Here is a 54,876-nt window from a genome sequence, read left to right on the forward strand (position 1 = left end):
TCCAACAGTCCATCGAACGATTCCAACCACTCCGTGGTCTCGTCCGGGTCGATATCCGGCAGATAAGACGCAACACCCTCACGGATGACGCGAACGCGGCCGTCGGAACCCGGGGTCGCACTGGGGTTGGAAGGTTGGGCCGCTCCGGCGCCGGGTACGGCGGAATCCGGTTGAGACGCGGGTCCCTGGATCAGGTCTGACAACGTTGCTCCTCATTGTGGTGGGACGCGCGGTGTGGCGTCCTCTCCATGCGATCGCGGCCTTGTTAGGCCCGACCCATCTCCTTTATGAATATGGCGCAACCCTTATCTTTCACCATCGCGGCTCAGTCGGCACACTGTGTTCGGGTTACTCTCCGGTAGCGTTTGCGCAGATCCGGGGCCGAATGTTGAACTTATCGATGTCGTCGAAAACATGGGGGAGACGAATGCGCACGTCGTCGCGCCGCTGGGGGCCGGCGAGTGCTGCCGTCGCGGCCATCGTCGGTGTGAGCGTCATCGCCGGATGCGGCGGCACGATCGAGGGGACCGCGCAGCAGAACGATTCTCAGGCTGCCGAGTACGCCGCGGAGGCGACGTCCTCATCGGTGGCCGCGTCGTCCTCACAGAAGGCCGCGACCGAGCGGGAGGCGCTCGTGGAGCAGTGCACGATGTTCGTGAACCGTGCCGGCGACACCATCGACACCTACAACGCCTTCATCGACGCCGCCAACGCCGACGCCGCGGACACCGGTGCGAAGGCGAGCGCCGCGGCGGCGGCACTTCGGGCGGCGGCCGACGGGGCGAATGCTGCCACACCCACGCTTCCGGCCGAGCTGACCGGACTGCTCACCGATTACTCGAACAACTATCGGGAACTCGCGGCTGCCGTCGACGGTGGGCAACGCGGAGACATTCTGAACACGCTCGCCAGCCGTGGAGACGAGCTCAGCGACTCGATTCGGGCCGCCTGCCCCACATCGTGACTCCCGCACCGTAGGCTCTGTCGATGACCACGCATCACTACTTTCTGAGAAAAATTCGCGTGGTCGGCTTGCGCGAAAGCGTTCGAGCATGTTCGCTTTCACCTAATTGATCTTCATCCGGCACGGTGTTCGGGTATCCGAGCACCGTCAACAAAAGGAGGACCCCACCGTGGTCGCCGCGGCGGACGCCCAAAACTACGCTCAGAAACTCGGGATCACTGCCGACATGGCGGTACAGGAACTGGGCTGGGACGAGGACACCGACGACGACCTGCGTGCCGCGGTCGAGGACACCATCGGTGGAGAACTGCTGGACGAGGATTCCGACGAGGTGATCGACGTCGTGCTGCTGTGGTGGCGCGACGAAGACGGAGACCTCGTCGACGCCCTCATGGATGCCATCGGCCCCCTGGCCGACGAGGGATTCGTGTGGGTCCTCACCCCCAAGACCGGTCAGCCCGGTCACGTGGAGCCCAGCGAGATCGCCGAGTCCGCACCCACAGCCGGTCTCACCCAGACGTCGGCGGCAAATCTCGGGGACTGGTCGGGAAGCCGTCTGGTTCAGCCGAAGTCGCGTCCCGCGAACAAGCGCTGAGCAGTCTCACCTTTTCGTTCACTCACCGAAGGATTACGTCATGCCGCTCGAGGTGGGCACCACCGCCCCCGATTTCACCCTCAAGGACCAGAACAATCAGGAAGTGACGCTTTCCGATTACCGCGGAAAGAAGAACGTCCTGCTCGTGTTCTACCCCCTCGCGTTCACCGGAACGTGTCAGGGTGAACTCTGCAAGGTTCGCGACGAACTGCCGAAGTTCGAGAACGACGAGACTGCGATTCTCGCGCTCTCCGTCGGTGCGTCGCCGACACACAAGATCTGGTCCGCCGAGCAGGGATACACCTTCCCGCTGCTCGCCGACTTCTGGCCGCACGGTTCGGTCGCGCAGCAGTACGGCGTCTTCAACGAGAAGCTGGGCTTCGCGAACCGCGGCACCTTCGTCATCGACAAAGAAGGCGTCATCCGGTTCGCCGAGATGAATGGGCCCGGAGAGGCCCGTGACCAGGGAGCTTGGGAGAAAGCGCTCGCCACGCTAGAGTCCTGATGCGCATCCGGCGAGGTTCTCGCCGGATGTTCGGGCGTGTAGCTCAGTGGTAGAGCTCTGGTTTTACACACCAGCGGTCGGGGGTTCGAAACCCTCCGCGCCCACCGTCAGGCAAAGCCCCGATCTGCGTTTCCGCGCAGGTCGGGGCTTTCTCGATGCCGGTGTTCACCGTGGTACCCGCGTTCGGCTGCCGCTCACTCCATCTCACTCCTCGGTGAGATCCATCAGCTGCTCTGCGGCGGTGATATTGCCGTTGTCGGCGAGTCGGCGGAGTTCGTTCAAATCGCCCAGCTCCGTGGCGAGTTCGACGAGCTGGTCGGCCGCGTCGGAGCTGCCGTTGTCGGCGAGGCGCCTGAGTTCGTCCATGTCACCCCGTTCGCCGGCGAGCTCGATCAGGATGTCGAGCGCCGTCGAGTCACCGTTGTCGGCCTGCTCGCGCAGGGCGGACAGCTCGGATTCAGTCATGATGTACTTCCTCTTCTCGATCGAGTTTCCTGAATTGCCGATCTCGGAGGGCGTCGCGATGCGTGTGCCACTCGTCCAGCAGGGCCGGAAGTCGCTCGCTGAGGAAGTCGGCCAGCGCGACCATCTCCTCGAGTGGGGCGCGGCGTTCGGGTGGAGCATCGGCCAGCAGCGCCAATCCCTCCCGGAACAGCGCCGCGTGCTCGCGGTGGAGGGCGGAATCGAAGTTCTGCGGTTGCTGACTCGCCGGGTCCAGGCTCACCCGGTCCACCCGCTCGCCGGCCACGCGGGTCCGCCGCGCCATCCGGTAGCCCTCGAGCAGCTTGACCGCCCCGGTGACGGCACTCCGGCTTGCCAGCAACGCCCCGCCCAGTTCGTCGATCGTCTGTTGCGGCGGATCGCAGACGAACAGGTACCCCAGCAGCCGTCCCGCCATCGGCGGGAATCCGTACCGGCGTGCGTAGAAGCGGCCGACGTGGTCGGCGAAGATCAGCTGTGTGTCGGACGGCACAGTATCGAAGATAGCAGTTCTGACTGAAATGACACAGATTTGTGTTATTTCAGTTCAGCTGCGGCGTTGTGACAGGTTTCGCGGAGTTAACCTGTTCATCGCCCGCAGCTTCGCCTGCAGTGGCATATTCCAGACATGCCCAGGTACAAGGTGACGCTGCGCAACGGCACGTCGAGCGACAAGACCTTCGAATCAGACTTCCAGGCCGTCAACGAGACACACCGGCCCGCCGAATCCGGGGCGGGCATCGTGAAGATCGACCGCTATGAGGAGGGCGGGGGTGCGGCCCCGGTGTGGTCTGCTCCCACGACGACACGCTCAACGCGCACCTAGCTTCCGGTCGTTCATCGAGGGGTGTGCAAGCCTCGGCGTTCGGCTTCGGCCTCGAGTTCCCCGACCCGGCTGGTGATGCCGCGCACCGTTTCGCAGCCGTAGTCGTTCGCAATCGACTCTCCGAGCCGAGCTCGGCACTCGTCCAGCTGGACGATCAGTTCGTCGTCGCCGAGCTTCGTCACGTCGTTGCCCACACGTCGATCGTCCCAGGCGCAGTCGGCGAAACCAATGCCTCACACGAATTCCACCGGACGCGCAGAACCCCGCCGGGCCACGTGGGTGTGTTGAGTCAGCACCGAAGATGTGAGCAGGGCGGGGCCGTGCGCCGCCCCTGAATGGGGGGAACGAGGCGGCATTTACCATGGTAGGCGCAGGAAAGGGTGCTTGGCGAGATACTCAGCAGAGTTTCAGGAATCCGACATACCGACCGGAACGGGTGCGTCGTTCGCAGCTGCCGACGGATTGGTGAGACGCCGACGCTATTGCGCGGGTTTCCGGCGAATCGGTGCGCAATTGTGCCCTCAGCTAGCGCGCGCGAGTGCCCGGACCCACGGTGTCGTAGGCCTCGGCGAGGAGCGCGGCCAGGGTGTCGTCGAGCTGATCGTCGGAGGTGATCGTCAAGCGGTGCGTGATCACCGTCTTCGTGGTGGGAAACGCCTCGCGTAGCTGCGGGTGATGGACGCGGCGGCGCAGGTCGAGGGCGATCTCGAGCCGCGACGAATAGATGAACGCGGCAGCGAAGACGCGGGCACGAGCCCACGCGATCTCGGTCCGGTGGACGCGCTCGTCCACCTCGCCGCACGCGAGAACGAGGTCACGGAACTGCAGTAGGCGCTCGGTGGCGTCCGGGTCCTTGCCTGCCAGGTACTCGTCGATCGCGGCACTCATGGGACGCTCCTTTACATCGACTGCAACGTTAGTTGATACAAATATCGGCGTGCATCGAACCTCCCGTCCCGCCACCGCGCGTGCTGCCGGCCTGCTTCTCGGCTTCGTCGCCGACCGCGTGTTCGCCGATCCGGCCCGGTGGCACCCCGTGGCCGGATTCGGTCGCACTGCAATGGCATTGGAGAAGGCGACGTACCGCAACTCCCGGTCGGCCGGGGTGCTGCACGTGGCCGTCCTCGTCGGCGGCGCGGCGGGTCTGGGGGTCGGCGCGACACGGGTGGCGCGGCGCGGGGGATGGGCAGGCGAGGCAGCCGGAACGGCCGTCGCGACGTGGGCCGTGCTCGGCGGAACGTCGCTGGGACGGACCGGATCGACCATGGCCGCACATCTGGAGGCGGACGATCTTGCCGCCGCACGCGCCCTGCTGCCGTCGCTGTGCGGTCGCGATCCCAGCGTGCTCGGCGTCGACGGACTGACGCGGGCGACGCTGGAGTCGGTGGCCGAGAACACGTCCGACTCGGCGGTCGGGGCATTCGTGTGGGGCGCGGTGGCCGGAATCCCGGGACTGTTCGCCTACCGGGCGTCCAACACCCTGGACGCGATGGTCGGGTACCGCTCGCCGAAGTACACCAACTTCGGTTGGGCGGCGGCACGGTGGGACGACGTCCTCAATTTGCTGCCCGCCCGCCTGACGGGTGCGCTGTCCGTCGCGGCCGCACCGACGGTCGGCGGGTCGCCGACCGAGGCGTGGGAGGCGTGGCGGCGCGACGCGTCCCAGCACCCCAGCCCCAACGCGGGTGTTGCGGAGGCCAGCGCGGCGGGCGCCCTCGGGATCTCGCTGGGCGGGCGCACCGAGTATGCGCACGGCGTCGAGATGCGACCCGCCCTCGGCTCCGGGCCGTCGCCGCGGCCCGGCGACCTCGACCGTGCGGTGCGGCTGTCCGCCGCGGTGCAGGGCGGCGCGGCGCTGGTGTCAGCGGCCCTTGCCGTAGCGGTCGGCCAGCTTCGCTTCCGCCGCCGTCCGCGGCGCTGACTCCACCGGCTTGCTTCGGGTGAACGGCTTCTTCCGGGCCACCGGTGCGGGAGCCGGAGCGGTGTCTCCGGAAGGCTTCGCGGACTTCTCCTTGCGGCGTTCCCGCCACTCCGCGCGGATGAAGTAGGCCAGGCCGAGCGGGGCCATGATGCCGAACGCCAGCCACTGCAAGCCGTACGACAGGTACGGGCCCGCGTCGAGTTGCGGGAGCGCGATGGTCCCGAGGCCGCCGGGCTGATCGGGTTCGAGTTGCACGTACGCGTCGACGAGATCGATGCCGATGAAACCGCTGATCTGATCCGCGTCGATGTAATACACCTGGCGGAGCCCGTTCTCGGTGATCGGCTCCTTGCCGGGGATGGTGCCCTCGGATTTGCGGACGCGACCGTCGAGCGTCACCTGCCCGGCCGGTGGCGGATCCACCGGCGGCGGCTCGGTTCCCTGGACCGGTCGGACGTAGCCGCGGTTGACCAGGATCGTGCGACCGTCGGTCAGTTGCAGCGGGGTCAGGACCTCGTACGCGGGCTGCGATTCGATGGACCGCAACCGGACCAGCAGATCACTGTTCTGGACGTAGGACCCGGTCGCGGTGACGCGGCGCCACTCGTCGTCCGGATTCGGGGCCGCGCCGGACAGCAACGTCTCCAGCGGGACGGGGTCGGCGTCGACCGAGTCGGCGATCAGCTGGTTTCGGTGCTCCGTCGACGTGTTCTTGCCGAGTTGCCACGGCGCGAGCACGTAGAAACACATGAACGCGAATCCGGCGACCACCAGGGCCAACACCAACCAGCCGGGTCGCAGCAGAAATCTCAGCCTTCGCACGCCTCCACGGTAGCCGCTCGCAGGTGGGGACCCTGATCGTGGGTTACCGGCTGCGCACCCAGTCGAGCAGCCCGGGCACCGCGGCCTCGATCTGCACGCGGACTCGTTCGAAGTCCTCGAGGTCGCCGTAGAACGGGTCGGGGACGGACGACGCGTCCGCGTCCGGGTCGAAACTGCGGAGCAGCCGGCGGCGTTCGTCGGGCACGCCCATGTGGGCAAGCTCACGGTCGTGGTTCGCGGCGAGAGCGACGATCAGATCGGCGCCGAGATGGAACGGTCCGACCTCCGCCGCCGTGTGGCCCGTCGGATAGCCGTTCAGCTTCAGGATCTCGTTGGTGCGGATGTCGGCCTCGCGGCCGACGTGCCAGCCGTGGGTCCCGGCGCTGCTCACCATCACCCGGTCGTCGAGGGCTTCCCGGCGGAGGTGTTCGGCGAAGATCTTCTCGGCCATGGGGGAGCGGCAGATGTTGCCGGTGCACACGAACGTCACGTGCAGCGGGGTGTCAGGCCGCGGCATCGAGCATCTTCCCGAGGTGGGCGACGGTCTGCGCCGTCGTGTGCGCGCGCTCGGCCTCGGCCGGGAAACCGTAGCCCCACTCGACGAACACCGCGGGGATGCCCCAGTGCGCGGCACCGAGGACGTCGTGGTCACGGTCGCCGACCATGAGGACGTCGGGGGTGGCGCCCTCGGTGGCGGTGACTCCCAGGTTCCGGAGGGAGTGGGCGATCACGTCCGACTTGGCGCGGCGACTGCCGTCGTCGCTGGCGCCGCCGATGAACTCGAAGTAGTGGGCCAGTTCGAAGTGTTCGAGGATGCGGATCGCGAACCGCTCGGACTTCGACGTGGCGACGGCGAGCCGTCTGCCGCTGTCGCGGGCGTCGATCAGCACCTGCTCGATGCCGTCGAAGACGGCGTTCTCCGCCCACCCCACGTTGTCGTAGCGCTCGAAGTAGGCCGCGACCGCGTGCTGCACGACGTCCTCGTCCAGGCCCATCGACCGGAACGTGTCGATCATCGGCGGGCCGATGACGGCGTCGATCATCTCGTCGGTCGGTTCCGGCTGCCCGATCGTCTCGAGCGCATGACGGAACCCGGCGTGAATGCCGGGCGCGGAGTCGGTGAGCGTGCCGTCGAGATCGAACAGCACGATCGGAGCCGACAGGGCAGAAGGGGCGGAGGACGGGGAGGTGGAGAGAGATGTCACCGGACCATTGTCCCCTAGGCTCGACAGCTGTGGACATTCGTGCCGGTAGCCGGGAGAGCCTGCGTCATCACGGAGACGTGGATGCGGGGCCCGGTCTCCTCGATTTCGCAGTGAACGTGCAGGGCGACAGGCCACCGGAATGGCTGCGACTGCGCCTCGCGGACGCGTTGCAGCGCCTGGGTTCCTACCCCACCGTCGCGGCCGATCGCGCCGCCCGGACCGCCGTGGCATCCCGGCACGGCCGCTCGCCCGACGAGGTGCTGCTCCTCTCGGGTGGGGCCGAGGGCTTCTCCATGCTCCCGCGGCTCGGAGTCCGGGAGGCGGCGCTGATCCATCCGTCGTTCACGGAACCGGAGTGGGCGCTGCGGGAGGCGAACGTTCCCGTCACGCAGGTGCTGCTCGGCGATCCGTACGTTCTGGACTCCGCCGCGGTCCCCGAATCCGCCGACCTGGTGGTGATCGGCAACCCGACCAACCCCACCTCGGTGCTGCACCCGGCGGAGGAGATCCTGCGGCTGCGCCGCCCCGGCCGGATCGTCGTGGTCGACGAGGCGTTCGCCGACGCGGTGCCGGGCGAGGTCGAGTCGCTCGCCGGTCGTTCGCTGCCCGACGTGCTGGTGCTGCGCAGCCTCACCAAGACGTGGGCACTGGCCGGACTGCGCTGCGGGTACGCGCTCGGCTCCCCGGAGATCCTCGAACGCCTGCAGGTGGGGCGGGCGCACTGGCCACTGGGAAGCCTGCAGGTGGAGGCGATCGCCGCGTGCAGCGAACCGGACGCCGTCGCCGCCGCCCGGGAGCACGCCGTCGTGCTGGGTGAATGGCGGGACTACCTGATCCGGCGGCTGAGTGAGATCGGCGTCGCGGTGCACCAGCCCGCCGTCGCACCGTTCCTGCTGCTCCGACTGCCGGACGGCGAACTCGTGCGGAAGCAACTGCGCGAGCGGGGCATCGCCGTGCGGCGATGCGACACGTTCCCCGGACTCGGTCCCGACCTCCTCCGGGTCGCGGTGCGCCCCCGCGAGCAGACCGATGTCCTGATCGACGCGATGAAGGAGATCATGTGAACCCGGTGCGTCTCGCCGACGTGATCGCGACCCTGGATGCGGCGTACCCGCCCGCGCTCGCCGAGTCGTGGGACTCCGTCGGCCTCGTCTGCGGCGACCCCGACGACACGGTGGCGACGGTGACGATCGCGGTCGATCCGACCGCCGCGGTGGTCGACGAGGCGATCGACGCAGGCGCCGACCTTCTCCTCGTCCACCACCCGCTGCTGCTGCGCGGTGTCGACACCGTCGGCGCCCACACGCCGAAGGGCGCTCTCGTCCACAAGCTGATCAAGGCCGGATGCGCCCTGTTCACCGCGCACACCAACGCCGATTCCGCGGCCCCCGGCGTCTCCGACGCCCTGGCCGCGGCGCTCGGACTCACCGTCACCGGACCGATCGACCCGCACCCCACCGAGAACCTGGACAAGTGGGTCGTCCTGGTCCCGGCCGGCGACGCCGACACGGTGCGCCGCGCACTGTTCGACGCGGGCGCCGGACGCATCGGCAACTACCGCGACTGCAGCTGGTCCGTCACCGGACAGGGCCAGTTCCTCCCGACCGACGGCGCGAACCCCACCCTCGGCGCGGTCGGTGCGCTCGAACGTGTGGAGGAGAGCCGGGTGGAGGTGATCGCCCCGCGCGGCATCCGGCTGAAGGTGCTCGCCGCGATGCGCGCCGCCCACCCGTACGAGGAGGTCGCATTCGACGTCTTCGAGATGGCGACCTTTCCCGGACCCCGCGGCCTCGGGCGGGTCGGGGAGCTCTCCGAGCCGCTGTCGCTGCGGGAATTCACCGACCGGGTGGCGGACGCGCTGCCCGCCACGACGTGGGGAGTGCGAGCCGCGGGCGACCCCGAAGCCACGATCCGCACCGTCGCGGTGTGCGGCGGCTCGGGCGACTCGTACCTGGACGCCGTCGCACGACTCGGCGTGGACGCCTACGTCACCGCCGATCTGCGACACCACCCGGCGGACGAGCACCTGCGCGCCGGAGGTCCGGCCCTGATCGACGTCGCGCACTGGGCGAGCGAGCAGCCGTGGTGCGGCCAGGCCAAGGGCGTCCTCGACACCGCTTTCGGTCGGACACCCGAATGGCAGGTTCGGGTGTCGGCCGTACGGACCGATCCGTGGTCGGTCAGCGCGTCGCCGTCGTAGCGCCGTCCGGCCGAAACCCGTGATCCGCCGGGGTACGGTTGACACCCAGCAATCTGCACACCAGAACCCTTCACAGAAGACAGCAGGAGTTACCACGCGTGAACGTCGAACCACAGGTGCAGTCCAAGCTTCTCGACCTCGCCGGCGTCGATGCGGAGCTGTCGAGGATCGCCCACCGACGCACCGCGCTTCCGGAGCGTCAGGAAGTCGAGCGGCTCGAGGCGGAACGCGTCACCCGTAAGGACGCGGCCGTAGCCGTCGAAATCGTCCTCGACGATCTCGACCGCGACATCCGCAAGCTCGAAGGTGAGGTCGACGCCGTCCGCCAGCGCGAGGACCGCGACCGCACGCTGCTCCAAAGCGGAACGGTCGGATCGAAGCAGCTCACCGAACTCGAACACGAACTCGGCAGCCTCGTCCGCCGTCAGGGACTGCTCGAGGACGAATTGCTCGAGGTGATGGAACGACGCGAGGCGTCGCAGTCCGACCACGATCATGCGGGTGCGCAGCTGTCGCAGATCGAGGAAGACCTCATCGACGCCGCCCGCCGCCGGGACGACGCCGTCGCGGACCTGGACGCCGCCGAGCAGCGCTGCATCCGCGACCGCACGGCGCTGGCCGACCAGTTCCCCGCCGACCTGATCACCGTTTACGAGAAGCAGCGCAGCCAGAACGGTGTCGGAGCGGCGCTGCTGCAGGCGCGGCGCTGCGGAGCGTGCCGCATCGAACTCGACCGCGGCGAGATCTCCCGCATCACCGCCTCGGCACCCGACGTCGTGGCGCGCTGCTCCGAATGCGGCGCGATCCTGGTGCGCACCAAGGAGTCGGGTCTGTGAGTGCCGGTCGGGTCGTCGTCGAGGCCGACGGTGGTTCCCGCGGCAATCCCGGACCCGCGGGCTACGGGGCCGTGGTGTTCGACGCCGCCCAGGGCACCGTCCTCGCCGAGCGCAAGAAGGCCCTCGGGATCGTCACGAACAACGTCGCCGAGTACCGGGGCCTGATCGCCGGTCTCGATGCCGCCGCCGATCTCGGTGCGTCCGAGGTGGACGTGCGGATGGACTCCAAGCTGGTGGTCGAGCAGATGTCCGGGCGCTGGAAGGTGAAGCACCCGGACATGATTCCGCTGCAGCGGAAGGCGTCCACACTCGCCCGGCAGTTCGATTCTGTGACGTACACGTGGATTCCGAGGGCCGAGAACGCGCACGCCGACCGCCTCGCCAACGAAGCCATGGACGGCGCCGACGGCAATTCCGACGCCGAACCGGAACCTGCTGCCGTCCAGTCGGAGAAGACCACCCCCGCGGCACCGGGCTGGATGGACACGACGGACGCCCCGACCCGGATGCTGCTGCTCCGGCACGGGCAGACCGCGCTGTCCGTCGACCGGCGGTACTCGGGTCGCGGGAACCCGGCTCTCACCGAGATCGGGCAGGCCCAAGCGAACGGCGCGGCCGCCCGCTTCGCGGGCAACAACGGAATCGCGGCCGTGGTGTCGTCCCCGCTGGGGCGCGCGCAGCAGACCGCCACGGCGGCGGCGAAGGTGCTCGGACTCCCGGTCACCGTGCACGAGGGCCTCACCGAAACCGACTTCGGCGAGTGGGAGGGTCTTACGTTCCGGGAAGCTGCCGACCGCGACCCGGAACTGCACCGCAAGTGGTTGTCGGACACCTCGGTGTGCCCGCCGTCGGGGGAGAGCTTCGACGAGGTGCGTGAGCGGATCCTGAAGGTCCGCGACGACCTCACTGCCACCTATGGCGGCTCCACCATCCTCGTGGTCACCCACGTGACGCCCATCAAGACGCTGTTGCAGCTGGCGCTCGACGCGGGACCCTCCCTTCTGTACCGGCTGCATCTGGATCTGGCGTCGCTGAGCATCGCCGAGTTCTATCCCGACGGCGGCTCGTCCGTCCGCCTGGTCAACGACACCTCCCACCTGTGAGTACTTGTCAACCGCGGGCGGTTGACAAGTACTCACAGGCCCAGAGGGCAACGACCGCAGCAAGCAGGGTCAACGGCGTGGTCACCAGCGCGAGAATGGTGAACGTCCGGAGATCTGCGGGAGATCCGGCCCGCGCGGCCACGCGCCGCCACAGCATGATTGCCAGCGACCCCACGTACGTGAGGTTGGGGCCGAGGTTCACACCGAGCAGCATCGCCAGAACGAGTCCGGTCGGAGCGTGCGGTCCGAGCGCTGCCAGCAGGAGCAGCGTGGCGGGGAGGTTGTTCACCAGATTCGCGGCGACCGCGGCGACGACGGCCATCGTGAGCAACGCCGTGAACGACGTGTCGGTCGGCAGCCGGGTGGCGATCCAGTCGCCGATCGGACCGTTCGCGACCCCGGCCACGACGACGCCGAGGATCAGGACGAACGCGCAGAACCACACGTCGATCGAATACACGATCCGGCCCACGCTGGTCCGGCCGTCGCGCAGGGCGACGACGCCCAGCACGATCGCCCCCGCCGCGGCCACCCATGCCGGTGCGACCCCGACGAAGCCGGACACGGCGAACCCCAGGAGTGTGGCCGCGATGATCGACAGCGCGGCCGCCGGCGCCTGAGGATCGCGTTTCGGCTCCGGCTCGGCCTCGGGCCGGACGAGGTGACGCCGGAAGAATACGCGGAACAGGATCAGCTCGACCATGATCGCCACCGCCCACGGCAGTGCCATCACGGCGGTGAAATGCAGGAAGCTCAACCCGGTCGCCGAGAACGCGATGAGGTTCGTCAGGTTGGACACGGGCAGCAGGGTCGATGCGGTGTTCGACAGGTGAGCGGTGGCGTACGAATGGGGGCGCGGATCCATCCGCAGCGAGCGGGCCGTGGCGATCACCGCCGGTGTCAGCAGGACCACCGTCGCATCGAGACTCAGCACCGCGGTGGTCAGAGCCGCCGCCGCGAATACGAGAGTCAGCAACCTCTTCGGATCCCCGCGCGCTCCGCGCCGCAACCGGCCCGCGATCCAGGTGAACACACCCATGGCGTCCGCGAGGTGCGCAAGGACGAGGATCGCCGCCAGGAACCCGACGGTCGGGGCCATCTCCGACACTTCGTCCCAGGCCTCCGACGGCGTCACCAGACCGGTGGCCAGCACGACGACGGCGGCCGGTGCGGCCGCGACGATCTCGGGCAGCCTGCGTGGACGCACGACCGCGAAGACGAGGACTCCGGCGACGAGCGCCACCGCCAGAACCGTCACCGAGGGGTCACTTCAGGAGCTTGTGGAGCGTGCGCAGATTCCGGGTCGTGGTGAACGCCTTGAGCTTGGGAGCGCCGGTGCTCTTGCCGAACCGGCTCTTCAGCGTCATACCCCGCTCGACTTCCCAGTACAGGACGCCGTCACCGGCCTGCACCCGTTCGACGTCCGGATCCAGCTCGTCCCGGATGCTCAGAAGTGTGTCCAGGACCTCGGGTTCGGGCGTCACCAGCACATACGGGTGCCAGCCTTCTCGCTCGGGGTCGAACGGGTAGTCGTCGACGATCTTCCGGACCGTGTCGAGGTCGAGTACGAAAACCCAGGCTTCGTAGTGGAATTCGGCACGCAGCCCGGTTTCGATCTCACTCTTCAGTGCGGGGACGTCGTCGCGGTCGGAATCGAAGAGCACGTTGCCCGACGCGAGAACGGTCTTCACGTTCTCGAATTCCAGATCGACGAAGGTGCTGCGGAGGTCGGCCATCTTGATGTTGATGCCGCCCACATTGATACCGCGCAGGAGGGCGGCGTATCGGGTCATGAACAGACCATAGTGCGGCGGCATGACACGTTCGCGCGAACTGTAGGCTGATCGGGCGGACGAGTTGGCCGGGCGACCGCGGCACAGGGAACCAGCACATCAGTGCACAGGCCCCGAGTCGAGGAAAGTCCGGACTCCACAGAGCAGGGCGGTTGTTAACGGCAACCCGAGGTGACTCGCGGGACAGTGCCACAGAAAACAGACCGCCGACGCCACATCCTCCGGGGTGAGGCGTCGGTCAGGGTGAAACGGTGCGGTAAGAGCGCACCAGCACCCCGGGTGACCGGGGTGGCTAGGTAAACCCCGCCCGGAGCAAGGTTGAAGGCCGCATCGGATCCTCCGGGATCCCGGTGCGGCTGCGCAGGTGTTCGAGGGCTGCTCGCCCGAGCCTGCGGGTGAACCGCTCGAGGTACCCGGCGACGGTGTGCCCAGATGGATGGTCGCCACCCGGCGCTTCGGCGCTCGGGGACAGGATCCGGCTTACACGCCAACTCGTCCGCGCTCTGTCCGCGTCGGCGCTGGCCACGACCCCGACTGGCGAGTAACAAACAGACCGGTTAGCATCTTTCCCGCATCGGCCCGACCGACCCGAATCGGGGTCGATGTCGGGGCCCGTCGCCCACATTCGTGGGCGACGGGGCCCCACTGATCGGCGGTGGTAGATGTTACTCGCGATAGCGGTAACATCTGTCCATGGACTTGCCTCACGACATCGCCGGCTCCGGCCCCACTCTGGTACTCGTGCACGGAGTGGTGCATCGCCGGCAGGCCTGGAATGCACTCCTGGACCAATTGACGCCCTATCGACGAGTGGTGACCGTCGACCTTCCGGGACACGGAGAATCGGCCGTGCTCGACGACGGCCCGGACACGATGGATCAACTCCTCGAGGAACTGAGCGGGTTCGTCCGCTCGGTGACGCCGCCCGGTGAACGGCCGCACGTCGCCGGAAACTCGCTCGGAGGCTGGCTGTCCCTCGCTCTCGCGGCCCGGGGCGAGGTCGCCTCGGCCACGGCGCTCTCACCGGCCGGCTTCTTCGTCAACCACGCCGATCAGGCCCGCACCATCTACACGTTCCGGGCCCTGCGCGGACTCACCCGGGCACTGGGGCCGAACGCTCCGAAGGCGCTGCGCTACAAGGCTGTCCGCTATCCCTCGCTCGCCGCCTTCTTTGCGCGGCCCAGCCGGGTGCCCTACGAGGATGCCGTGATCGACGCGCACTCGCTCACCACGAATGCCCTGGTCGACAAGGGGATGACGGCCTCGTTCGATCTCCCGCCGGTCGTCGACGCGACGGTTCCGGTCACCGTGGCGTGGGGGCGGCGCGACTTGATTCTGCCTGTCTACCAGGCACGACGGGTGCGCCGATTCTTCCCGCAGGCGAGGATACTGGTTTTGCCCGGCATCGGGCACGTCCCGATGACCGACGACCCCAATCTGATCAGTACGATTCTGCTCGGCGGCAGCTCGGCCAGTTCCCGCGACTGCCCGGACTGACCTCGCTCCTACCGCGCCTCGGCGACGACCACGGCACCGAAACCGAAGAGGACCGTTCCGGTGATCCGATCCAGGACCCGTCGCACCGACGGCTTCTCCAGCGTGGTGCGCGCACGCGTCAGCAGGAGGCTGTACGCGCCGAGCCAGAGGATCCCGAGGAGCCCGTGGACGAGCACGAGCAATGCCAGTGTCGGGGCGGTCGGCCATCCGGGCGGAACCAGCTGGGGGAGCAGGCCGGTGTAGAACACTGCGATCTTGGGGTTCAGGAGGTTCGTCAGGAACCCGGCCCGCCAACTCGACCCCGGCGACGGAGCGGGTGCCGGTTCGGCCTCGGCGGTGCGCTTTCGCGACCGGCTGCGCCAAAGGGTGGAGAGTCCCAGATACACGAGGTACATCCCGCCGACGATCTTCACGACGGTGTACGCCTCCGCGGAGGCGGCGAGCACCGCGCCGAGTCCGACGACGGTCAGCGCGCCCCACACCATCAACCCGGCGACCACACCGAACGTGGCCCGCAGCGCGGCGCTGCGTCCACCACACAAGCCCGCGCGCGTCACCACCGCCATGTCCGGGCCCGGAATGACGGTCAGGAGCCCGAGCACCGCGAACGCGGTCACCACGACACCGATCATCGGCTCAGTATGTCGGGCGTGCTCAGCGCAGTGAAATCCAGACCTGCGACTTGCCGAGCACGGTGTGTCCGTCGAACGTCACCGTCAGGTCGATCCTCGCGGTGCCCGCCGCCTCGTCGACCTGCGCGGCCTTCGCGACGACCTCGACGACCGCACCCTCGTCCGGGTCGACGATCACCGGCTTGGTGAAGCGGGCGCGGTATCCGGTGACCCGCGCCGGGTCACCCAGCCAGTCGACGATGCACTGCGTGGCCAGTGCCAGCGTCAGCATGCCGTGCGCCAGCACACCGGGCAGGCCCACGGCGTCCGCGACGTCGTCCCGGTAGTGGATGGAGTTGAAGTCGCCGGACGCTCCGGCATAGCGGACCAGGGATTCCCGGGTCACGTGGTATCGGGCTTTGGCGACGGTGTCGCCGAGCAGGATTCGTTGCGGGGCGGTCATTCCCCGTCCCCCCTGATGAACAGCGTCGACGTCATCGTGCTCACGTGATCGCCTGTGGCGTCGAGGATCTCGATGTCGGCGACGAGCAGCGTGTGCGGACCGCGTGACGTCACGTTCGTGACGGTGAGCACCGCGGAGAGTTCGTCGCCCGCGACGACCGGGCGGATGGACGTGGCGTGTTCGGTACTGTGCACCAGATTGACCGGCTCGATTCCCGACGTCGGATCGGCGACGAGCTGGGCCAGTGCACGTTCCTGCACGATGACGGGAAACGTGGGCGGGGCAACGAGATCGGCGTGACCGGCGGCGCGGGCACGGTCGACGTCGAACGAGGTGGGGTTGGTGGCGAAGACGGCGCGGGCGAACTCCCGGATCTTCTCGCGGCCGACGAGGTAGGGCTCGGTCGGTGGGTAGACACGACCCTCGATCGCTGGATTCACTGCCATCAGGTCAGCCTAGAGACGTCCCGTCCCGGGGGCAGGGCGAAGCGTTCGATGATTCGTCACGAATGTGTCGCGGGCATCCTGCGAACACGACGAAGCCCCCGCCGTTCGGTGCCGGCGGGGGCTTCGAGGTATCGACTGGTCGACAGCCTCAGACGGGATCGACCATCAGCAGTTGGGCCCAGTACGTGGCGCCTTCGGCACCGAGGTAGGGAAGTAGCTGATCAAAAATGATCGTCGACATGCTCGCTCCATTCTCTGTTCGGGCACTGCGCACGGAAAGACGGGCCATCGGCACCGCACTGACCGGCGCCGGGGAACGTATCACCGGACAGGTCTCCGAGGGTAACAGTCTGAGCGTGATCCACAACTCCATCCGTCCCACCGGTGCCACACTGAGGACATGACTGACGAAGATCATCTCTGGTACTACAACGTCGAGGACGGCACGGTCACGCAGGGGAAGGCGGCATCGTCGATGTCCCGGATGGGTCCCTACCCCGACCGGGACTCGGCCGAGAAGGCGCTGCAGATCGCCGCGGAGCGGAACAAGGCGGCGGACCGGGCAGACGAGGAGTGGAACAACTAGCGTTGCGGACAGGGTGTGCGTGAGATGCCGATGAGTCGTTTCGTAGCGCGCGGAATCGATTTCGGCACCGTGCGCACCGAATTCCACCTGCCGGAGGGCTATCCGCCCGCGGCGGTCGCGCAGGCGCGGGCGGCGTCCGACCGGTACGCGTCCGAGCGGGAGGACCGCACCGATCTGGCGTTCGTCACCATCGATCCGCCCGATTCCCTCGATCTCGATCAGGCGTTGCACCTCGAGCGGACACACGACGGATTCGTCCTGCACTACGCGATCGCGGACGTCGGCGCGGTCGTGCGGCCCGGTGGGGTGCTCGACGTGGAGACCCGGAAACGCGGGCAGACGTTCTACCTCCCTGACGGCAAGGTGCCGCTGCACCCGAAGGAACTCTCCGAGGGATCCGCGAGTCTCCTCCCGGACGAGGATCGCCCGGCGGTGGTGTGGCGGATCGAACTCGACGAGTCGGCCGAACCGGTGTCCTGCACGGTGTCCCGTGCCACGGTCCGTTCCGTGGCGCGGCTGGACTACGCCGGTGTGCAGGCCGATTCGGAGGCGGGACGACTGCATCCGTCCATCGCGTCGCTGCCGGAGTTCGGCCGGCTCCGCACGGCGGCGGCGGTGGCGCGCGGCGCGATCGAACTCCGGCTCCCCGAGCAGGAAGTGGTGCCGGACGGGGACGGCTGGCGCGTCGATCTCGCGCCCCGCACGGAGGCCGACGACTGGAACGCCGAGGTTTCGCTCCTCACCGGAATGTGCGCCGCGGCCATGATGCTCGACGCGAAGGTCGGGTTGCTCCGCACCCTGCCGCCCGCCGGACCGGACGCGGTCGACGCGCTGCGACGCACGGCGGCGGCATTGGGGATCGACTGGCCCGAGAGCGTCGGTGTCGGTGAACTCCTGGCGCGGCTCGACCCGAATTCGGCGTCGACGCTGGTGCTGATGACCGAGGCGCCGTCACTGCTGCGGGGCGCCGACTACGCGGCGTTCGACGGCGCCCTGCCGGACCTGACCGCGCACGCCGCCATCGGCGCCCCGTACGCCCACGTGACCGCGCCGCTGCGCCGGCTCTCGGACCGGTACTCCACGGAGGTGTGCCTCGCCGTCGCCGCCGGAACGCCGGTGCCGTCCTGGGCGCGGGACGCCCTCGCCTCTATGCCCGAGATCATGGTCGGCTCGGATTCCCTCGCGAGCAAGATCGACCGTGCCTGCATCGACCTCACCGAAGCGACCGTGCTCGCCGACCGGGTGGGGGAGACGTTCGACGCGACCGTGCTGCGGTCACGGAACGGCAAGCGCACCGCGGACGTGTTCGTCCCGTCGGTGTCCGTGATGGCGAAATGCGTGGGCGACCCGGCCGAGGGCGAACAGGTGAAAATCAGGCTCGTCTCCGCCGACGCCGCGAAGCGGACCGTCGAGTTCGGGTACCCCGCATAGCGCGTCAGTCGCGGAACCGGTCCGTTGCCTCGACGAGGTGATGGACGATGCCCGGTTCCATCGCGGAGTGTCCCGCGTCGTCGACGATCTCGAGCCGCGAACCCGGCCAGGCCCGGTGAAGCGCCCACGCACTGGTCGCCGGGCACACCACGTCGTAGCGACCCTGCACGATCACGCCCGGAATGCCGTCCAGTGCGGCGGCGTCGCGGAGAAGCTGGCCCTCGTCCAGGAACCCGCAGTTGTGGAAGTAATGGTTCTCGATGCGGGCGAAGGCCAGCGCGAACCTCGGCTTTGACGTCTCCACCACCCGTTCCGGTTTGGGGAGGAGCGAACTCGTCGCGCCCTCCCACGTGGACCACGCGACCGCCGCCCGCGTCGCGACGTCGGGATCGTCGGACTGCAGGAGCCGGTGGTAGGCCTCGACGAGATCGCCACCCCGCTCCGACTCCGGCACCGGCGCCAGGAACTCCTCCCACAGTTCGGGGAACAGGTGTCCGGCACCGCCGTTGTAGTACCAGTCGATTTCGCTGCGGCGCAGCAGGAAGATGCCGCGCAGCACCAGCTCGGTGACCCGGTCGGGATGCTTCTGGGCGTAGGCGAGTGCCAGTGTGGAGCCCCACGACCCGCCGAAGACCTGCCACCGGTCGATGCCGAGATGGGTGCGCAGCAACTCCACATCGCGGAGGAGACGGTCGGTGGTGTTGACCGACAGATCGGCCCCGTCGGCGACGTGGGGTGTGGAACGTCCGCATCCGCGCTGGTCGAGCAGCACGATCCGGTACACCTGCGGGTCGAAGAACTGTCGTTGGGCGGGGTCGGTGCCGCCCCCGGGCCCGCCGTGGAGGAACACCACCGGCTTCCCGTCGGGGTTGCCGCTCTGCTCCCAGTACATCTGCTGTCCGTCGCCGACATCGAGATGCCCGAACTGGTACGGCTCGAGCGGCGGGTACAGGGTGCGCAGCTGGGTCACGTCGGCCTCAGAACCCGATCAGGCCGGACGCCAGATCGGGGATCTCCAGCGCAGTCACCGCTTCCTGCCGGATGCCGGGGCAGGCCGCCGTCGTGATCACGTCGATCCGGGCCCGGTCCTGCAGAAAGTCGAGCGCGTTGAGGTTGTTCTTCGCGATCCACGTGCCGACCAGACCGTTCAACCCGGTCTTGCCGATGGTCGGGGTGTAGGTGCGCCAACTCTGCAACTGACCCTCGAGGTCGGTGCACAGCTGGGCGGCCTGCGCCTCGGTGACACCACCCGGTACCAGGGCGGTGCCGGGAACCGCGGCGGTGGTCGGTACCGGGGGCGCGGTGGTGCCGGGCGCGGGTGCGGGACCCTGTCCGGCGCACCCCGTGACGACCGCCGCGGCCGCCACCGTCCCGGCCGCCACCACGGCCAGACGGTGACGACGTCCGGTGCGCTGCACGTGTCGCTGTCCCATGAACATCCCCCTCGAGTGTGTGCCGGCCCGGTGAGTCGAGGACGACCTAGAAGCTGTGCTCTTCCGCCGGGAACGTTCCGGCGCGTACCTCGGTCGCGTATGCGGCGGCCGCGCTACGCAACTCGTCACCGACGTTACCGAAGCGCTTGACGAACTTCGCCGTCTTGCCGCTGGTGTAGCCGGCCATGTCCTGCCACACGAGGACCTGGGCGTCACATTCGACGCCCGCACCGATACCCACGGTCGGGATGGTGAGCTTGCGGGTGACCTGGCCTGCGATCTCGGCGGGCACCATCTCCATGACGACGGAGAACGCGCCGGCCTCCTGCACGGCGATCGCGTCCGCGACCAACTGCTCGGAGGCGTCGCCGCGGCCCTGCACGCGGAAACCGCCGAGCGAGTTGACGCTCTGCGGGGTGAACCCGACGTGGGCCATGACGGGGATGCCTGCCGCGGTGATGGCGGCGATCTGCGGCGCCACGCGCTCGCCGCCCTCGAGCTTGACCGCGTGGGCCAGCCCCTCCTTCATGAACCGGGTCGCGGACGCGAGGGCCTGCTCCGGGGAGCTTTCGTAGCTGCCGAACGGGAGATCCGCCACCACGAGAGCGTGCGGCGCACCGCGGACGACGCCGCGAACGAGGGGGAGGAGTTCGTCGATCGTGACCGGGACGGTGGTCTCGTATCCGTAGACGACGTTGGCGGCCGAGTCGCCGACGAGGAGAACGGGAATCCCGGCTTCCTCGAAGATGCGGGCGCTGGAGTAGTCGTAGGCGGTGAGCATCGCCCAGCGTTCACCCTCGGCCTTCATGGCCTGCAGGTGGTGGGTTCGGGTCTTGCGCTTGGGAACGTCGTGCGATGGTGCTGATCCGTAGAGCCGATCTTCTGACGTGCTCGCGGACGACTTGCTATCGGACATCGTTGTCCCTTTCTGGCCTCGAGGCCCTTGACGGGTCCCCGGGTGCGGGTGATGACGCCTACAGTCTGCCACCGGCCCGCGGGGGAGCGAAGGGCTCGTGCGGGTGCGATAGGTCACACCCCCGGACTGTCCTCTGACCTGCGGGAAGGCCTGACGGCGCGAAACCCCTGGCACGATCGTCGTATGTCGAAGAGTGCTCGGGTACCGGCCGCGTTCGCGGGGTGCATCGCCGTCGTCCTTGTCGTCGCAGGCTGTGCCGGAGGCGGTCGGGACGCAGGTGAGGCCGTCGCCGAGCCGTCGGCGGCCGAAGCGGCTCCGGCCGGACCGATTCCCGCGGGGCTCGAGGAGTTCTACACACAGCAGGTGCAGTGGGGTTCGTGCGAGGGGTACAGCACGGATGGTTCTCCGCTCGGCGACACTCTCGACTGCGCGAAGGTGACCGTGCCGAACGACTACGCGAACCCCGGGGGCGCCACCGCACAGATCGCCGTCTCGCGGTTGAAGGCGACCGACGACAAGGTCGGATCGCTGCTCGTGAACCCCGGTGGCCCGGGGGCGTCGGGTATCGGGCTGGCGTCCGTGGCCGACGGCACCGAGATCGCGGAGCGGTTCGACGTCATCGGTTTCGATCCGCGCGGCGTCGGCGCGTCCACGCCGCAGGTGACGTGCCTGACCCCGCCGGAGGTGGACGCGAGTCGTAAGGATGACGACGTCGACATGAGTCCCGCCGGAATCGCGCAGACGGAGGGTGAGAACCGCGAGTACGCGGACAAGTGCGCGGAGCGGACCGGCGTCGACGTCCTTGCACACGTCGGAACGTACGACGTGGTGCGCGACATGGACGTCATCCGGGCGGTGCTCGGTGACGAGAAGCTCAACTACCTCGGCTACTCGTACGGCACCCGCCTCGGCTCGACGTACGCGGAGACGTTCCCGGGCAACGTGCGCGCGATGGTCCTCGACGGTGCCCTCGATCCCGAGCAGGACCCGACGGAGGAGGTGATCCTGCAGGCGGCCGGATTCCAGTCCGCGTTCGACGCGTTCGCCGCGGATTGCATGCAGCAGCAGGACTGTCCGCTCGGCACCGATCCGGCGCAGGCGAACGCCAGGTTCCGGGCACTCGTCGACCCGCTGATCGACAAGCCGGCCGCGACCACCGACCCGCGCGGACTCGGCTACACCGATGCGATCACCGGCGTCCAGCAGGCCCTGTACTCGCCGAATCTGTGGGGCCCGCTCCGCGGCGGCCTGGAGAGCCTCCGGACGGGGACGGGTGATTCGCTGCTGATGCTGGCCGATCTGTACGAGGGGCGCGCCGACGACGGTACGTATTCCAACCTCAACGACGCTTTCAATTCCATCCGCTGCATGGACGATCCGCCGGTCACCGACCGCGCGGTGGTCGGGGCGGCGGATGTGCGGTATCGCCAGGCGGCGCCGTTCCTCGACGACGGCCGCGGCACCGGCAGCGCGCCGCTGGACGTCTGCGCGTTCTGGCCCGCGCCGAACACGGGCTCGCCACACACCGTGTCGGCGCCCGGGATCCCGCCGGTCGTCGTCGTGTCGACGACCGAGGACCCGGCGACGCCGTACCAGGCGGGCGTGGATCTGGCGAAGCAGATGAACGGCTCACTCGTCACGTACCGGGGCACTCAGCACACCGTCGTTCTCGACGGCGAGGCGTGCGTCGACGACGCCGTCACGGACTATCTGGTCGACCTCGCGGCGCCGCCCGCGGACCTGGCGTGCTGACCCGCGCGTGTGACGGGATCGGCCGAGGTGCCCGCACGCTGGCACGATGCGGAATCCGGCATGGTCGAATCAACGAAGTAACACAGATTTAACGAACTTTGCTTACTCTCGCGGACATGGATCGCCAAAAGGAATTCGTGCTTCGCACCCTCGAAGAGCGCGACATTCGGTTCGTCCGATTGTGGTTCACGGACGTTCTCGGATACCTGAAATCGGTGGCGATCGCCCCCGCGGAACTGGAAGGTGCCTTCGAGGAGGGCATCGGCTTCGACGGATCCGCGATCGAGGGCTTCTCCCGGGTGTCCGAGGCGGACACGGTCGCGAAGCCGGACGCCTCCACGTTCCAGGTGCTGCCGTGGAGTTCGAGCAAGGGACATCAGCACTCCGCGCGCATGTTCTGCGACATCGCCATGCCCGACGGTTCCCCCTCCTGGGCGGATTCGCGGCACGTGCTGCGCCGTCAGCTGAACAAGGCGAGCGATCTGGGCTTCAGCTGCTACGTGCACCCCGAGATCGAGTTCTTCCTCCTGGAGAACGGGCCGATCGACGGCACTCCGCCGAAGCCCGCCGACTCCGGCGGCTACTTCGACCAGGCGGTCCACGACTCCGCTCCCAACTTCCGCCGGCACGCCATCGACGCACTCGAGTCGATGGGCATCTCCGTCGAGTTCAGCCACCACGAAGCGGCTCCCGGCCAGCAGGAGATCGACCTGCGGTACGCGGACGCCCTGTCGATGGCCGACAACGTGATGACGTTCCGCTACGTCGTCAAGGAGGTCGCGATCGCCGAGGGCGTGCGCGCCACGTTCATGCCGAAGCCGTTCAGCGACCAGGCCGGCTCGGCGATGCACACCCACATGAGCCTGTTCGAGGGCGACACCAACGCCTTCCACAACCCGGACGATCCGATGCAGCTGTCGGAGACCGGTAAGGCGTTCATCGCCGGCATCCTCGAGCACGCGAACGAGATCAGCGCCGTCACCAACCAGTGGGTGAACTCCTACAAGCGTCTGATCCACGGTGGCGAGGCCCCGACCGCCGCGTCCTGGGGTCCGTCCAACCGGTCGGCGCTGGTCCGCGTCCCGATGTACACGCCGAACAAGGCGTCGTCGCGTCGCGTCGAGATCCGCAGCCCCGATTCGGCCTGCAACCCGTACCTGACGTTCGCGGTGCTCCTCGCCGCGGGCCTGCGCGGAATCGAGAAGGGCTACGAACTTCCTCCCGAGGCCGAGGACGACGTGTGGGCGTTGACGTCGGCCGAGCGCCGCGCCATGGGCTACCGGGAACTGCCCGGCAACCTCGACGGCGCGCTGCGCGAGATGGAGAAGTCGGAGTTGGTGGCCGAAGCACTCGGCGAGCACGTGTTCGACTTCTTCCTGCGCAACAAGCGTCGCGAGTGGGAGGAGTACCGGAGCCACGTGACGCCGTTCGAACTCAAGACGTATCTGGGGTTGTGAGCAAGAGCATGGTGAAGCCTCCGGCAGCGCGTTCTGCCGTTCCCGGTCCGGGTCGTCTGGGTCTCGTCGAGCCGACTGCTCCGTCCGAACTCCGCGAACTGGGCTGGGTCGGTGAAGACAGCATCGAACTGCTCTGGTCGTTGTCGCGGGCCGCGAACGCCGACCTGGCCCTCCGCACCCTGGTGCGCCTGAAGGAAGGGCTCGGCGAGGGCTGGGCCGAACTCGATGCGGCGCTCCGCACCGACAAGGGCCTGCGAGGCCGGCTGTTCGGGCTGTTCGGTGCGTCCAGCGCGTTCGGCGACCACCTGGTCGCGGATCCCGCGTCCTGGAAGATCCTCGACGGCGACGTCCGCCTCCCGTCGAAGGCCGAGGCGACCGCCACGATGATGGCCGCAGTCGGGGCCGAACCCGAGGTGGGTGCCCACCCGGATGCCAACCTCTACCGGGCCGAGGTCACCGGACCCGATGCCATCGCGGCGCTGCGCAAGGCGTACCGCGACGAGCTGATGCTGCTCGCCGCCGTCGACCTCGCGGCGACTGTCGAGAACGAACAGGTACTTCCGTACCAGACGGTCGGGCATCAGCTGTCCGATCTGGCGGATGCCGCGCTGAGCGCCGCCCTCGCCGTGGCCGTCGCAGCCGTGTGCCCGGACGCCCCGTGCCCCGTGCGGCTGGCCGTCATCGCCATGGGCAAGTGCGGTGCCCGCGAACTCAATTACGTCAGCGACGTGGACGTGGTCTTCGTCGCCGAACCCGCCGACTCGATCGCGAGCCGGATCGCGGGCGAGATGATGCGCATCGGGTCCTCGGCGTTCTTCGACGTGGACGCCGCGCTGCGGCCGGAGGGCAAGCGCGGGGAACTCGTCCGCACCCTCGAATCCCACGTCGCGTACTACAAGCGGTGGGCCAAGACCTGGGAGTTCCAGGCGCTGCTCAAGGCCCGCCCGATGATCGGCGACGTCGCGCTCGGACAGCAGTACGCCGACGCCCTCAGCCCGATGGTGTGGACCGCATCGGAGCGCGAAGACTTCGTTCCCGAGGTGCAGGCGATGCGCCGCCGGGTGGAGGAGATGGTTCCGCCGGAACTCCGTGAACGCGAACTGAAACTGGGCCGCGGCAGTCTGCGCGACGTCGAGTTCGCCGTCCAGCTCCTGCAACTCGTGCACGGGCGTGCGGACGAGGCGCTGCACGTCCAGAGCACCATCGACGCGCTGACCGCCCTCGCCGCCCGCGGCTACGTGGGCCGCGACGACGCCGCGAATCTCGCTGCGTCGTACGAATTCCTCCGGTTGCTCGAGCACCGGCTGCAGCTGCAGAAGCTGCGGCGCACACACACCCTCCCGCCCGCCGACGACGAGGAAGCGCTGCGCTGGCTGGCTCGCGCGGCGCACATGCGGCCCGACGGCAGCAAGGATTCTCTCGGCGTTCTCAATGCGGAGATCAAGCGCAACGCGCACCGCGTGCGGCGCCTGCATGCCAAGCTGTTCTACCGGCCGCTGCTCGAATCGGTGGCGCGCATCGACAAGGAGGCGCTGCGGCTGAGCCCGGACGCGGCCATCCGTCAGTTGGCGGCGCTGGGCTACACCGCCCCGGAGAACGCGCTCGGGCACCTCACCGCACTCACCAGCGGCGCGTCCCGCAAGGGCCGCATCCAGGCGCTGCTGCTGCCGACGCTGCTCGAATCGCTTGCCGACACACCGGATCCCGATGCGGGCCTGCTCGCGTACCGGCGGCTGTCGGACGCGATGACCGATCAGACCTGGTTCCTCCGGCTGCTGCGTGACGAGGCCTCGGTCGCCGAGCGGCTGATGACGGTGCTCGGATCCTCGGCCTACGTTCCCGACCTGCTGATCAAGGCGCCGGACGTGGTGCGCCTGTTCGCGGATTCGCCGGCCGGACCGCGACTGCTGGAGTCGAAGCCGGAGGACGTCGCCCGCGGCATCCTGACGGCGTCGGCACGCCACGACGACCCGGCCCGTGCGATCGCGGCGGCGCGCTCTCTGCGCCGCTACGAGCTGGCCCGTATCGCCTCCGCGGACATCCTCGGCATGCTCGACGTGCCGGGCGTGTGCCAGGCGCTGTCGTCCGTGTGGGCGGCCGTGCTCAATGCCGCCCTGGCGGCTGTGACCAAGGCGAGCGAGAAGGAACTCGGCACGCCCGCTCCCGCGACCTTCACGGTGATCGGCATGGGCCGGCTCGGTGGTGGCGAGCTCGGCTACGGTTCCGACGCGGACGTGCTGTTCGTGTGCGAGCCGCGCGAGGGGATCGACGAGACGGTCGCCGTCAAGTGGGCCAACAGCATCGGCGACAAGGTACGGGCTCTGCTCGGCGCGCCCAGCACCGATCCGCCGCTCGAGGTCGACACGGGCCTGCGGCCGGAGGGTCGCAGCGGCCCGATGGTGCGCACGCTGGCGTCCTACGAGGCCTACTACGCGCAGTGGGCGCAGGCGTGGGAGATCCAGGCACTGCTGCGCGCGCATCACGTCGCGGGCGACGCCGATCTGGGGCTGCGCTTCCTGCACATGATCGACAAGACCCGCTACCCGGAGGGCGGAGTGTCGGATCAGGCGGTCCGCGAGATCCGGCGCATCAAGGCGCGCGTCGACTCCGAACGGCTGCCGCGCGGCGCCGACCCGGCGACGCACACCAAGCTCGGGCGCGGCGGCCTCGCCGACATCGAATGGACCGTGCAGCTGATCCAGCTCCGGCACGCCCACGAGATCGAGTCGCTGCACAACACGTCGACCCTCGAGACACTTGACGCGATCGGCGCGGCGGAGCTGCTCAGCGAGTCCGACGTCGAACTGCTGCGTGACGCGTGGATCACGGCGACGAAGGCGCGCAACTGCCTCGTGCTCGTTCGCGGCAAGGCCACCGATCAGCTGCCCGGTTCGGGCCGGGTGCTGTCCGCGGTCGCGCAGATCGCCGGCTGGGGTGGCAGCGATGCAGGCGAGTTCCTCGACAACTACCTGCGGGTGACCCGGCGGGCCAAGGCTGTGGTGGAGAGAGTCTTCGGGGAGTGATCGCCACCTGGGGGGTGCGGGCGCTGACGGCGCTCGGGTGGCTCGCGGTGCTCGCCGGCGTGTTCGGTGTCGTGCTGAGATTCCTCGACGTCCAGAATCAGCGTCTGCTCGTCCTGGCGTCCGCGGCGCCGTACCTGATGGCCGCTGCCGCGGTCGGGGTGCTGTTGCTCGGAATCACCCGGCACTGGATCGGTTTCGGCGTCGCGCTGACGGTGGCCGCGGTGGCCACCCTGTCGCAGGGCCCGCTGTACGTGGCGAACGGTTCGGTGACGGCGTCCGGGCCGGAACTGACGGTGATGCAGGCCAACATCTGGCTCGGCAACGCGGACGCCGACTCTCTCGTCCGGCAGGTCCGGGACCGCGACGTCGACGTGCTCACCACCAACGAACTGACACCGGAGGCCGTCGACCGGTTGGTGGCCGCGGGAATCGAATCGACCCTGCCGTTCTCGTTCCTCATGCCCGGTAGCGGCGGCGAGGGAACCGGGATCTGGAGCCGGTACCCGCTGACCGACAAGGTCCACCACTCGGAATTCGTCCTGTCCGCGCTGTCGGCCCGGGTAAAACTCCCGCACGGTGCGAGCACGGCACTGTACGCGTTCCACCCGGTCCCGCCGTGGCCGTCGGATCCGTCGCTGTGGTCGCGCGAGATGGACCGCATCAAAGTCATTCTCGACGCCGTCCCCGCCGACTCGGGACCCGTGATCGTCAGCGGCGACTTCAACTCCACCCGCGACCACGTGAAGTACCGCAACCTCGTGACCGGACGCTACCGCGACGCCGCCGACCAGGTGGGCGCCGGAATCCAGAACACGTATCCCGCCGACCGGCAGCCGTTCCCGCCGATGATCGCGATCGATCACATCGTCACGAGCGGAGCGCAGGCGGAGTCCGTGGAATCGGTGGTGCTGACGGGTTCGGATCACCGAGGCCTGATCGCGAAGATCGCCCTGGGCGGCTGACCGTCACGGCAGCGTGACGAATCCCTTTTCCACCAGCCAGTCCCGGGCCACGTCCGCCGGTTCCTCGCCCTCGACGTCGACCCGCCGGTTCAGTTCGGTGATCTCCTCGTTTGTCAGCGCCGCGGAGATCGGGGCCATCACGTCAGCCACCTGCGGATGCGCCTCCGCGAAATCCTTGCGCATGGTGATCGCCGGGTTGTACTTCGGGAAGAACTGGCGATCGTCCTCCAGCAGCACCAGATCGAGCGCGATGATGCGGCCATCCGTCGTGAACACCTCGCCGAACTTGCACTGCGTTCCGTCCGCGGTGGCCTGATAGATGATGCCGGTCTGGAGGATCTGGCGGTTCGCGCGGGCGGGGTCGAAGCCGTATTTGGCGGCCATACCCGGGAACCCGTCCTGCCGGACGTTGAATTCGGTTTCGACGCAGGTCGTCGCCGCGGCGGGGTCGCGGTTGACCAGGTCCGCGTACCCCGAGAGGGTGGTGATCCCGGTTTCCTCGGCGGTCTGCCTGCTCATCGCGAGTGCATACGTGTTGTTCATCGGGGCAGGATCCACCCACACCATGCCGTTGCTTGCGAGGTCCTCGTCGCGGACCGCCTCGAACTGCGCGGTCGGGTCGGGGATCGGAATCTCGTTGCCGAGGTAGTTGATCCACCCGGTCCCGGTGTACTCGTAGGTGACGTCGATCTGCCCGTCCAGCTGGGCGTCCCGTGTGCTGTTGGACCCCTGGATGTTGGTGAGGTCGCGCACGTCGGCGCCGGCGGCGCTGAGGGCGAACTCGATGATGTACCCGAGGGTGACCTGCTCGGTGAAGTCCTTGGAACCGACGGTGATCTTGACACCTTCGAGTTCGGGGACGGGCTGGATGCTTCCCGGTTCCACCGACAGCGGCAGGGCGCCACCGGATTCGAGGCCGCAGGACGCTGCGAGGACTCCGCAGAGTGCCACGGCCGTCGCGGCGATCGCCTTCCGGAGGTGGTTCATCAGCGCAGCCCCTTCGGGCCGAGGAACTCCTCGGCCAGGGCTCCGCACCAGTCGACGAGCAGCGCGAGCGCGACCGCGAGCACGGCTCCCACCACCAGGGTCACGTTGTCGCGCAACTTGTATCCGGTGTCGATGAGGATTCCCAGACCGCCCGCGCTGACGAGGAAACTGAGCGTCGCGGTGCCCACGGCGAGCACGAGCGACGTGCGCAGTCCCGCGAGGATGTACGGGACGGCGAGCGGGAACTCGACCTTCCGCAAGACGAGACCGGCGGTCATGCCCTGTCCCCGCCCGGCGTCGATGACGGCGGGATTGACCTCCTGCAGACCCAGGATCGTGTTCCGGAGAACAGGCAGGAGGGAGTAGAACGCGATGGGGAGCACCCCGATCCAGAATCCGGTCGTCCCCGTCGCGAGGAACAGCAGCACCAGTAGTCCGATGGCCGGCGCGGCCTGTCCGATGTTGGCGATTCCGATGAAGATCGGTGCCAGCTTGGTGAACCCGGGCCGCGTCAGCAGGATCCCCAGCGGAACGGCGATGACGACGACGATCGCGACCACCACGACCGTGATCAGCACGTGCTGCCACGTCAATGTCGCGATGTTGGCGGCGTTGAGGCTGCCCTTCTGCGTGGCGGTGAGTTCGCGGCTGAAGGCCCAGGCGAGGACACCCACCACCAGGATCACGACGATGATCGGCTGGACCAGCAAGCGGGCCCGCTCCGAACGCCGGGCGGCAGGCGCGGCGGGCTTCGCGACGACGGCGGCCGTCATGACGTTGTCCCGCCCTCGCTCGCCTCGTTCTGCTGCGGCTCGCTGTCCTCGTCGTCGTGCGCGTGCTCCTCACGCATCGCCGACAGGTGCGTCACCAGCGTGTCGATCGTGATCAGGCCGTGGTACTCGCCCCGCCTGCCGGTGACGATCGTCGACGCACTGCTCTCCGCCAGGAGCGCCTCGAGGGCGTCCTGCAACGTGGACTGGGTCGACACCACCTCTTCGATCGGGTCGCCGATGTCGCGCAGCGAGGTGGCGTTGGCCAGGTGCCGCATCGACACCCAGCGGGTCGGGCGGTCGCGCGCGTCCAGGAGGACGCCCCACTTGATCTTGCGGGGGGCGATCGCCGCCCGCAGATCGTCCACCGAGCCGTCCTCGTACGCGGTGGGGCAGTCGAGGAGTTCGACCTCCGCCACCCGGGTGAGCGTCAGCTGCTTCAGCGACGCGTCCGCGCCGACGAACCCGGCCACCATGTCGTTGGCAGGATGCGCGAGGATCGCCTCCGGAGTGTCGTACTGCATGATGTGCGACTGGTTGCCCAGCACCGCGATCCGATCGCCCAGCTTGACCGCCTCGTTGAAATCGTGCGTCACGAAGACGATCGTCTTGCCGAGATCGGACTGCAGTCGCATCAACTCGTCCTGCAGCAGTCCGCGCGTGATCGGGTCGACCGCGCCGAACGGCTCGTCCATGAGCAGCACCGGGGGATCGGCGGCCAGCGCCCGCGCCACCCCGACCCTCTGCTGCTGACCGCCCGACAACTGCCGGGGGTAGCGCTCGCGGTAGAGGTCGGGTTCGAGTCCGACGAGGTCGAGCATCTCGTCGGTGCGGTCGGCGATCTTCTTCTTGTCCCAGCCGATCAGACCGGGGACCGTGCCGACGTTCTTGGCGATCGTGAGATGCGGGAACAGTCCGGCCTGCTGAATCGAGTAGCCGATGCCGCGCCGCAACTTGTCCGGGTCGATGGACAGGGCGTCCTTGCCGCCGATCGTGATCTTCCCCGACGTCGGTTCGATGAGCCGGTTGATCATGCGCATGGTGGTGGTCTTACCACAGCCGGACGGGCCGACGAGGACCACGATCTCCCCGGCGGGGATGCGCATCGACACGTTGTCGACGGCCGCCTTGTCCTGGCCCGGGTAGCTCTTGACGACGTCTTCGAGGACGATGTCCACGCCCGAGACGGTGCTTCCGTTGGTGTGCGGTGTATCGAGGTCAGTCACGGATCCCCCTGGAGGTGGTGAGTCGGCCGATGACGGCGAGGACGCCGTCGAGTACGAGGGCGAGGATCACGATCAGAACGGTCCCCGTGAGGGCCTGCGGTATCGCTGTCGGGCTGCCGACGCGGGAGAGTCCCGAGAAGATGAGGTTGCCGAGACCGGGACCCTTGGCGTAGGCGGCGATCGCGAGGATGCCCATCAGCATCTGCGTGCTCACCCGCATGCCCGTCAGGATCGACGGCCAGGCGAGTGGGAGTTCGATCCTGCTCAGCACCGTCGTGCGGCTCATTCCCACCCCCCGGGCGGCGTCGGTGATCGCGGGGTCGACGGAGGCGAGTCCGAGGATGGTGTTCCGGATGATCGGCAGCAGTGCGTACAGCACCAGAGCGGTCACGGTGGGGGCCACACCGAGGCCGAGGATCGGGATCAGCAGGCCGAGCAGGGCGAACGACGGGATGGTGAGGATCGTGCTCGCGAGTGCGGTGGCGATCGCGGAGCCGGCCGGACTGCGGTACACGAGGATCCCGATCGCCACCGCGACGATCGTGGCGATCACCACCGACTGCACGACTGCGCTGACGTGCAGGAACGAGTCGGTGAGCAATTGCTGCTTCCTGGCGGAGACGAAGTCCCACAGTTGCTGCATGTCCAACCGTGAACACCTTTCTCCAGATGTGAAAACAGACCTCGGTCCTTCACAGTGCTATGTACCCGAACATCGCGCAGGTGAATCGGGAAACTCTGTTACGTGGTCGGAATCATGAACAGCACGGTGCATACGGCGATCGAAATCCCGAACAGCGCGATCATCACGGCGTAACCGAGGTTCCGCCGGCGGGGGGAGATCGCCGGATCCATCCACCACCCGAACACCTTGAACGCCGCCGGAACCGCCCACCAGCCGAGGATCTGAGTGGTGACCAGGTTCGCGAGAAACAGGGCGACGGCGATCGGCACACCGTGCGCCTCGATGAACGGTGCGCTGACGAAATGGCCCCAGATCACGACCAGCGGATACAGCACCAGCAGCGCCAGGAGGTTGCTTCGGGCGACCGGCACGGGTGGCGGCTCGTCACCGCCCGCGCCGCGGAACCAGAAGTCGAAACCGTAGCTCGCTTTGCGGATTCGGAGATTCTTGTTGAACTTCTCACCCTCCTTCAGGAGGGCCGCCCGCTCGGGCGAATCCATCCATGACGCCAGGTTGTCCTCGGTGTCGAAGCTCAGCACGATCGTCCAGTCCTCGGTGATCCCCTGCACCGGCCTCTCGACCTTGTGCCCCCGGAAACCCCGGAACCCCGCCTCGGCGGCGGAGATCTTGCGCTGCCAGTCCATGAACGCCGACTCGTCCTCGGGGTCGACGTGACAGGAGATGACCACCGACGTCGCCGACTGCTCCCGGGTCTGCTCGCCGGTGAGCAGGTGGACGTCCTCGTTGCCGATGAAGGCGTGCTTGATCTCCGCCACGAGCTCCGTCCGGCGGTCGCTGTCGAGCCACGCGCGGGCGTCCTCGATGGTGACGAACCGCAGCACGTCCACCCAGTCGTCCTGCACGGGCGGCGACGGCGGCACGATGTCCTGATCGATGAAACCCGGAACCGTCGCGAGGGCCTCCGCCGCGCGCTTCTGCCACCGTGCGTAGTCGGCGTAACTCGCGTCGTCGATCCGGCGTTGGAAGATCACCGACACCGGGGACGCGGCAGGGCTGCGCGGGTGTGAATGCGGCACGTGCGGTCACCTCCGTTCTGGTCGTGGTGCGGGCGCGGCGGAGGGGGAACCCTGGGACCGCCGGGTGGACGTGGTGAGGAGCAGCAGGACCCCGGCTCCCGCGCCCAGGGTGAGGTACAGCCAGCCCAACGGTGCCTGGCTGTTCTCCGGCAGCAGTCCGGCGACGGCCATCGCCGCACTGACGACGAGATAGCAGGCCGCCGTGACGACACCGCCGATCAGTCCGAGATTGCGCGTGAACAGTCCGAGGGCGAGCCCGTACATCTGCGGGCAGAGCACTCCGCATCCGGCGAGCGCGAGGCAGGCGCCGATCGTGATGGCCGGTGCGGTGACGACGGACAGCCCGGCCGTGACGGTGAGCACGAGTGCACCCGACAAGAACACCCACCACGCGCCGAACGCGAGCCGGCGGGTGCCGACCCGAACCGCCAACGCGCTGCAGGCGAGTTCGCCGAGGAGGTTGGCGCCGCCCACGACGAGCGCCACCGCACCGTAGGCGGCAGGGGAGAAGCCCAGGATCTGCTGGTAGAGGAAGGGTGCGACGACACCGAACACCATCTGAGCGGACGCCATCAGTCCGAACACGAGCACGAACCCCACGAAGATGCGGTGCCGCAGAGCCGCCCGCAGCACCCGCGCCGCGGCGGTGACGTCGACCGGTGCCCGCAGTTCGGGCGGAAGCGTCTCCGGCAATCCCACGACGACGAGGGGAACGGCGAGCGCCGCCAGAAGCGCGATCAGCCCGAACACCAGACGCCACGAGATGAACTGCACGAGTACCCCACCCACGGCGGGTGCGAGGACGGGTGCCAGCCCCCACGCGGCCCCGAGGAGACCGGACACGGACGTGAGCCGGGCACCGCGGTAGCAGTCGGCGGCGATCGCGTAGGCGAGGACGAGGCACGCGCACCCACCGATACCCTGCACGAATCTCAGACCGAGCAGGAGTGTGATGTTCTGCACGAGTGCGCATCCCACGCTGGTGACGACGAGGATCGCCAGGCAGGTCAGCAGAGTCCGTTTGCGGCCCACCGCATCCGCGATCAGTCCGACCGGAATGAACGCCAGACTCATCCCCAGCATGTAGGCCGTCACCGTGTTCTGCACCACGGCTGCGGACGCGTCCAGATCGAGCACCATCTGCGGCAACGCCGGGGTGTAGATGTCGAGCGGGATCTGGCTGAGCGGAATCACCAGCAGCAGAATGACCACGACACGGCGCGGAACCGGCACGCCGGACGGCGTCGTGGGCACTGACATCCCGCACCACCTGCTTCTCGACCCGAGGGGGCTGGAGAACGGAGCAAGTATCCCGAAAGGCTTCGACCGCACGTTCCGCAACGGTCCGGGCGGTCGGTTCCCTGGATCATACGACGCGACCCACGGCGCTCGGGTGGGTTCCGGACCGCGCGGTAGGGGAGTAACACACGAAACGACGGAGGCAGGCTTCCGTCGTAGGCTGAATCTCCCATGTGACGGACAGGAGGCTGAGGTGGCCGAGACGGCGCTGACCGAGACGACGGTGGCCGAGGTGATGGCCGAGCTGGCCGAGCTCGAGGACTCGAAGGCGCGCGAAGTGAACGAGAAGCACGGTGACGATCACGGTGTGAACCTCGGCAAGCTGCGCGCGCTCGCGAAGAGGCTGAAGACACAGCAGGAACTCGCGTGCCGGCTGTGGGAGACGGGTGACACCGCGGCGAGACTGCTGGCGATCCTGATCTGCCGCCCGAAGGCGTTCGAGCGGGACGAGTTGGACGTCATGGTGCGCGAGGCGCGCGCACCCAAGGTGCACGACTGGCTCGTGAACTACGTGGTGAAGAAGAACCCGCACTCCGAGGAGCTGCGCCTGGCGTGGTTTGCCGATCCGGATCCAGTGGTCGCGAGTGCCGGCTGGGCGTTGACCACCGAACGCGTGGCGAAGAAGCCCGAGGGCCTCGACCTCGCGGGACTGCTCGACGTCATCGAGGCGGAGATGAAAGACGCTCCGGATCGCCTGCAGTGGGCGATGAACCACTGCCTGGCTCAGATCGGGATCGAGGACGCCGAGCACCGCGCCCGCGCACTCGACATCGGTGAGCGCCTGGAGGTGCTGAAGGACTACCCGACTTCCCCGGGCTGCACATCTCCGTTCGCGCCGATCTGGATCACCGAGATGGTGCGCCGGCAGGGCGACGAGTAGGAAGGTTCGACCGCATCGACCCGCGGCCGGTGACCTGTGGCCGGACGCAGAAGAGCCCACCCGCGCCCGCGATCGGTGTCGTGATCGCGGCGCGGATGGGCTCGACTGAAGCTACTGCGTACCGACTGCGGACCGGGGCGCTCTACCGAACACCCCGACGCAGGTCAGTGGCTGCGGACGACTTACACGTCGTAGTACAGCTGGAACTCGTACGGGTGCGGACGCAGGTTGACCGGAGCGATTTCCTGCTCACGCTTGAGCGAGATCCACGTCTCGATCAGGTCGGACGTGAACACGCCGCCCTCGGTGAGGTAGTCGTGATCTGCCTCGAGGCGATCGATGACGGCCGACAGGTTGGTGGGAGCCTGCGGGATGTTGCGGGCCTCCTCCGGCGGGAGCTCGTAGAGGTCCTTGTCGACGGGAGCCTGCGGCTCGATCTTGTTCTTGATGCCGTCCAGGCCGGCCATCATCTGCGCCGCGAAGTTCAGGTAGGGGTTACCCGAGGAGTCGGGGGCGCGGAACTCGAGGCGCTTGGCCTTCGGGTTGTTGCCGGTGATCGGGATACGCACGGCCGCCGAGCGGTTGCGCTGGCTGTACACGAGGTTGATCGGGGCTTCGTAGCCCGGCACCAGACGGTGGTACGAGTTGACCGTCGGGTTGGTGAACGCCAGCAGAGACGGTGCGTGGTGCAGGATGCCGCCGATGTAGTGACGCGCCATGTCGGACAGACCCGCGTAGCCGGCCTCGTCATGGAACAGCGGCTTGCCGTCCTTCCACAGCGACTGGTGGACGTGCATGCCCGAGCCGTTGTCGCCGAACAGCGGCTTCGGCATGAAGGTGGCCGACTTGCCGTGCTGCCAGGCGGTGTTCTTCACGATGTACTTGAACAGCTGCAGGTCGTCTGCGGCCGCGAGCAGCGTGTTGAACTTGTAGTTGATCTCCTGCTGGCCGCCGGTGCCCACCTCGTGGTGGCCGCGCTCGAGCTCGAAGCCCGCGTTCTGCAGGTTGGTGGAGATCTCGTCGCGCAGGTCGACGTAGTGGTCGTACGGAGCGACGGGGAAGTATCCACCCTTGGGGCGGACCTTGTAGCCCAGGTTGGGGCTGCCGTCGGCGTTCACGTCGTTGCCGGTGTTCCAGGAACCCGAGATGGAGTCGAGCTCGTAGAACGCGCCGTTGATGCCGGAGTCGTAGCGGACCGAGTCGAAGATGTAGAACTCGGCCTCGGCGCCGAAGAAGGCGGTGTCGGCGATGCCGGTCGACTTCAGGTACTCCTCGGCCTTGCGCGCGACATTACGCGGGTCGCGGCTGTAGGACTCACGCGTGAACGGGTCGTGCACGAAGAAGTTGATGTTCAGCGTCTTTGCCGCGCGGAACGGGTCGATCTGGGCGGTGGCGACGTCGGGGAGGAGCATCATGTCCGACTCGTGGATCGACTGGAAGCCGCGGACGGACGAACCGTCGAACGCGAGGCCGTCCTCGAACACGTCCTGGTTGAACGCGGACGCCGGGATCGAGAAGTGCTGCTGCACGCCCGGCAGGTCGCTGAACCGGATGTCGACATATTCGACGTTCTCGTCCTTGATGAACTTGATGACCTCTTCGGCCGTGGTGAACGCCACGCTTGTGCTCCTTAAGTCGCTTCAGCCAAGTGGATATTGGCGAATTCGTCGAGCCAGACGGTAAGGACTTGGTGTTGCCCGCTGGTCAACCTTTTGTTTCGCCCGTGTTACGCGTCGAATCTTCCTGGGCTTTTGCACCGGCTGTGACTGCGCACACAGCCCAAAGCTCCGGTGTGAGGTCCTCAGAGAGGCGACGCCTATCCTGGACAGCATGGCACGTATCACCGGTTCTTGGCTTTCCGGACCTTCGGCTGCACTGCCGAACGGCGCGGACGAGACGAAGCAGTCCTTCCGGGGCGAGCGCCTCGGTTTGCAGGCGGAAGGTCCCGGTTCCCTCGCGAGCACGGGACGCCGTCTCGCCGCTCTGATGATCGACTGGGTGTCGTCGGCGGGCGTCGCGGCACTGATCATCGGCGACAACTTCTTCGAGGGTCCGTTCTCGACCTTCACGCTGCTGGTCTGGTTCGTCGTCGGTGTTGTGACGGTGTCGCTGTTCTCCTTCACACCGGGGCAGCTGTTTCTCGGCATGCAGGTGGCGCGGGTGGACGGACCCGCCCGTGTCGGCTTCGTCCGGGCCCTGGTGCGTCAGGCGCTGCTCGTGTTCGTCGTGCCCGGGACCATCACGGACATCGACGGTCGAGGTATGCAGGACCGGGCCACCGGCACCGCCCTGATCCGCACGCGCTGACCCCGCAGAACGTCTTCCGCCCGATGTCGGGGATCGACATCGGGCGGAGTAGGGGGCGACAGGCTTCTAGCGACGACGGATGGTGCGCTGCACGCCACGCATCTTCGCGCCGCCGGGCATCGGACCCTTGGGCAGTGCGGCGCCGCCACCGCGGCTGCTGAGCGCCGCGAGCCGCGACTCGATGGCGTCCATCCGCTTGGTGTCGATGTTCTTCGGGAGCTTGTTCAGATGCTTCTGCAGCTGAGACAGCGGGACCTGTCCCTCGTCGTTGCCGATGACGATGTCGTAGATCGGGGTGTCGCCGACGAGGCGCGCCGTCTTCTTCTTCTCCTGGGCCAGGAGCGACTTCACGCGTTGCGGCGATCCCTCGGCGACAAGGATGACGCCGGGTCGTCCGATCACGCGGTGAACGGCGTCGAGCTGCGTGGTGCCCGCGATCGCGCTGGTCACGCGCCAGGAGCCCTGCATGTTGTCGAGCGCCCAGGCGGCCGCGCCTGCCTGGCCCTCGGCCTTGCCGTACACCGTCTTCTGGACGCGCCGTCCGAAGATGATGAAGGCCCCGAGCACGCCGAGGAGGAGACCGATCGGGAGGAGGAACCACTGGAGGCCCCAGATCAGACCGACGAGGAAGAACACCACCGCGAGTCCGATGAGCGTGCCGAGCATGAGCGGCAACAGCAGCTTGTCTTCCTTGCGCTGCATCTGGAACGCCTGCCAGAGCTGAGTTCTGCGTTCCTTCGACGCCTGCCTGCGGGCTGCCTTGGCGGCTGCCTTTGCTTCTTTACTGGGTTTGCCCGCTTTACCGGATTTACTGCCGTTCGCCATGCTCTTCAGGATACGTCCCTGGCTGTGCGCGGTGATGACCCGTCCGGTGTCGACCACCGCGCACGCGTCGAGGTCAGCGGGCGAGCCGCGCCATGAGGGAACTTGCTTCCTGTGACGCATCGCCGCTTTCGGTGAGATGTGCCTGTCCTGCAGGCAATTCACGGCCGTGGTGGGCCATCGCCTGCGCGTAGAGGCGGCCGGCGCGGTAGGAGGAGCGGACGAGGGGTCCGGCCATGACGCCGGCGAACCCGATCTCCTCGGCGGTCGTGGAGTGCTCGACGAACTCCTCGGGCTTGACCCACCGTTCGACGGGGTGGTGGCGGGGGGAGGGGCGCAGGTACTGGGTGATGGTGATGATGTCGCAGCCGGCGTCGTGCAGGTCGTGCAACGCCTGGGTCACCTCGTCGGGGGTTTCGCCCATGCCGAGGATGAGGTTGGACTTGGTGACGAGGTTGTCTTCGCGGGCGGCGGTGATCACGTCGAGGCTGCGCTGGTAGCGGAACGCGGGCCGGATCCGCTTGAAGATGCGGGGGACGGTTTCGACGTTGTGGGCGAGCACCTCGGGGCGGGTGGAGAACACCTCGGCGAGCTGGTCGGGTTTGGCGTTGAAGTCGGGGATGAGCAGTTCGACGCCGGTGCCGGGGTTGAGCTGGTGGATCAGGCGGACGGTTTCGGCGTAGAGCCAGGCGCCGCCGTCGGGGAGGTCGTCGCGGGCGACGCCGGTGATGGTGGAGTACCGGAGTCCCATCGCCTGGACGGACTCGGCGACGCGGCGGGGTTCGTCGCGGTCGAGGTCGTCGGGTTTGCCGGTGTCGATCTGGCAGAAGTCGCAGCGGCGGGTGCATTGTTCACCGCCGATGAGGAACGTCGCCTCGCGGTCTTCCCAGCATTCGTAGATGTTGGGGCAGCCGGCTTCTTCGCAGACGGTGTGCAAACCCTCGCGCTTGACGAGGCTTTTGAGCTCGGAGTATTCCGGGCCCATCTTCGCTCTCGTCTTGATCCAGTTCGGTTTGCGTTCGATCGGAGTCTCCGCATTTCGGATCTCGAGGCGGAGCAATTTGCGTCCTTCTGGGGCCACAGTCACGGAGACGATGGTACGCCCGGCCCGTCGCACCCGGCGGGCCGGGGAGCAGAGGTCAACCGTACTGAACAGTAGTGAATGTGGGCGCGGAGGACGTCGTCCCGGCGGTGGCGGAGTCGAACGTGACCCGCTCGATGTCGTGTTCGGTCACCGGAAGTTCGCCGTCGAGCGCGGTGACGACGGCCGCCGTGACAGCGGGGGTGACCTCCTCGACCGTGACGTCGCGGCCCAGTTCCTGCGACAGCGACGTGACCCCGGCGTCGCGGATACCGCACGGGATGATCGCGTCGAACCCCGTGAGAACGGAATTGCAGTTGAGTGAGAAGCCGTGCAGTGCGACACCGCGCTGTACGCGCACCCCGATGGCCGCCACCTTGCGCTCGGGCAGCCACTGCCCGTTGTTCAGGGACGCCGGCAGCCATACACCGGAGCGGCCGTCGACCCGGCCGCAGTCGATGCCGAGGTCGGTGCACACGGTGATCAGCGCCTGCTCGAGCCGGCGCACGTACCGCACGACGTCGACCGGTTCGGCCAGCTTGACGATCGGGTAGCCCACCAGCTGTCCCGGACCGTGCCACGTGATCTTCCCGCCGCGGTCGACGTCGATGACGGGAGTGCCGTCGGTCGGACGGTCCTCGGGTTCGGTCCGACGCCCCGCGGTGTAGACGGCCGGGTGTTCGAGCAGGAGCAGCGTGTCGGTACCCACGTTCTCGGCGCGTTCGGCCGCCAGCTCGCGCTGTCGATCCCAGGCGTCGACGTACCCGATCGTGCCGAGGTATTCGATGGAAATCGGGGATGGGCTGAAACGGGCGGATTGTGTCGCGCTGCTCATGCGCTAGAGGTTACGCCCGGGCACCGGCCGCACCGTCACGACCTGGGTCACCGCACGAGGGCGGCGTCGAGCGCTTCCCTGATGGTGTTGTGCCGGAACCGGAATCCCGAATTCTCGAGCACCGTGGGTATCGCGCGCTGTCCGGCCAGGATGCCTTCCTGCGCAAACTCTCCGACCAGCGCGCTGAGCGCAAACCCGGGAACGATCCACGGCGCGGGGCGGTGCAGCGTCCGCGCGACCGCGCCGTTGAACTGGGCGTTGGTGACGGGCGCCGGGCCGGTGACGTTCACGGGACCGGCGACGTCGTCGCGGGTGAGGACGAACTTGATCGCATCGACCTCGTCCTCCAGCGAGATCCACGACAGGTACTGGCGGCCGTTGCCGAGCCGGCCGCCGAGCCCGAACGAGTACAGCGTCTTCAGCCTGCCGAGCAGGCCGCCGTGGGGGGAGAGGACCATACCGCTCCGCAGCAGAACCGTCCGGACCTTTGAGGTGTCGGCGGGGGCTGTCGCGGCCTCCCAGTCGCGGCAGGTGTCCGCGAGGAAACCCGTCCCGGAGGGCGAGGTCTCGTCGACGATCCGGTCTCCGGTGTCGCCGTAGTAGCCGACTGCGCTTGCATTCACGAACACGGGCACCGCGGCCTCGGTGACGCCCTCGGCGAGGACGTCGGTGGCGGCGATGCGGCTGTCCCGGATCAGTTGCTTGTACGCCCCGGTCCAGCGTTTGTCGCCGACCCCGACGCCGCACAGATTCACGACCGCGTCGGCGTCCGCGAGGATCCCCGTGTCGATCCGATCCTTCTGCGGATCCCAGCGCGACTCGTCGGGACCCGCGGACGACCGGCGGACGAGGCGGACGACGTCGTGACCGTCGCCGCGGAGAGACGAGACGAGAGCGGTGCCAATCAGCCCGGAGGAACCGGCGATGACCACTCGCATGTGCAACAGCCTCCTTCACAGCGCAGGGGCACCATCCCTGCTGGAAATGGTGCCCCTGCGAAACTACGTTCGGCTCGAAGTCCGGTGACGGATCAGAGGCCGAGGTCGGCCTCGAACGCTCCTTGCTCCAGACGCTGCTTGATCGTGGTCAAGAAGCGGCCGGCGTCGGCACCGTCGACGAGGCGGTGATCGTAGGTGAGCGGCAGGTAGCACATCGAGCGGACGCCGATGCTTTCACTGCCGGACTCGTCGGTCACGACCACGGGACGCTTGACGATCGCGCCGGTTCCGAGCATCGCGGCCTGCGGGGGCACGAGGATCGGGGTGTCGAACAGGGCGCCCTGGCTGCCGATGTTCGTGATCGTGAACGTGCCACCGGACAGCTCGTCCGGCTTGAGCCCACCGGAGCGGGCGCGCTTGGCGATGTCCGCGATGGCGCGGGCCAGCCCGGCCAGCGACAGGTCGCCGGCGTTGTGGATCACGGGAGACAGCAGGCCCTGGTCGGTGTCGACCGCGATGCCCAGGTGCTCGGCGTCGTAGTAGGTGATCTGCTTGTTCGCCTCGTCGTAGCTGGCGTTGACGTTCGGGTGCGACTTCAGCGCCTCGACGACGGCCTTCGCGAAGAACGGGAGGAACGTGAGCTTGACGCCCTCGCGCTCGAGGAAGGTGTTCTTGGCCTGCGCGCGCAGGGCCGCGATCTTGGTGACGTCGATCTCGAAGGTCTGGGTGAGCTGCGCCGTGGTCTGCAGCGACTCCCGCGTCTTCGTGGCGGTGATCTGACGAATCCGGTTGGCCTTCTGCGTGGTTCCGCGCAGGTGCGCCAGTTCGGGGCGGACCCCGGCGGAGGCGGCTGCGGGAGCAGCGGCGGCGGCCGGTGCGGCGGCAGGCGCGGCAGCGGCGGCCGGTGCCTTCTTGGCCTCGGCGGCGGCGAGGACGTCCTGCTTACGGATGCGGCCACCGACTCCGGTGCCCGTCACCGAGGACAGGTCGACGCTGTTGTCCGCAGCGAGCTTGCGCACCAGCGGGGTGACGTACGGGGTGCTGTCACCCGAGGTGGCCGCGGGAGCGGGTGCGGCGGCTGCGGGAGCCGGCGCGGACGCTGCCGGAGCGGCGGCCGGGGCCGGGGCACTCTTGGCAGGCGCGGGCTTCGCCGGCTCCGGGGCCGGAGCGGGCTTCGCGGGCTCGGGGGTCGGCTCGGGCTTCGGTGCCGCGGCCGGCTTGGCGGCGGGCGCACCCGAACCGATGACGGCGAGCTGACCGCCGACGGCGATGGTGTCGTCTTCCTCGGCGCTGATCTCGAGAAGCGTACCGGCGACGGGGGACGGGATCTCCGTGTCGACCTTGTCGGTGGACACCTCGACGAGCGGCTCGTCCACGGCGACCTCGTCGCCGACGGCCTTGAGCCAGCGGGTGACGGTGCCCTCGGTGACGGACTCGCCCAGTTCGGGCATCTTCACGGCGGTGCCCTCGGCGGAACCGTTGCCGGACGCTGCGGGCGCAGGCTCGGCGGCCGGTGCCTCCGCGGCGGGAGCCGGCTCGGCGGCGGGCTCTTCGGCGGCGGGTGCGGGAGCGGAGTCGGCGGCAGGAGCCTCACCGGCGTCGCCGATCACGGCAAGCTCGCCACCGATTTCCACGGTGTCGTCTTCCTGAGCAACGATCTTGCTGAGAACGCCGGCCACGGGAGACGGGATTTCCGTGTCCACCTTGTCCGTGGAGACTTCGAGCAAGGGTTCGTCAACTTCGACCGTGTCTCCTTCCTGCTTGAGCCACCGCGTGACAGTTCCCTCGGTGACACTCTCACCAAGCGCTGGCATCTGGACGGAGAAGGCCATGTCTTTTGACTCCTCGACAGTTGTGTTCGGGTTGTTGAATTTTGTCGACTTGTGGTCGTGAACCATTGTGCTCGAGATGCACGTGTCTTGCGTCTACTTGCAGGTAATTCCGATTCGTCGTCACCCACTCGCTGTGTCGGCGCTCCACATCTTTCCATTGATCCGACCGGCGTGTCCGCCGAGGGGCACCCGTCGGGGACTCCGGTGTGTCGCGACGTAATCGCTACCGGCCAGTAGTTTTCGTGTGCGGCGGAAACCGGAGGTTCGCTGGCAAACTTGGAGGACAGTCGCCGGCGGCGTCCGGCGCACGCACTCGAGGAGGCTCGACGTGGGGTTGTTCGACCGATTCTCGCGGCCTCGGTCCGGCCGATCTCAGGCGTCCCCGGAAGATGCCGCGTATCTCGCGAACTGGACTCGCACACACCTCGGTGTGGAGGCCTACGTGGAACCTCAGACGACGGTGACGGAAGTCACTGTCGTGCTCGTCGCGGCGGACGGCGAGTGGACCCGGCGCCGGGTGGGCGGCGAACGCGGCGCCCGCAAACTCGGTGAGGATCTCCGCATACCCGTGTACGACGTCCGCAAGACCGGCTACCCCCAGCGGATGCGTGACCACGACGCGCGGCGCCGCATCGAGCGGAAACGGGAGCGCGAGCGCGACCTGTAGGCGGCTTCGCCGCCCGTGCGCCTTTCTGGTAGCGGGAACAGCCAGAAAGGCGCACGGGCCCGAAGGGCCTACCCGTTGGCGGCGATGTCCTCGATCACCGAGATCATGGTGCGCACGGGCACGCCGGTGCCGCCGCGGCCGGTGTATCCCCACGGTCCCGACGAGTTGTAGGCCGGTCCGGCGACGTCGATGTGCGCCCATTGGACGCCGTCCGCGACGAACTCCTTCAGGTACAGGGCCGCCGCGAGCATGCCGCCCCAGCGGTGGTTGGTGACGTTGGCGAGGTCGGCGACCTTCGAATCGAGGTCCGAGCGCAGTTCGGCGGGCATCGGCATGGCCCACGCGTTCTCACCGGTCGCCTGGGAGATGGCGGCGACGCGGTCGCGGAACTCGTCGGTGCCCATGACACCGGGCGTCCGGTTGCCCAGCGCCACCATCTGCGCGCCGGTGAGGGTCGCGGTGTCGATGAGGTAGTCGGGGTCGTCCTCGCACGCGCGGACGATGGCGTCGGCGAGGACGAGGCGTCCCTCCGCGTCGGTGTTGATGACCTCCACCGTCGTTCCGCCGTACTGGGTGAGGACGTCGCCGGGACGCTGCGCGGTGGACGACGGCATGTTCTCGGCCATCGGGACGGTGGCGGTGACCTCGACCTGCAGACCGAGCTTGGCGGCGAGGACCACGGTGGCGACAACGGCTGCGGCGCCGCCCATGTCGGACGTCATGTTCTCCATGCCGGCGGCGGGCTTGATGGAGATGCCGCCGGTGTCGAACGTGATGCCCTTGCCGACGAGCGCGACCTTGGGGGCGTTCCGCTTCTTGGCGGAGTAGCTCAGCCGGACGAGCCGCGGGAGCCGGGACGAGCCCTTGCCCACCCCGAGGATGCCGCCGTACCCGTTCTTTTCGAGCGCCTTCTCGTCGAGGACCTCGACCTTCAGTCCGGCGTCGGTGCCGAGAGTCTTTGCGCGGTCCGCGAATTCGGCGGGGAAGAGGTGGCTCGGGGGAGTGTTGACGAATTCGCGCGCGGTGGCGACGGCTTCGGCGATCGCCGCGGAGCGTGCGAGGGTCTCCTTCGACTCCTTGGCACGCGGCGACGACACCAGCAGCTCCACCCGCGAGACGGGCTGTGCGTCCGGGCCGGGAGCGGATTTCGCGGACTTGAATTCGGTGAACCGGTACGCGCCGAGGGCGAAACCTTCGGCTGCCGCACCGAGATCGAGTACGGACAGGGTGGTCGCGACGGTGCCGACGCCACTGAGTGAACGCGCTGCTGCGCCCGCGGACTTGCGGATCTGCTCGGCGTCGAGCTTCTCGGCCGAACCGAGGCCGACGGCGAGCACGCTGTCGACCGGAAGCGTGTCGGGTGCCGGGATGCGGGTCGTCTCCTCCGCCTTGCCGGAGGCCCCCACCGAGACGAGCGTGTCGAGCAGATCGGTCAGTACCGATTCGTCGACGATGCCGTCGCCGAGCGCGATTTCGGGGCCGTCCGAGCTCGACGTCAGCCCGATCACCAACACGTCCACCCGCTTGCCGACGGTGCCGGCCAGGGCGAGTTGTGGTCCGAGGGGTCGGGCTGTGTGAGTGCTCACGGTGTCTCTCCTGCAGCGGTTCGGGATCGGGTGGTGTCGGATGGTCGACGTCCGTCCCGATGGTAGTGCTCGTCCGCCGTCGCCTACCCGGTGCGCCCGGGGGTCGGATAAGTTGAGGCCCATGACCGAGGAGCAGTTGTCGCAAGGTCCCGTCCATGCCGTTCACGTCGAACTCGGGGCCACGTTCGCTCCCTTCGGCGGCTGGGAGATGCCTGTCTCGTACGCCGGTGTCGTCGCCGAACACACCGCGGTGCGCGAGTCGGTGGGGGTGTTCGACGTCAGCCACCTCGGCAAGGCCCTCGTGCGGGGCAGCGGCGCGGCCGCCTTCGTCAACTCGGCGCTGACCAACGATCTCGACAAGATCGGTCCCGGCAAGGCGCAGTACACGCTCTGCTGCACGCCGTCGGGCGGAGTGATCGACGATCTGATCGCCTATTACGTGAGCCCCGACGAGGTGTTCCTCGTCCCGAACGCTGCCAACACCGCCGACGTGGTCGCGGCACTGGCCGCCACGGCGCCCGAGGGCGTCACGGTGGACAACCAGCACCGGGACTTCGGTGTGATCGCCGTGCAGGGCCCGAAGTCGGCGGACGTGCTCACCGCGCTCGGCCTGCCCACCGACATCGAGTACATGGCCTTCGCGGACGCCACGTGGGACGGGGTTCCCGTCCGCGTGTGCCGCAGCGGGTACACCGGCGAGGTCGGGTTCGAACTGCTGCCGCGCTGGGAGGACAGTGAGAAGCTGTTCCGGGCCGCGGTCGAGCAGGTCCGCGCACACGGCGGCCAGGTCGCCGGTCTCGGTGCCCGGGACACGCTGCGCACCGAGATGGGATACCCGTTGCACGGGCACGAACTGTCGCTGGAGATCTCCCCGCTCGAGGCGCGATGCGGCTGGGCGATCGGGTGGAAGAAGCCGAAGTTCTGGGGCAAGGAGACGCTCACCGACGAGAAGGAGTCCGGCCCGGCGCGCAAGCTGTGGGGCATCAAGGCGCTGGACCGCGGGGTTCTCCGTGCCGGTCAGACCGTGGTGCGCGACGGCGAGTCGATCGGCGAGACCACGTCGGGCACGTTCTCGCCCACGCTCAAGGTCGGGATCGCATTGGCGCTGCTCGACTCCGGAGCCGGGGTGTCGGCCGGAGACGAGATCTCCGTGGACGTCCGGGGGCGCTCGCTGCGCGCCGAGGTGGTGTCTCCGCCGTTCGTGGAGATCAACACCAAGTAAGCCCCTGTCGCGGACGACCTGTCGGCCGTGGGGCGGCGGAAGGCGTTCGATAAGATCACGGGCATGACAGGTGTCACCGAGTTCGTTCGCGTCCCGCATCCCGCCCTCACCTCCGACGAGGTACGGCGAGAGATACTGGCGGCGCCCGGATTCGGCCGGTACTTCACGGACCACATGGTGTCGATCACCTACTCCACGGAGCTCGGCTGGCACGACGCCAAGGTGGAACCGTACGGGCCGCTCCAGCTCGACCCCGCCGCGATGGTGCTGCACTACGGACAGGCCATCTTCGAGGGGCTGAAGGCGTACCGGCAGCCCGACGGCGGCATCTCGACGTTCCGCCTCGAGGCGAACGCCGAACGACTTGCGACGTCGGCTCGCCGTCTCGCGATGCCGGAGCTGCCGGAGGAGTTGTTCGTCAAGTCGATCACCGAACTGCTCGAGCTGGACCACGAATGGGTGCCCGCCGCCGGCGGCGAGGACGCGCTGTACCTCCGCCCGTTCATGTTCTCCACCGAGGCCGGTCTCGGTGTGCGTCCGGCCGACGAGTACCGCTACCTGCTGATCGCCTCGCCCGCCGGCGCCTACTTCCCGCGTGGAGTGAAGCCGGTCAGCGTGTGGCTGTCGACGGAATACGTGCGCGCCGCACCCGGTGGCACCGGAGCCGCCAAGTTCGCCGGCAACTACGCGGCCTCGCTTCTCGCGCAGGCGCAGGCCGCCGACGAGGGATGCGACCAGGTGGTGTGGCTCGACGCCATCGAGCGGTCGTACGTGGAGGAGATGGGCGGCATGAACCTCTTCTTCGTGTTCGGCTCCGGCCCCGACGCCCGCCTCGTGACACCGTCCCTGTCCGGGTCGCTGCTGCCGGGGATCACCCGCAACTCGCTACTGACCCTCGCGACCGACGCCGGTTTCGCGGTGGAGGAGCGTCGGATCAGCACCGACGAATGGCGCACCAAGACCAAGTCGGGTGAGATCACCGAGGTGTTCGCGTGCGGTACCGCGGCGGTCATCACGCCCGTCGGCCGGGTCAAGTCGGCCGAGGGTGAATTCACGGTCGCCGACGGCGAGCCCGGCGAGGTGACCATGGCCCTGCGCGACACGCTGACCGGTATTCAGCGGGGAACGTTCGCCGACACCCACGGCTGGATGACCAAACTGCGCTGAGCTCGGTTTCGGCGGTCGCTCAGAAAGCGAGACCGATCGCCGAGACGGTGACGGTGATCTCGAGCGCAGCGCCGAGCACGTCGCCGTTCAGGCCGGCGAATCGCCGGACGCAGTGGGCCACCAGCAGTGCGGTGAGCGTCAGCGCGACCGCCGCGACGACCGGTCCCTGCCACCATGGCGAGGTGCACCACGCGGCCGCCGCGAGGAGCGGAACGGTCCAGGCGATGCCGGTCCACGGTGACTGGGTTTCGGCGACCAGTGCGCCGAATCCTTCCGTCGACGACGCGGGAATTCCCCGCCGGCAGGCGAAGACGACCGCCACCCGCCCGGCCGCCACGGCGACGGCCACGCACGCGAATTGTCCTGCGGCGGCAAGAGATCCGAACGCCAGCCCCTGCGCACCCAGGCAGATCACCAGGGCGCACACCCCGAACGGGCCCGCGCCGCCGCTGTGCATCACTGCCCGCGCCCGCTCCGGCGGCCCGTAACAGCCGAGCCCGTCGACGGTGTCGGACAGACCGTCGACGTGCATGCCCCGGGTGGCGAGGGCGTGTGCACCCACCGTCACCAGGCCGGCGAGGGCGGGGTCGAGACCGGCGGACACGAGCGCCCACAGCATTCCCGCGGCCAGGACTCCCAGCGCGATCCCGGTGACCGGCGCCGCCCGGATCGCGCGGCGACCCGCCGCACGGTCCACGGAATCCGGTCCGCGCAGGGGGAGGACCGTCAGCCAGGAGAACGCGAGCACCACGCCCGACACGGTCAGCCCGCGGTATCGGCGGCGGAGCCGGTCTCGGTGCCCTCGCCGTCCTCGGCGTCGCGGGTGCTGACTCCGGCCTCCGCGAACGTCGCCATCTCCGCGAGCGTCGCGACGGCGCCCTGCAGGATCGGCAGCGCGGTGACGGCGCCGGACCCCTCGCCGAGCCGCATGTCGAGTTCGAGGAGGGGGTCGAGCTGCAGGTGCTTCAGCGCGATCGTGTGGGCCGGTTCGGTGGAACGGTGGCCGGCCAGCCACCACGCGCGGGCGCCGTGCGCGAGTTCCTCCGCGACCATCGCGGCCGCGGTCACGACGACGCCGTCGAGGATCACCGGGGTCTTGCGGGCGGAGGCCTGGGCGAGGAAGCCGGCCATCGCGGCGAGGTCGGCGCCCGACACCGTACGCAGGAGCGCCACCGTGTCCCGGACCACCGGCCGGGCGCGGCGCATCGCGTCGCGGATCGCCGCCGTCTTCCGGATCCAGCCGGCGTCGTCGACACCCGTGCCCCGGCCGACCGCCGCCACCGGTTCGGTGTCCGTCAGTGCGGCAATGAGAACGGTGGCCGGCGTGGTGTTGCCGATTCCCATGTCGCCGGCGATCAACAGGTCTGCGCCGGAATCGATTTCGGAGTCGGCGATCGATCGCCCGGCCTCGATGGCCTTTAATGTCTCCTCGTGTGTGAGCGCGTCCTCGCGGTCGATCGCCCCCGACGAGCGGCGAATCTTGAACGCGGACACCGACGGATCCGTGTCGCCGTCCACGGACAGGTCGACGACGCGCACGCTGGCGCCGGCCCGGTTCGCGAGAGCGTTGACGGCTGCCCCGCCGCCGACGAAGTTGGCGACCATCTGGGCCGTCACCTCGGGCGGATACGCCGAGACGCCGGTTCGTGCCACTCCGTGGTCGCCGGCGAACACCACCACCCGCGCGCGCTCGAAGGGGACGGGCGGGCAGACGCCCTGGCAGGCCGCGGCCCAGCATGCGAGCGTCTCGAGACGTCCGAGCGATCCGGCCGGTTTGGTGAGCTGCAACTGACGGGCCTCGGCCTGTGCGCGCACCCCTTCGTCGGGTGGGGTGACGGGTTCGAACCGACCGGGGTCGGTGCTCACGGACTCGCTGGTCACGCTTGGCCTCTCGTTCGAGTGGACACTTCTGCCCCCCACGACTCACGTGCGGGATCATCTTTCAGGGTCATGGTCAGCCCGGCGACGACGAGGACGACGCGATCGCAGACCTGGGCGAGCCGCGCGTTGAGGGCGCCGATCTCGTCGCGGAACAGGCGACCGGACCGGGTCTCGGGGATGACGCCGAGACCCACCTCGGGAGTCACCAGCACGAGCGCGCCGCGGTAGTCGCGGACGCTCGCGACGAGTTCGTCGGCGCGGGGGGTGATGGTGCCCCGCGGCGATTCCCAGGCTGCGGCGCCGTCGAGTTCGACGGTGAGCCAGGTGCCGAGATCGTCGACGAGGGTGGCCGCCGCTTCGGTGGGGGTCCGCAGGTGGTCGGCGAGGTCGAGCCGGTGCGCGGTTTCCACGGTGAGCCAGCTGCCGGGACGCCGATCGCGGTGCTGTGCGATGCGGTGTTCCCAGTCGTGGTCGTCGGGGTCGCGGTGGCTGGTGGCGACGTAGCGCACCCGGCCGGTCCCGGCCAGGGCCTGGGTCAGTTCCTCGGCGTGAGCGGATTTTCCGGAGCGTGCACCGCCGAGCACCAATGTTCGCGAAGTCTCATTCGGACGGCTCGGAGGGTCCGGGGAATCGGCGGTGGGCACGGAGGGAAACGCTACCAACCCACCGGAGTGGCAGTATTTTGACGAAGAACGTCAATTCCGCCACTGTTGGCGGGAAGTGAATGGGCGGAAAATTTCAGCCATGACCGAATTCCTCGTCCTCGTTGCACTTCTCCTCGTGCTGCATGCGGCCGTGATGTACGCGGGCCGGCACCTGGGTCCACTCCATCCGCGGCTGCGGAAAAGCTACCGCGACAACTTCTTCCGACCGGCCGATCCCATGACCGACCTGTCGTACGACCGTGACGCCGAGCTGGGGCGACTGCTCGCCGAGACGCACCGCGCGCCCCACAACTGACCGTCAGATGGCATCGCCGGGGCGCACCCGCGGCTTGGGGGCCCGCAGCTTGCGGATCTGCGATGCACGCACGAACGCGTACCACCCGAGCTTGAAGCCGCCGTCCGGGGTGTCCGGGAAGCGCTCCCGCACCTGATTGTTGATCTTGCGGCCCAGCCAGATGCCCTCCATGGCCATGAACATCATCATGATGAGCATGGCGAGGGTCACGATGGCCTGCAGCGCCGGGCTGACGAACATCGCCATGATGAGAACCAGGGCCAGCGGCATGAACAGGCCGACCAGGTTGCGCCGGGCGTCGACGATGTCCCGGACGTACGCGCGGACCGGACCCTTGTCGCGGGGGAGGAGATACTTGTCCTCGCCCGCGAGCATGCGGGCGCGTCGCTCACCGGCGGTGGCGCGCCGCTCCGCCGCGGCGGCCTTGCGCTCTTCCTTGCTGCCGCGGGTGGCCTTCTTGCGGGCGCGTGCCTCTTTCGCAGTCAGGGGCGCGGGCGCGATCGGTCCGCGTCGCTTCGACTCGGCGTCGCGTCGCTTGGGCGTCGGGCGGCCCTTGCCCGCCTGTTCGGCGGACTCCGCCTCCGGGGCCGTGGACGACTCGGCGACCTCGACGTCCCGCTTGTCTGAATTGTCCGAATCACCGCGGCGTAGCAATTTCACCCTTCCAGAGTATGGGAAGACGCCACCGGGAGGAAAACCGCCCTCACATCGAAATGCCGGGTCGCGCCCGTCGCCATACACTTCGCCGATGCGAGTGATGATCGCACCGGACTCCTTCGGTGAAACGCTGACCGCCGTCGAGGCGACCGCCGCGATCGCGGCGGGATGGTCGGCCGTGCGTCCGGACGACCAGCTCATCGAGGCGCCGCAGTCCGACGGCGGCCCCGGATTCGTCGACGTGGTCGCGGCCGCGGGCGGCACCGTCCGGACCGCGGTCGTGGAAGGGCCCCTCGGCGCCGACGTCACGGCACGCTGGCTGCTCGACGGCACCGACGCCTACCTCGAATCCGCCCAGGCCTGCGGACTCGGACTGCTGGGCGGACCGCCGACGCCCCGCACCGCCCGCGACGCGCACAGCCGGGGTGTCGGCCAACTCGTAGTGGCCGCCCTCGACGCCGGAGCGCGCAAGATCGTCGTCGGTCTCGGCGGCAGCAGCTGCACCGACGGCGGCCGCGGCCTCGTCGAAGCCCTCGCGCAGGGCTTCGGGAGCGCGGACGCCGCCGTCGCCCGCCTGCGCTCGGTGGAACTGGTGGCCGCGTCCGACGTCGAGCATCCGTTGCTCGGCGAGCACGGCGCCGCCCGCGTGTTCGGACCGCAGAAAGGTGCCGACCCCGACACCGTCGCATTCCTCGAGCACCGGAACGCCGCGTGGGCGGGGCAACTGCAGCGGGTGACGGCCCGGGAGGTCGCCGCCGAGGCCGGAGCCGGTGCCGCCGGTGGCATCGGCGCCGCGCTGCTCGCCCTCGGCGCGACCCGCGAATCCGGTGCTCACGTGGTCGCTCAGCGCACCCGGCAGGACCGGCAACTCGCCTCCGCCCAGCTCGTGATCACCGGGGAAGGCCGCCTCGACCAGCAGTCGCTGCGCGGGAAACTCGTGATCGCGCTCGCCGCTGCCGCCCGCCGGCGGTCGATCGCGACGCTCGTTCTGGCCGGGCAGGTCCTGCTCGACACCGCGGACCTCGACGGCGCGGGCATCGACGACGCACTTTCCCTGGTGGACCACGCGGGGTCGGTCGAACTCGCGATGTCGGACGCATACGCGCAGCTCAGAGACCTTGCTGCCGCCGCAGCCCGCGGGTGGGACGGTGCGGCCGCAGGGTAGTAACCCGAATCCGCGACGTCGGATACCATGGACGTGGATCGATCTGCGGACGCTGCCGCAGGGAATGGAACCCGGGAATAAGTCGGGCGCGGAGTACCGTTGAAGCGTTCACGGGTTTGTTACGAACTACAGGGAGAGCCCATGACTGTGCAGAACGAGACCGCCGTCCACGGCGTCAAGATGACCGAAGCCGCGTCCGCCAAGGCGAAGGCGCTGCTCGATCAGGAGGGTCGTGACGACCTCGCACTGCGTATCGCCGTGCAACCCGGCGGCTGCGCAGGACTGCGGTACCAGCTGTTCTTCGACGACCGGAACCTGGACGGCGACCTGATCGTGGACTTCGGTGGCGTCGCCCTCGCGGTGGACCGGATGAGCGCGCCGTACGTCGAGGGTGCCTCGATCGACTTCGTCGACACCATCGAGAAGCAGGGTTTCACCATCGACAACCCCAACGCGACCGGTTCGTGCGCCTGCGGCGACTCCTTCAACTGAGTCCCGGGCCGAAGTACAACTGAATCGACAAGTCTGACGCGGCGCCGACCGGCTGCCGCGTCAGACTTTTTTCGTGCCCGATCTCCATGTACCCGGGCCCCGTGCTGCCGACCGATCATGGTGGTACTCCGGGGTACGGTGAGAAATCCCGACCGAACTCATCGAAAGGCATCCGCCCGTGACAATTGCGGTAACCGGTTCCATCGCCACCGACCACCTGATGCGGTTTCCGGGCCGGTTCGCCGAGCAACTGCTCGCCGATCAGCTCAGCCACATCTCGTTGAGCTTCCTGGTCGACGACCTCGTAGTCCGGCGCGGGGGAGTGGGCGGCAACATCGCCTACGCCATGGGCGTCCTCGGTGGATCTCCGCTGCTGGTCGGGGCTGTCGGAGCCGACTTCGCGGACTACCGTCAGTGGCTCGAGAGCAACGGCGTCGACTGCACCGCCGTCCGGATCTCGACCACCGCACACACCGCGCGTTTCGTGTGCACCACCGACGAGGACATGGCGCAGATCGCGTCGTTCTACCCCGGTGCGATGAGTGAGGCCCGCGAAATCCAGCTGTCGGGTATCGCGCAGGACGCCGAACCGCTCGAACTGGTCCTCATCGGCGCCAACGACCCCGAGGCGATGATCCGCCACACCGAGGAATGCCGCCGGCAGGACATCCCGTTCGCCGCCGACCCGTCGCAGCAGCTCGCCCGACTGAACGGCGAGGAGGCGTCGGCGCTGATCCACGGCGCAAAGTACCTGTTCACGAACGAGTACGAGTGGGGGCTGCTGCAGCAGAAGACCGGACTGTCCGAAGCGGAGATCCGCGCTCAGGTCGGCGTCCGTGTCACGACGCTCGGTTCCAAGGGCGTCGAGATCGTCGACTCCGAGGGCAACTGGACCCGCGTCGCCGTCGTCCCCGAGAAGGCGAAGGTCGACCCGACCGGTGTCGGTGACGGATTCCGGGCCGGATTCCTCCTCGCACACAGCGCAGGCCTGAGTTTCGAGCGCTCCGCACAGCTGGGGTCGCTGGTTGCCGTGCTCGTGCTGGAGACCGTCGGAACTCAGGAATGGACGTTCGACCGCGACGAGGCTGTCAAGCGCCTCGCGGACGCCTACGGCTCCACCGCCGCGGACGAGATCGCTGCCGTTCTGCCGTAGAGGCGGCTCCGCCGCCCGTGCGCCTTTTTGGTAGCTCCAACTACCAGAAAGGCGCACGGGCGCGAAGCGCCTACAGCGAGACCGGGTACGCCGGCTCAGCGATCTCGGGAACGATGCGGTTCTCCACGAAGATGCCGTGCCAGACCATGAAGATCAGCACGGTCCAGAGGCGTCGGCTGTGGTCGGACACGCCGTCCCGGTGGTCGTTGAGCATCTTCGTGATCGCCGCCTTGTCGAGCAGGTGATCGGTGCCCGACGCCGCGATCTGCTCGTGTGCCCAGTCGAACAGTTCGGTGCCGCGCAGCCAGTGCCGCAGCGGCACCGGGAAGCCCAGCTTCGCCCGATGGAGCACGTGCCCGGGCACGATGCCCTCGAGCGCCTGACGCAGCGCGTACTTGGTGGTGCTCTTGGTGATCTTCTGATCCAGCGGCACCTGCGACGCCACCTTGAAGACCTCGGGATCGAGGAACGGCACCCGCAGTTCGAGCGAGTTGGCCATCGTCATCTTGTCGGCCTTGACGAGGATGTCGCCGCGCAACCACGTGAACAGGTCCAGGTGCTGCATCCGGGCCACCGGATCCCACCCCTGCGACTGCGCGTAGATCGGGTCGGTGACGTCGCGGTGCGTCCACTCCGGCCGGAAGTCGCGCAGAACGGCGCGCAACTGTGCGTCGTTGAAGCTGCGCGCGTTGCCGTAGTACCGCTCTTCCAGGGTCAGTGAACCGCGGTTGAGCAGGCTCTTTCCGCGGGTGCCCTCGGGGATGCGCTCGGACAGCTTCCCGGCGGCCCGCCGCAGTCCCTGGGGCAGGTATTCGAAGGGCTTGAGTGAAATCGGCTCCCGGTAGATGGTGTAGCCGCCGAACAGCTCGTCGGCGCCCTCACCGGACAGCACGACCTTGACGTGTTTGCGCGCCTCCTTGGCCACGAACCACAGCGGAACCAGCGCGGGGTCGGCGACCGGGTCGTCGAGGTACCACACGATCTCGGGGATGGCGGCGGCGAACTCGGACGGGCTCACCACCTTCACCACGTGGCGCGCGCCGATCGCTTCGGCGGATTCGGCCGCGACGTCGACCTCGGAATAGCCCTCGCGCTCGAAACCGGTGGTGAACGTGATCAGGTTCGGATTGTGGCGCATCGCGAGCGCCGCGATGGCCGTCGAGTCGATGCCACCCGACAGGAAGGAACCGACCGTGACGTCGGCGCGCATGTGCTTGGCGACCGAATCCTCGAGCGCCTCCGCGATCTCGCGGTACCGGGCCTGCTCGGTGCCCGCGGCAAACGGACGCACCGGGAACGTGGGCGCGAAATAGCGGGTGATCACGGGTTCTTCGCCCGGGCGCACACGCGCGAAGCAGCCGGACTCGAGCCGGCGGATCTGCTTGTGGAGGGTCTCCGGC

Annotated in this window: 60 protein-coding genes, 1 tRNA gene and 1 other RNA gene (1 of these 62 only partly in view); 28 read left to right on the forward strand and 34 right to left on the reverse strand. The window is 68.4% G+C overall.

Features of this window, described 5'->3' with window-relative positions; all coding sequences use genetic code 11:
• A partial coding sequence (locus ACFWAY_RS33420) for a hypothetical protein (RefSeq protein WP_378456847.1) occupies window positions 1-203 on the reverse strand: 203 nt, incomplete at its 3' end.
• Between the two features lie 224 nt (window positions 204-427).
• Here ACFWAY_RS33420 and ACFWAY_RS33425 point away from each other — a divergent pair.
• From ACFWAY_RS33425 to ACFWAY_RS33440, 4 genes are all read left to right on the forward strand, one after another.
• On the forward strand, window positions 428-964 hold the full coding sequence (locus ACFWAY_RS33425) for a hypothetical protein (RefSeq protein WP_378456846.1): 537 nt from the start codon (window positions 428-430) through the stop codon (window positions 962-964).
• Window positions 965-1,133: 169 nt separating this feature from the next.
• Window positions 1,134-1,559, forward strand: a complete 426-nt coding sequence (locus ACFWAY_RS33430) for a DUF3052 domain-containing protein (RefSeq protein ID WP_005247829.1) — start codon at window positions 1,134-1,136, stop codon at window positions 1,557-1,559.
• A 40-nt stretch (window positions 1,560-1,599) separates the two neighbouring features.
• Complete coding sequence (locus ACFWAY_RS33435) at window positions 1,600-2,064, forward strand: peroxiredoxin (protein WP_378456845.1); 465 nt, start codon at window positions 1,600-1,602, stop codon at window positions 2,062-2,064.
• A gap of 32 nt (window positions 2,065-2,096) precedes the next feature.
• Window positions 2,097-2,168: transfer RNA gene (locus ACFWAY_RS33440), tRNA-Val, on the forward strand.
• Between the two features lie 100 nt (window positions 2,169-2,268).
• On the opposite strand, the gene ACFWAY_RS33445 is transcribed toward ACFWAY_RS33440, so the two are convergent.
• Window positions 2,269-2,529 carry a hypothetical protein gene (locus tag ACFWAY_RS33445; protein WP_378513567.1) on the reverse strand — a complete coding sequence of 87 codons (261 nt, stop codon included), beginning with the start codon at window positions 2,527-2,529 and terminating at the stop codon, window positions 2,269-2,271.
• A complete protein-coding gene (locus tag ACFWAY_RS33450) occupies window positions 2,522-3,037 on the reverse strand; it encodes a GbsR/MarR family transcriptional regulator (protein ID WP_378513568.1) in 516 nt (171 codons plus the stop codon). The genes ACFWAY_RS33445 and ACFWAY_RS33450 overlap by 8 nt, the downstream gene beginning before the upstream one ends.
• Window positions 3,038-3,172: 135 nt before the next feature.
• Between ACFWAY_RS33450 and ACFWAY_RS33455 the strand changes: the two genes are divergently transcribed.
• On the forward strand, window positions 3,173-3,370 hold the full coding sequence (locus tag ACFWAY_RS33455) for a hypothetical protein (RefSeq protein ID WP_378456831.1): 198 nt from the start codon (window positions 3,173-3,175) through the stop codon (window positions 3,368-3,370).
• Window positions 3,371-3,381: 11 nt separating this feature from the next.
• On the opposite strand, the gene ACFWAY_RS33460 is transcribed toward ACFWAY_RS33455, so the two are convergent.
• Entirely contained in the window at window positions 3,382-3,564 is a 183-nt protein-coding gene (locus ACFWAY_RS33460) for a hypothetical protein (protein WP_378513569.1), read from the reverse strand.
• 331 nt (window positions 3,565-3,895) lie between these two features.
• Window positions 3,896-4,258 carry a DUF5655 domain-containing protein gene (locus ACFWAY_RS33465; protein WP_005247817.1) on the reverse strand — a complete coding sequence of 121 codons (363 nt, stop codon included), beginning with the start codon at window positions 4,256-4,258 and terminating at the stop codon, window positions 3,896-3,898.
• A gap of 49 nt (window positions 4,259-4,307) precedes the next feature.
• Between ACFWAY_RS33465 and ACFWAY_RS33470 the strand changes: the two genes are divergently transcribed.
• Window positions 4,308-5,291, forward strand: coding sequence for a cobalamin biosynthesis protein (locus ACFWAY_RS33470; protein WP_378513570.1), 984 nt, complete (start codon window positions 4,308-4,310; stop codon window positions 5,289-5,291).
• Here the strand turns inward: ACFWAY_RS33470 and ACFWAY_RS33475 are convergent.
• The 3 genes from ACFWAY_RS33475 to ACFWAY_RS33485 are packed head-to-tail and all read right to left on the reverse strand — an operon-like array spanning window position 5,232 to window position 7,318.
• Window positions 5,232-6,113, reverse strand: coding sequence for an SURF1 family protein (locus ACFWAY_RS33475; RefSeq protein ID WP_378456828.1), 882 nt, complete (start codon window positions 6,111-6,113; stop codon window positions 5,232-5,234). The genes ACFWAY_RS33470 and ACFWAY_RS33475 overlap by 60 nt on opposite strands.
• A gap of 43 nt (window positions 6,114-6,156) precedes the next feature.
• A complete protein-coding gene (locus tag ACFWAY_RS33480) occupies window positions 6,157-6,630 on the reverse strand; it encodes a low molecular weight protein-tyrosine-phosphatase (RefSeq protein WP_378513571.1) in 474 nt (157 codons plus the stop codon).
• Window positions 6,617-7,318, reverse strand: a complete 702-nt coding sequence (locus ACFWAY_RS33485) for an HAD-IA family hydrolase (protein ID WP_378456826.1) — start codon at window positions 7,316-7,318, stop codon at window positions 6,617-6,619. The genes ACFWAY_RS33480 and ACFWAY_RS33485 overlap by 14 nt, the downstream gene beginning before the upstream one ends.
• A 29-nt stretch (window positions 7,319-7,347) precedes the next feature.
• On the opposite strand from ACFWAY_RS33485, the gene cobC reads away from it, so the two are divergent.
• From cobC to ACFWAY_RS33505, 4 genes are all read left to right on the forward strand, one after another.
• Window positions 7,348-8,382, forward strand: a complete 1,035-nt coding sequence (cobC, locus tag ACFWAY_RS33490; protein WP_378513572.1) for an Rv2231c family pyridoxal phosphate-dependent protein CobC — start codon at window positions 7,348-7,350, stop codon at window positions 8,380-8,382.
• On the forward strand, window positions 8,379-9,518 hold the full coding sequence (locus tag ACFWAY_RS33495; RefSeq protein ID WP_378456824.1) for a Nif3-like dinuclear metal center hexameric protein: 1,140 nt from the start codon (window positions 8,379-8,381) through the stop codon (window positions 9,516-9,518). The genes cobC and ACFWAY_RS33495 overlap by 4 nt, the downstream gene beginning before the upstream one ends.
• Before the next feature lie 98 nt (window positions 9,519-9,616).
• Window positions 9,617-10,354 carry a zinc ribbon domain-containing protein gene (locus ACFWAY_RS33500; protein WP_378456823.1) on the forward strand — a complete coding sequence of 246 codons (738 nt, stop codon included), beginning with the start codon at window positions 9,617-9,619 and terminating at the stop codon, window positions 10,352-10,354.
• Entirely contained in the window at window positions 10,351-11,457 is a 1,107-nt protein-coding gene (locus tag ACFWAY_RS33505) for a bifunctional RNase H/acid phosphatase (RefSeq protein ID WP_378513573.1), read from the forward strand. Before ACFWAY_RS33500 ends, ACFWAY_RS33505 begins: the two co-directional genes overlap by 4 nt.
• 7 nt (window positions 11,458-11,464) lie before the next feature.
• Here the strand turns inward: ACFWAY_RS33505 and ACFWAY_RS33510 are convergent, their stop codons facing one another.
• Window positions 11,465-12,715, reverse strand: coding sequence for an SLC13 family permease (locus ACFWAY_RS33510; protein WP_378456821.1), 1,251 nt, complete (start codon window positions 12,713-12,715; stop codon window positions 11,465-11,467).
• A gap of 7 nt (window positions 12,716-12,722) precedes the next feature.
• The gene (locus tag ACFWAY_RS33515) at window positions 12,723-13,250 is read right to left on the reverse strand and encodes a DUF1697 domain-containing protein (protein ID WP_378513574.1); all 528 of its coding nucleotides are present in this window, start codon (window positions 13,248-13,250) and stop codon (window positions 12,723-12,725) included.
• Window positions 13,251-13,310: 60 nt separating this feature from the next.
• Between ACFWAY_RS33515 and rnpB the strand changes: the two genes are divergently transcribed.
• Together rnpB and ACFWAY_RS33525 are read left to right on the forward strand one after the other, a co-directional pair.
• Window positions 13,311-13,749, forward strand: an RNA gene (rnpB, locus tag ACFWAY_RS33520) — RNase P RNA component class A.
• A 194-nt stretch (window positions 13,750-13,943) separates the two neighbouring features.
• On the forward strand, window positions 13,944-14,747 hold the full coding sequence (locus ACFWAY_RS33525; protein WP_378513575.1) for an alpha/beta fold hydrolase: 804 nt from the start codon (window positions 13,944-13,946) through the stop codon (window positions 14,745-14,747).
• An 8-nt stretch (window positions 14,748-14,755) separates the two neighbouring features.
• Here ACFWAY_RS33525 and ACFWAY_RS33530 read toward each other — a convergent pair whose 3' ends face one another.
• Genes ACFWAY_RS33530 through ACFWAY_RS33540 form a run of 3 tightly spaced genes read right to left on the reverse strand, consistent with a single transcriptional unit; the run spans window position 14,756 to window position 16,267 of the window.
• The gene (locus ACFWAY_RS33530; protein WP_378513576.1) at window positions 14,756-15,379 is read right to left on the reverse strand and encodes a LysE family translocator; all 624 of its coding nucleotides are present in this window, start codon (window positions 15,377-15,379) and stop codon (window positions 14,756-14,758) included.
• A 22-nt stretch (window positions 15,380-15,401) separates the two neighbouring features.
• On the reverse strand, window positions 15,402-15,821 hold the full coding sequence (locus tag ACFWAY_RS33535) for a MaoC/PaaZ C-terminal domain-containing protein (protein ID WP_378456817.1): 420 nt from the start codon (window positions 15,819-15,821) through the stop codon (window positions 15,402-15,404).
• Entirely contained in the window at window positions 15,818-16,267 is a 450-nt protein-coding gene (locus tag ACFWAY_RS33540; protein ID WP_378456816.1) for a MaoC family dehydratase N-terminal domain-containing protein, read from the reverse strand. The genes ACFWAY_RS33535 and ACFWAY_RS33540 overlap by 4 nt, the downstream gene beginning before the upstream one ends.
• 239 nt (window positions 16,268-16,506) lie before the next feature.
• Here ACFWAY_RS33540 and ACFWAY_RS33545 point away from each other — a divergent pair, with 239 nt between their 5' ends.
• The 3 genes from ACFWAY_RS33545 to ACFWAY_RS33555 are packed head-to-tail and all read left to right on the forward strand — an operon-like array spanning window position 16,507 to window position 18,284.
• Window positions 16,507-16,671, forward strand: a complete 165-nt coding sequence (locus ACFWAY_RS33545; protein ID WP_378456815.1) for a hypothetical protein — start codon at window positions 16,507-16,509, stop codon at window positions 16,669-16,671.
• Window positions 16,668-16,853 (forward strand): hypothetical protein, encoded by a 186-nt coding sequence (locus ACFWAY_RS33550; RefSeq protein WP_073368463.1) that lies wholly within the window; start codon window positions 16,668-16,670, stop codon window positions 16,851-16,853. Before ACFWAY_RS33545 ends, ACFWAY_RS33550 begins: the two co-directional genes overlap by 4 nt.
• Before the next feature lie 30 nt (window positions 16,854-16,883).
• Entirely contained in the window at window positions 16,884-18,284 is a 1,401-nt protein-coding gene (locus ACFWAY_RS33555) for an RNB domain-containing ribonuclease (RefSeq protein WP_378456814.1), read from the forward strand.
• Window positions 18,285-18,288: 4 nt separating this feature from the next.
• Here the strand turns inward: ACFWAY_RS33555 and pip are convergent, their stop codons facing one another.
• From pip to panB, 3 genes are read right to left on the reverse strand one after another with little or no spacing between them, the layout of a single operon-like run.
• Window positions 18,289-19,254, reverse strand: a complete 966-nt coding sequence (pip, locus tag ACFWAY_RS33560; RefSeq protein ID WP_378513577.1) for a prolyl aminopeptidase — start codon at window positions 19,252-19,254, stop codon at window positions 18,289-18,291.
• 7 nt (window positions 19,255-19,261) lie between these two features.
• Window positions 19,262-19,723 carry a hypothetical protein gene (locus ACFWAY_RS33565; protein WP_378513578.1) on the reverse strand — a complete coding sequence of 154 codons (462 nt, stop codon included), beginning with the start codon at window positions 19,721-19,723 and terminating at the stop codon, window positions 19,262-19,264.
• A 40-nt stretch (window positions 19,724-19,763) separates the two neighbouring features.
• Window positions 19,764-20,633: a 3-methyl-2-oxobutanoate hydroxymethyltransferase gene (gene panB / locus ACFWAY_RS33570; protein ID WP_378456811.1), complete on the reverse strand. Its 870-nt coding sequence runs from the start codon at window positions 20,631-20,633 to the stop codon at window positions 19,764-19,766.
• Window positions 20,634-20,816: 183 nt separating this feature from the next.
• Between panB and ACFWAY_RS33575 the strand changes: the two genes are divergently transcribed.
• From ACFWAY_RS33575 to ACFWAY_RS33590, 4 genes are all read left to right on the forward strand, one after another.
• Window positions 20,817-22,385: an alpha/beta hydrolase gene (locus ACFWAY_RS33575; RefSeq protein WP_378513579.1), complete on the forward strand. Its 1,569-nt coding sequence runs from the start codon at window positions 20,817-20,819 to the stop codon at window positions 22,383-22,385.
• 116 nt (window positions 22,386-22,501) lie between these two features.
• Window positions 22,502-23,842 (forward strand): type I glutamate--ammonia ligase, encoded by a 1,341-nt coding sequence (gene glnA, locus ACFWAY_RS33580; RefSeq protein WP_005247775.1) that lies wholly within the window; start codon window positions 22,502-22,504, stop codon window positions 23,840-23,842.
• A gap of 8 nt (window positions 23,843-23,850) precedes the next feature.
• Window positions 23,851-26,865, forward strand: coding sequence for a bifunctional [glutamine synthetase] adenylyltransferase/[glutamine synthetase]-adenylyl-L-tyrosine phosphorylase (locus tag ACFWAY_RS33585; protein ID WP_378456809.1), 3,015 nt, complete (start codon window positions 23,851-23,853; stop codon window positions 26,863-26,865).
• Window positions 26,862-27,827, forward strand: coding sequence for an endonuclease/exonuclease/phosphatase family protein (locus ACFWAY_RS33590; protein ID WP_378513580.1), 966 nt, complete (start codon window positions 26,862-26,864; stop codon window positions 27,825-27,827). Before ACFWAY_RS33585 ends, ACFWAY_RS33590 begins: the two co-directional genes overlap by 4 nt.
• 3 nt (window positions 27,828-27,830) lie before the next feature.
• On the opposite strand, the gene ACFWAY_RS33595 is transcribed toward ACFWAY_RS33590, so the two are convergent.
• The 6 genes from ACFWAY_RS33595 to ACFWAY_RS33620 all read right to left on the reverse strand — a co-directional run bounded on the left by ACFWAY_RS33595 (window position 27,831) and on the right by ACFWAY_RS33620 (window position 33,792).
• A complete protein-coding gene (locus ACFWAY_RS33595) occupies window positions 27,831-28,814 on the reverse strand; it encodes a glycine betaine ABC transporter substrate-binding protein (RefSeq protein ID WP_378456807.1) in 984 nt (327 codons plus the stop codon).
• Window positions 28,814-29,587 carry an ABC transporter permease gene (locus ACFWAY_RS33600; RefSeq protein WP_378456806.1) on the reverse strand — a complete coding sequence of 258 codons (774 nt, stop codon included), beginning with the start codon at window positions 29,585-29,587 and terminating at the stop codon, window positions 28,814-28,816. The genes ACFWAY_RS33595 and ACFWAY_RS33600 overlap by 1 nt, the downstream gene beginning before the upstream one ends.
• Window positions 29,584-30,810 (reverse strand): ABC transporter ATP-binding protein, encoded by a 1,227-nt coding sequence (locus tag ACFWAY_RS33605; protein WP_378513581.1) that lies wholly within the window; start codon window positions 30,808-30,810, stop codon window positions 29,584-29,586. Before ACFWAY_RS33605 ends, ACFWAY_RS33600 begins: the two co-directional genes overlap by 4 nt.
• Window positions 30,803-31,453 (reverse strand): ABC transporter permease, encoded by a 651-nt coding sequence (locus tag ACFWAY_RS33610; protein ID WP_378456849.1) that lies wholly within the window; start codon window positions 31,451-31,453, stop codon window positions 30,803-30,805. Before ACFWAY_RS33610 ends, ACFWAY_RS33605 begins: the two co-directional genes overlap by 8 nt.
• Window positions 31,454-31,551: 98 nt before the next feature.
• Entirely contained in the window at window positions 31,552-32,532 is a 981-nt protein-coding gene (locus ACFWAY_RS33615) for an antibiotic biosynthesis monooxygenase (protein ID WP_378513582.1), read from the reverse strand.
• Window positions 32,533-32,538: 6 nt separating this feature from the next.
• Complete coding sequence (locus ACFWAY_RS33620) at window positions 32,539-33,792, reverse strand: multidrug effflux MFS transporter (RefSeq protein ID WP_378513583.1); 1,254 nt, start codon at window positions 33,790-33,792, stop codon at window positions 32,539-32,541.
• 232 nt (window positions 33,793-34,024) lie between these two features.
• Between ACFWAY_RS33620 and ACFWAY_RS33625 the strand changes: the two genes are divergently transcribed.
• On the forward strand, window positions 34,025-34,711 hold the full coding sequence (locus ACFWAY_RS33625; protein WP_378513584.1) for a DNA alkylation repair protein: 687 nt from the start codon (window positions 34,025-34,027) through the stop codon (window positions 34,709-34,711).
• A 182-nt stretch (window positions 34,712-34,893) separates the two neighbouring features.
• Here the strand turns inward: ACFWAY_RS33625 and glnA (ACFWAY_RS33630) are convergent, their stop codons facing one another.
• Window positions 34,894-36,330, reverse strand: a complete 1,437-nt coding sequence (glnA, locus tag ACFWAY_RS33630) for a type I glutamate--ammonia ligase (RefSeq protein WP_141469698.1) — start codon at window positions 36,328-36,330, stop codon at window positions 34,894-34,896.
• 211 nt (window positions 36,331-36,541) lie between these two features.
• On the opposite strand from glnA (ACFWAY_RS33630), the gene ACFWAY_RS33635 reads away from it, so the two are divergent.
• Window positions 36,542-37,018 (forward strand): RDD family protein, encoded by a 477-nt coding sequence (locus ACFWAY_RS33635; RefSeq protein WP_378456801.1) that lies wholly within the window; start codon window positions 36,542-36,544, stop codon window positions 37,016-37,018.
• A 66-nt stretch (window positions 37,019-37,084) separates the two neighbouring features.
• On the opposite strand, the gene ACFWAY_RS33640 is transcribed toward ACFWAY_RS33635, so the two are convergent.
• From ACFWAY_RS33640 to sucB, 5 genes are all read right to left on the reverse strand, one after another.
• Complete coding sequence (locus ACFWAY_RS33640) at window positions 37,085-37,843, reverse strand: DUF4191 domain-containing protein (RefSeq protein ID WP_037226684.1); 759 nt, start codon at window positions 37,841-37,843, stop codon at window positions 37,085-37,087.
• A gap of 73 nt (window positions 37,844-37,916) precedes the next feature.
• A complete protein-coding gene (gene lipA / locus ACFWAY_RS33645; RefSeq protein WP_172651133.1) occupies window positions 37,917-38,927 on the reverse strand; it encodes a lipoyl synthase in 1,011 nt (336 codons plus the stop codon).
• Between the two features lie 52 nt (window positions 38,928-38,979).
• A complete protein-coding gene (lipB, locus tag ACFWAY_RS33650) occupies window positions 38,980-39,756 on the reverse strand; it encodes a lipoyl(octanoyl) transferase LipB (protein ID WP_378513585.1) in 777 nt (258 codons plus the stop codon).
• Window positions 39,757-39,803: 47 nt separating this feature from the next.
• A complete protein-coding gene (locus ACFWAY_RS33655) occupies window positions 39,804-40,694 on the reverse strand; it encodes a TIGR01777 family oxidoreductase (RefSeq protein ID WP_378456798.1) in 891 nt (296 codons plus the stop codon).
• Window positions 40,695-40,786: 92 nt separating this feature from the next.
• A complete protein-coding gene (gene sucB / locus ACFWAY_RS33660; RefSeq protein WP_378513586.1) occupies window positions 40,787-42,526 on the reverse strand; it encodes a 2-oxoglutarate dehydrogenase, E2 component, dihydrolipoamide succinyltransferase in 1,740 nt (579 codons plus the stop codon).
• A 328-nt stretch (window positions 42,527-42,854) separates the two neighbouring features.
• Here sucB and ACFWAY_RS33665 point away from each other — a divergent pair, with 328 nt between their 5' ends.
• Window positions 42,855-43,193, forward strand: coding sequence for a hypothetical protein (locus ACFWAY_RS33665; RefSeq protein ID WP_005247738.1), 339 nt, complete (start codon window positions 42,855-42,857; stop codon window positions 43,191-43,193).
• Between the two features lie 68 nt (window positions 43,194-43,261).
• On the opposite strand, the gene ACFWAY_RS33670 is transcribed toward ACFWAY_RS33665, so the two are convergent.
• Window positions 43,262-44,779: a leucyl aminopeptidase gene (locus ACFWAY_RS33670; protein ID WP_378513587.1), complete on the reverse strand. Its 1,518-nt coding sequence runs from the start codon at window positions 44,777-44,779 to the stop codon at window positions 43,262-43,264.
• 121 nt (window positions 44,780-44,900) lie between these two features.
• Here ACFWAY_RS33670 and gcvT point away from each other — a divergent pair, with 121 nt between their 5' ends.
• A complete protein-coding gene (gene gcvT, locus ACFWAY_RS33675; protein WP_378513588.1) occupies window positions 44,901-46,001 on the forward strand; it encodes a glycine cleavage system aminomethyltransferase GcvT in 1,101 nt (366 codons plus the stop codon).
• 63 nt (window positions 46,002-46,064) lie between these two features.
• Window positions 46,065-47,168 (forward strand): branched-chain amino acid aminotransferase, encoded by a 1,104-nt coding sequence (locus ACFWAY_RS33680; protein ID WP_378513589.1) that lies wholly within the window; start codon window positions 46,065-46,067, stop codon window positions 47,166-47,168.
• A gap of 19 nt (window positions 47,169-47,187) precedes the next feature.
• Here the strand turns inward: ACFWAY_RS33680 and ACFWAY_RS33685 are convergent, their stop codons facing one another.
• From ACFWAY_RS33685 to cobU, 3 genes are read right to left on the reverse strand one after another with little or no spacing between them, the layout of a single operon-like run.
• On the reverse strand, window positions 47,188-47,928 hold the full coding sequence (locus tag ACFWAY_RS33685; RefSeq protein ID WP_378456793.1) for an adenosylcobinamide-GDP ribazoletransferase: 741 nt from the start codon (window positions 47,926-47,928) through the stop codon (window positions 47,188-47,190).
• Window positions 47,929-47,930: 2 nt separating this feature from the next.
• Window positions 47,931-49,049 (reverse strand): nicotinate-nucleotide--dimethylbenzimidazole phosphoribosyltransferase, encoded by a 1,119-nt coding sequence (cobT, locus tag ACFWAY_RS33690; RefSeq protein WP_378456792.1) that lies wholly within the window; start codon window positions 49,047-49,049, stop codon window positions 47,931-47,933.
• Complete coding sequence (gene cobU, locus ACFWAY_RS33695) at window positions 49,046-49,693, reverse strand: bifunctional adenosylcobinamide kinase/adenosylcobinamide-phosphate guanylyltransferase (protein ID WP_378513590.1); 648 nt, start codon at window positions 49,691-49,693, stop codon at window positions 49,046-49,048. Before cobU ends, cobT begins: the two co-directional genes overlap by 4 nt.
• Window positions 49,694-49,793: 100 nt before the next feature.
• On the opposite strand from cobU, the gene ACFWAY_RS33700 reads away from it, so the two are divergent.
• Window positions 49,794-50,009: a hypothetical protein gene (locus tag ACFWAY_RS33700; RefSeq protein WP_378456790.1), complete on the forward strand. Its 216-nt coding sequence runs from the start codon at window positions 49,794-49,796 to the stop codon at window positions 50,007-50,009.
• Window positions 50,010-50,012: 3 nt separating this feature from the next.
• Here ACFWAY_RS33700 and ACFWAY_RS33705 read toward each other — a convergent pair whose 3' ends face one another.
• The gene (locus tag ACFWAY_RS33705) at window positions 50,013-50,669 is read right to left on the reverse strand and encodes a DUF3043 domain-containing protein (protein WP_378456789.1); all 657 of its coding nucleotides are present in this window, start codon (window positions 50,667-50,669) and stop codon (window positions 50,013-50,015) included.
• Between the two features lie 88 nt (window positions 50,670-50,757).
• Here ACFWAY_RS33705 and ACFWAY_RS33710 point away from each other — a divergent pair, with 88 nt between their 5' ends.
• The 3 genes from ACFWAY_RS33710 to ACFWAY_RS33720 all read left to right on the forward strand — a co-directional run bounded on the left by ACFWAY_RS33710 (window position 50,758) and on the right by ACFWAY_RS33720 (window position 53,476).
• On the forward strand, window positions 50,758-51,831 hold the full coding sequence (locus ACFWAY_RS33710) for a glycerate kinase (RefSeq protein ID WP_378513591.1): 1,074 nt from the start codon (window positions 50,758-50,760) through the stop codon (window positions 51,829-51,831).
• A gap of 141 nt (window positions 51,832-51,972) precedes the next feature.
• Window positions 51,973-52,323, forward strand: coding sequence for an iron-sulfur cluster assembly accessory protein (locus ACFWAY_RS33715; protein ID WP_005247725.1), 351 nt, complete (start codon window positions 51,973-51,975; stop codon window positions 52,321-52,323).
• 178 nt (window positions 52,324-52,501) lie between these two features.
• Complete coding sequence (locus ACFWAY_RS33720; protein ID WP_378456787.1) at window positions 52,502-53,476, forward strand: carbohydrate kinase family protein; 975 nt, start codon at window positions 52,502-52,504, stop codon at window positions 53,474-53,476.
• Between the two features lie 70 nt (window positions 53,477-53,546).
• Here ACFWAY_RS33720 and asnB read toward each other — a convergent pair whose 3' ends face one another.
• Window positions 53,547-54,876 carry the 3' portion of an asparagine synthase (glutamine-hydrolyzing) gene (asnB, locus tag ACFWAY_RS33725; protein WP_378513592.1) on the reverse strand. The gene runs 596 nt beyond the window's last position, so the window shows 1,330 of its 1,926 coding nt (coding positions 597-1,926); its start codon lies off the right edge, out of view — the gene reads right to left on this strand; its stop codon occupies window positions 53,547-53,549.

The sequence above is a fragment of the Rhodococcus sp. NPDC059968 genome (assembly GCF_042738615.1).
Lineage (GTDB): Bacteria > Actinomycetota > Actinomycetes > Mycobacteriales > Mycobacteriaceae > Rhodococcus_F.

Excerpts from the sequence above, each read along its gene's own strand:
- ACFWAY_RS33425 (WP_378456846.1), top strand. The coding sequence starts at position 428 with ATGCGCACGTCGTCGCGCCGCTGGGGGCCGGCGAGTGCTGCCGTCGCG.
- ACFWAY_RS33435 (WP_378456845.1), top strand. The coding sequence starts at position 1,600 with ATGCCGCTCGAGGTGGGCACCACCGCCCCCGATTTCACCCTCAAGGAC.
- ACFWAY_RS33445 (WP_378513567.1), bottom strand. The coding sequence starts at position 2,529 with ATGACTGAATCCGAGCTGTCCGCCCTGCGCGAGCAGGCCGACAACGGT.
- ACFWAY_RS33455 (WP_378456831.1), top strand. The coding sequence starts at position 3,173 with ATGCCCAGGTACAAGGTGACGCTGCGCAACGGCACGTCGAGCGACAAG.
- ACFWAY_RS33465 (WP_005247817.1), bottom strand. The coding sequence starts at position 4,258 with ATGAGTGCCGCGATCGACGAGTACCTGGCAGGCAAGGACCCGGACGCC.
- ACFWAY_RS33480 (WP_378513571.1), bottom strand. The coding sequence starts at position 6,630 with ATGCCGCGGCCTGACACCCCGCTGCACGTGACGTTCGTGTGCACCGGC.
- ACFWAY_RS33515 (WP_378513574.1), bottom strand. The coding sequence starts at position 13,250 with ATGACCCGATACGCCGCCCTCCTGCGCGGTATCAATGTGGGCGGCATC.
- ACFWAY_RS33525 (WP_378513575.1), top strand. The coding sequence starts at position 13,944 with ATGGACTTGCCTCACGACATCGCCGGCTCCGGCCCCACTCTGGTACTC.
- ACFWAY_RS33530 (WP_378513576.1), bottom strand. The coding sequence starts at position 15,379 with ATGATCGGTGTCGTGGTGACCGCGTTCGCGGTGCTCGGGCTCCTGACC.
- ACFWAY_RS33535 (WP_378456817.1), bottom strand. The coding sequence starts at position 15,821 with ATGACCGCCCCGCAACGAATCCTGCTCGGCGACACCGTCGCCAAAGCC.
- ACFWAY_RS33540 (WP_378456816.1), bottom strand. The coding sequence starts at position 16,267 with ATGGCAGTGAATCCAGCGATCGAGGGTCGTGTCTACCCACCGACCGAG.
- ACFWAY_RS33545 (WP_378456815.1), top strand. The coding sequence starts at position 16,507 with ATGCTCGCTCCATTCTCTGTTCGGGCACTGCGCACGGAAAGACGGGCC.
- ACFWAY_RS33550 (WP_073368463.1), top strand. The coding sequence starts at position 16,668 with ATGACTGACGAAGATCATCTCTGGTACTACAACGTCGAGGACGGCACG.
- ACFWAY_RS33555 (WP_378456814.1), top strand. The coding sequence starts at position 16,884 with ATGAGTCGTTTCGTAGCGCGCGGAATCGATTTCGGCACCGTGCGCACC.
- ACFWAY_RS33565 (WP_378513578.1), bottom strand. The coding sequence starts at position 19,723 with ATGTTCATGGGACAGCGACACGTGCAGCGCACCGGACGTCGTCACCGT.
- panB (WP_378456811.1), bottom strand. The coding sequence starts at position 20,633 with ATGTCCGATAGCAAGTCGTCCGCGAGCACGTCAGAAGATCGGCTCTAC.
- ACFWAY_RS33575 (WP_378513579.1), top strand. The coding sequence starts at position 20,817 with ATGTCGAAGAGTGCTCGGGTACCGGCCGCGTTCGCGGGGTGCATCGCC.
- glnA (WP_005247775.1), top strand. The coding sequence starts at position 22,502 with ATGGATCGCCAAAAGGAATTCGTGCTTCGCACCCTCGAAGAGCGCGAC.
- ACFWAY_RS33585 (WP_378456809.1), top strand. The coding sequence starts at position 23,851 with ATGGTGAAGCCTCCGGCAGCGCGTTCTGCCGTTCCCGGTCCGGGTCGT.
- ACFWAY_RS33595 (WP_378456807.1), bottom strand. The coding sequence starts at position 28,814 with ATGAACCACCTCCGGAAGGCGATCGCCGCGACGGCCGTGGCACTCTGC.
- ACFWAY_RS33600 (WP_378456806.1), bottom strand. The coding sequence starts at position 29,587 with ATGACGGCCGCCGTCGTCGCGAAGCCCGCCGCGCCTGCCGCCCGGCGT.
- ACFWAY_RS33610 (WP_378456849.1), bottom strand. The coding sequence starts at position 31,453 with ATGCAGCAACTGTGGGACTTCGTCTCCGCCAGGAAGCAGCAATTGCTC.
- ACFWAY_RS33620 (WP_378513583.1), bottom strand. The coding sequence starts at position 33,792 with ATGTCAGTGCCCACGACGCCGTCCGGCGTGCCGGTTCCGCGCCGTGTC.
- ACFWAY_RS33635 (WP_378456801.1), top strand. The coding sequence starts at position 36,542 with ATGGCACGTATCACCGGTTCTTGGCTTTCCGGACCTTCGGCTGCACTG.
- ACFWAY_RS33640 (WP_037226684.1), bottom strand. The coding sequence starts at position 37,843 with ATGGCGAACGGCAGTAAATCCGGTAAAGCGGGCAAACCCAGTAAAGAA.
- lipB (WP_378513585.1), bottom strand. The coding sequence starts at position 39,756 with ATGAGCAGCGCGACACAATCCGCCCGTTTCAGCCCATCCCCGATTTCC.
- ACFWAY_RS33655 (WP_378456798.1), bottom strand. The coding sequence starts at position 40,694 with ATGCGAGTGGTCATCGCCGGTTCCTCCGGGCTGATTGGCACCGCTCTC.
- sucB (WP_378513586.1), bottom strand. The coding sequence starts at position 42,526 with ATGGCCTTCTCCGTCCAGATGCCAGCGCTTGGTGAGAGTGTCACCGAG.
- gcvT (WP_378513588.1), top strand. The coding sequence starts at position 44,901 with ATGACCGAGGAGCAGTTGTCGCAAGGTCCCGTCCATGCCGTTCACGTC.
- ACFWAY_RS33680 (WP_378513589.1), top strand. The coding sequence starts at position 46,065 with ATGACAGGTGTCACCGAGTTCGTTCGCGTCCCGCATCCCGCCCTCACC.
- ACFWAY_RS33700 (WP_378456790.1), top strand. The coding sequence starts at position 49,794 with ATGACCGAATTCCTCGTCCTCGTTGCACTTCTCCTCGTGCTGCATGCG.
- ACFWAY_RS33710 (WP_378513591.1), top strand. The coding sequence starts at position 50,758 with ATGCGAGTGATGATCGCACCGGACTCCTTCGGTGAAACGCTGACCGCC.
- ACFWAY_RS33715 (WP_005247725.1), top strand. The coding sequence starts at position 51,973 with ATGACTGTGCAGAACGAGACCGCCGTCCACGGCGTCAAGATGACCGAA.